This window comes from Leeuwenhoekiella sp. MAR_2009_132 (genome assembly GCF_000687915.1).
Lineage (GTDB): Bacteria > Bacteroidota > Bacteroidia > Flavobacteriales > Flavobacteriaceae > Leeuwenhoekiella.
Map to the genome: position 1 here is coordinate 519043 of NZ_JHZY01000002.1, position 57671 is coordinate 576713.

A 57671-nucleotide genomic window follows, 5' to 3' on the forward strand; every position below is an offset into this window, starting at 1 on the left:
AACATGTATTTGAGCAAACAGCTAAATATAGGAGGTATTAGTGCATCGCTGAAGCATCTACCTTACCAGCACCTTTTTTAAGCATAAGTACAAATGGGACACATATTAAAAATAGGATTCCCAGACTCAAGAAAATATCCATATAGGTAAGAACAGTACCTTGCAATGTTATTTTGCCTTCAAGTACCTGATATGCGCGGTCTAAAGCCTCATTAAAGCTAAATCCTTTACTCATAAACATTTTCTGCAATCCATACACCTGACTTTGAGTTTGTGTATTTACGGCGCTAATATTCGGTAATAAATCTACACGGTGTTGTTGATTAAAGCGGTAGATCATTGTGGTTATGATTGCGATTCCGAAGGAGCCTCCTAACTGGCGCATCATTCCTGTAAAAGCTGCACCTTCACCTATCTCTGCACCTTTTAAAGTTGACAATGCCAAGGTTGTTATGGGTACAAACAAAAGTCCTAAACCAACGCCTCTTAATACTAAAGGCCAAAACATTACTTCAGAAGCAGTATCTGGTGTGATAATATTGTGCATCCAGAAGCTAAAGAAAAAGAAACCAATAAAACCAAGAGCAACCAGATATTTTGGAGAAACTCCACGCTCTAGCAACTTACCTATAATAGGCATCATGATTCCTGTAGTTATTGAACTTGGAATGAGTAACAAACCGGCATCTGTGGCCGTCCACCCTAAAACAGACTGTGTGTATATGGGTATTATAAATGTTGAGCCATAAAGACCAAAACCTAAAATAAAGGTCATTATGGTACCCGTCCATAAATTAGTGTTTTTTAGAACCCGTAGGTTAACAATAGGATTATCGTAAACCAATTCTCGCCAGATAAAGGCTAATAATCCAAATGCGGAAACAATACTTAGCGTAATAATAAGGTTGTTTTCAAACCAGTCATCTTGTTGCCCATGTTCTAAAACAAATTGTAAAGAACCTATAAAAGATGCAAGAAAGATAATACCCCACCAGTCAACCTGGCTTGCTTTTAATTTTGTTCCATACTTAGGGCTTCTCACATATATAATAGTTAAAATGGTAGCGATAATTCCTATAGGTATGTTAATGTAGAAAATATAGGGCCATGAAAAATTATCAACCAGATAACCACCTAATGGAGGCCCCAATGTAGGACCTACGATAACGCCCATACCATAAATTGCTTGAGCCATCCCTCTTTTTGCCATTGGGTAACTTTCAGTAATAATGGTTTGTGCGGTAACCAATAAAGCACCACCACCTAAACCTTGTATAAATCTAAATGTTACTAGTTCCCAAATATTTGTTGCGTTTCCGCAGAGAAAAGAGGAAAACGTAAATATTACAATTGAAACCGCAAAGTAATTTTTACGACCAAATTGCTTACTCAGCCAGCTGGTCATAGGTATGATAATTACGTTTGCAATAGCATACGCAGTAATTACCCAGGCAACATCTGTTAGGGTAGCTCCTAAACTACCACGCATGTCGTTAAGAGCAACGTTTACGATTGTCGTATCTACGATTTCTAAAAGGGCGCATAATATTGCGGTAATTGTAATAATCACCCTTCTAAAGCCATATTCTACTAAGCTGTCTTCTTCTTCAATTGCTACTGCTGCCATACTATTATTTCAAATGAACATCTACGTTGGCATTCATACCTGTGCGTAAACGTGCTAATTTTTCAGTATCGTTGTTTGTTGTAAAATCTATTTTTACAGGTAAACGTTGTACTGTTTTTACAAAGTTTCCGGTTGCATTATCAGGTGGTAGTAATGAAAATCGAGCACCTGTGGCCGGAGAGAAGTTTGTAATAACTCCTTCAAACTCTTCATCAGGATATGCGTCAATCTCGATGCCTACTTTTTGACCCACCTTCATATCGCTAAGTTGGGTTTCTTTAAAATTGGCAACTACCCATTTATCTGTTGTATTTACTAAATAGAACAGCGCCTGACCCGGTTGTACAAATTGACCTCTTTGTATTTCTACAGCAGAGAGTTGCCCGTCTATAGGAGCTGTAATAACGGTATAATCAAGACTGAGTTGAGCAGCATCTACCATTGCCTGAGCACTTTTTACATTTGCTTCAGCAACTGTTACCTGCTTTTTAGTAACATCTGTTTGCGAGTATGCAGCAGAGTTCTGACTTTGTAAAGCTTTTTGCTGATTCTTTAAAATAGAAAGATTTGCTTCAGCTTCCTGCATCGCAGCCTGAGCCTGCTCAAATTGTTGTGTGGTTATACTTTTGTTTTCGTAAAGGTTTTTATACCTGTTGAAGTCATTAGTCGCACGACCTAATTGAATCTTCGCAGTTTCAATACTTCCTCTTGATGACGATACCTGTGCACTTGAAGCAGAAGCATTAGCCTGTGAAGAACCTATTGTAGATTCTGCTATGCCTACCTGGCTTTGAGCGGCGGCAAGTTGTGCTTGTGCTTGTTCTAATTTTACAGTGTAATCTCGTTGATCAATAACAAGAATGGTGTCTCCTTTCTTTACAAATTGATTATCTGTCACGTAGATCTTCTCAACATAACCTCCTACGTGTGGTATTATTGAATTCATATTAGCTTCAACCTGAGCATCGTCTGTTTCTTCATGAGAAAGCGAGTGTATAAACTTAATTGTACCGTATGTTACACCTATTACCAGTAAAACTGAGATAATAGCAATAAACTTTTTGTTGGTTTTTTTCTTTTGTTCCATTTTATTTAGCAGAATTAATTTTTAGAAAATTGATTGGTAAGCACACCTTCAGCACTTAGTAATTCGTAATATTTTTGGGTAATATCTGCCTTTGCGTAAGCTAGATTTATTCGGGTTTGCAGTTGTTGTACATCTGCTTCCAACAGATCGTTAGTATCAGAAAGACCATTGTCGTATTTGTCTTTAACAATACGGTAGTTTTCTACTGCTTGCTCTTCAGAAACTTTATAAACTTCAAGCGTATTTAATGCCAGATTATATTCTTCTAAAGCATTTTTTGCATTTACTTCGGCCTTAGAAGTCGCTAAATCAAATTTGTAGCTTAGTTCCTCTGCTTTAGTTTGTGCTAATTTTACTTCGGCTTTTGATTTAAAAAGTGATGATAGATCGTAAGATATACCCACTCCTACATTCATCGCGTTGGTTACAGTTAGGGCGTTATTGATATCTAATGCCGTGTAACCACCCAGAAGTGCAACCGAAGGCATGTAATCACCTTTAGCAACTTTAATTTCATCTTGAAGCGCTTCTTGCTGATAGTTTAAAGCCTGAAGATCATTGCGTTTTGAAATGCTGGGTAATGTAGTTGTTACAGGGGTGAAAGGGCTTACATTAGTTTCTATAGCAGTATCTTCAGGCAATTTTAGTAACGCATTTAAATTATAATTTAAGATGCGTGCATTTTTTATAGTATTTGCAAGCGTCAACTCAATATTTGCTTGCTGTAATTGAGCTTTAAGAAGGTCGTTACGAGCCAGTAAGCCGTTTTCTTCCATTGCTGAAAAATCTTTTACGCGCTGAGTTGCACTTTTCAGGTTATCTTCTACAAGATCTACAGAGGCGTTAGCCTTATATAATTGCAAATAAAGTTTGACGGCATCTAAGGCTAATTGTTCCTGAGCGTTAGCTGCACTATAAATAGCTGCTTGCAATTGATTCTCTTTAGCAGCAATACTATTCTTAATCTTAAAACCCGAAAATAAAGGCATTGAAACATTAGCAGCGCCTAGCAACAAACCATTAACATTATTAGGTTGTGTGGTTTGTGCAGTGCCTTCAGAACCAGAATCTGTTGTTGTAATGGGTATTTGTAGATTTATATTTGGCGTAGTTAGGTATTGATATTGTCCTGAAATTTTTACATCTGGGTACTGTAAATTTTTACTAATTGCTAGTGCGCCTTTAGCAATGTCAACTTGTGAATTGTTAATTTTAGATGCGTCACTAGTATGGAGTGCTATGGTAACCACTTCCTCTAGTGAAAGTTGTTTTTTTTCTTGAGCCTTAAGAGATATTGCACTTAAGAGTACAAAGAGACTCAATAGGATATGTCTAATTTTCATATTTTAATAGGGCTTTAATCAAATTTTGTAAATGTGTTGTTAGCGTGGTTTCTATATAGTTTTGAATTTTTGACTCGGTACTCAAATCGTAAATACCTTTGAAGAATTCAATATTATAATGAAAGTGAAAATAGGTGCCTATGAGTGTAGGCAGCACTAATGAGATTTCTACAGTCTTTGAAAATTTGCCAGCATCCTGACCGCGCTTTATAAAATTTTCTAAGGTTTTAAAATTGTCTTTTTTTTGAGAAATATACTGGTCTAGTTGTATACTACGATTGTTATTAGATGATTCAGAATGTATAATCGTATAAATACGTCTGTTTGCGTGAATACGCTTGATCATCATCGCAATTATTAAATCTATACGTTCAAAAAAGGAAATAGAATCATTAGCTATTATGCCAAGAAGATCTCCCTGAAAATTGGCCATTCTATACACCATAAGAACCTCAAGTAATTTTTCTTTAGATCCAAAATAGTAAGAGATCATAGCGATATTAATATCTGCTTCTTTAGCTATTTGACGTACGGATGTACCGTCAAATCCCTGCTCTGAAAATAGTTTTTCTGCTACTTGTATGATCTGAAGTTGTTTCTCATTTAAATCCATACGCTAATATTAGTTAACAAAATTAAACAATTGTTTAAATTAAACGTTTGTTTAAATTTAAATTGATTTATTTTTAACTTATATCGTTTTCGTGGCTAGTTGTACATCTCTGCGTAAGTTGTAATGAATTCGTATCCCGAAAAATGATTGTCAAAAAAACTTAAAAATTGATCGCCTTCAAGTTTTTAAGTGATTTATAGATATAAGATTCAAACAGAAAAAACGATAGCGACGCTAAATAGAATCAAAATTATAAGACTAAAAATGAAGTAGATAAGTACACGCTTTTTATAGTTTTTAGCATTTAAGCGTATCTCTGTGCGTAATTTTTCTAGTTGTTTAGGGCTCGGCCTTTTATGATCTACAAAAGGTTTGTAGGTCGTGAATGTAGTATTAGAACTTCTATTATTAAATTTCGATTTACGTTCTCGTTTGTTGTTTTTAATCGACGTAATCATCGCCGAGACTGCCCCGCCAAAACTCATAAATTTACCTTTAATAATCTTTTAGTATGAATAGGCTCTTATAAGTTACTTGTTTATACATTAATTTATTTCGTAGTTAACTTTTTTACGCGTTTTAAAACGAGAAAGTCCTGAGGATTTGCAGTAAGTCCGGTAACATTTTTGTGTACAAACTTTATAACCTGATCATAGTACAGTGTGACAAATGGGGCCTTTGAAATTAATATTGAGTCCATTTTCTGATATATAACTTTTCGTTTTTCAATATCAGCTATTTTAAAACTCTGTTCATAAAGCCGGTCATACAATGCGTCTTTAAAATGTGTATAATTGGGACCGTTAGGAGTAAAATTTTTACTGTAATATAGAGATAGGTAATTTTCGGCATCAGGATAATCTGCAATCCAACTTGCACGAAATGAATCTAATTTTCCGGTAGATTTGAGTTGTCTAAGTGTAGATGGTGGCATTACATCTATAGTAATTGTTAATCCTAATTTTCCCAGTTCACGTTGAATGTATTCGCATATATCAAGATATTGACTGTTTGTACCTATGGTTATTGAGGGAGCGGGATTACCACTTTCTTTAATATAGGTATTAATTAATTCTCGCGCTTTAGCAGGATTGTATTCATATCCGGGTGTCCCATAACCGGGTAATCCAGTGGGAATAAAGCCGGCATTGGCAGGAGTTCCTATACCATTGCGCAGATATTTAATCATTTTTGAGCGATCAAAGCCATAATTGACGGCCTGTCTTAGGGCTATAGAACGCACCTCTTCTGCGTTACTGGGTAAAAAGAAGCCTAAGTATTCGGTGTTTAAAAACGGACCTGAAATAGTTTTAACTTCATTTTTATACTTTCCCTTAAGTTCACCTGTGGCAGTTAAAAGTTCGTCTTTGTAAGAAGGATCTAAGCTGTTGAGCATATCCAGATTACCTTGCGCAAATTGAAGGAACTCACTTTGTTTATCGGGTAAAAATGTAATTGCTACCGCTTCAAGATAGGGTAGAGGCGTTCCATTTGCATCTGTTTCGAAGTAATTCTCATTTTTTCGAAGTACAAGTTTAACACCTTCTTCCCAGCGTTTAAATTTAAAAGGACCGGTACCTATAGGATTTGATCTAAATTCAGTACCGTAAAATTCTACAATTTCTTTAGGAACTACAGAGCAATATCGCATCGTTAAAAGTCCTATAAATGCCGGAAATTCTTTATCAAGATTTATAACCAGCGTGGTGTCGTTAACGGCTGAATAACTTTTGACATTGTTTAAAACCCAACTGCCGGGAGAGGCAACTTGTGCATCTTTTAAACGGTCAAAACTATAAACGAAATCAGAAGCAACAACTTTACGTGTACTGTCTTTAGTTTTAAATTGAGTATGTTTATGAAATACTACATCATCACGTAGGGTAAACGTATAGGTTTTTGTGTCTTCACTTATCGTCCAGCTTTTAGCAATGTCTGCAACTATATTTAAAGAATCATCTTGTTGAACCAGACCATTAAAAAGTTGATTTGTAGGCCATATAATAGGAGGGTTACGAGCAAATGCCGGGTCTAACGTGGCAACATTATAATGCTCGTTGTATCTAAAAACGTTCAATTCATTCGAAGTGTCTGTTTTAGAATTACACGATGTAAGTAAATAGCAGGTTAAAAGAGCTATGCAAAGATTTTTTAAACTATTAATTTTCAAGTTGAAAACGTGTGATGGGGTACTGGGAACAATCGTGCTTGATATTATATTTTGAGACTTTTGGTAATACTCATTCATAAGTTACTAATCATTCGATAGGGGCTAAAGCTTTAACAATAGAATTATTGTAGTTAACTTTGCACTTTAAACAGGCGCCTTATTTTTCGCTTATGCGAAAGAAAAACAAAAGTAACCAATTGTGAAGAAGATTCTAATGAACGAAGCAGGTAAAAAAGTAGCCTTTTACACTTTAGGTTGTAAGCTTAATTTTTCTGAAACAGCTACAATCTCAAGAAGTTTTAAAAGTGAAGGTTTTAACCGGGTAGATTTTAGCGAGGCAGCAGATATTTATGTTATAAACACCTGTAGTGTTACTGAAAATGCAGATAAGCGATTTAAATCTATTGTAAAGCAGGCTCAGAAAACAAATCCTGATGCCTTTGTTGCAGCTGTAGGTTGTTATGCACAGTTAAAGCCTGAAGAACTTGCAGATGTTGATGGTGTTGATCTGGTTCTTGGTGCTACCGAAAAATTTAAAATCACAGACTATTTAAATGATCTTTCTAAAAATGATATGGGAGAGGTACACAGCTGTGAGATAGAAGATGCTAACTTTTATGTAGGCTCATACTCTGTAGGCGATCGTACGCGTGCTTTTTTAAAAGTTCAGGATGGCTGCGATTATAAATGCACCTATTGTACAATACCTTTGGCTAGAGGCATATCTCGTAGCGATACGTTAGCAAATGTTATCGCTAATGCAAAGGAGATTGCAGCTCAGGGAATTCGAGAAATTGTTCTTACCGGTGTGAATATAGGCGATTATGGTAAGGGTGAGTTTGGGAATAAAAAACACGAACATACCTTTTTAGATCTGGTAAAAGCATTAGACAAAGTAGATGGTATTGAGCGTTTACGCATATCTAGTATAGAGCCTAATCTTTTGAAAAATGAGACGATAAAGCTGGTTTCACAATCCCGTGCATTTGTACCTCATTTTCACATACCCTTGCAAAGTGGTAATAATGAACTTTTAGGTAAAATGAGCAGAAGGTATAAGCGTGAACTTTACGTAGATCGTGTTGCCGAAATTAAAAAATTAATGCCAAATGCTTGCATAGGTGTCGATGTGATTGTTGGCTTTCCCGGTGAGACAGATGAGCATTTTCTAGATACCTATACGTTTTTAAACGAGCTTGATATTTCCTATCTACACGTTTTTACATATTCTGAGCGAGATAACACCAAGGCTGCAGAAATGAGCGGTGCAGTGTCTTTAAAAGTGCGTAAAAAACGGAGTAAAATGTTAAGAGGTCTTTCTGCTAAAAAGCGAAGAGCCTTTTATGAATCGCAGCTTAATACTACTCATAAGGTTTTATTTGAAGGAGAAAACAAACACGGTTATATTAATGGTTTTACTGAAAATTATGTAAAAGTGAAAGCGCCGTGGGATCCTGCATTAGTAAACACCATACATCAAATAGAACTTACTGAAATAGATGAAGACGGATTGGTACGGTTTACCTATCAAAATGAAGATCTATTAACAGCATAAAAAAACCTGCTGTTGAAGCAGGTCTTTAATTTTAATGTCTCAGGGATTAAATGTTAATCCCCACCGGAAGTAATTTTTTATATTTTCTTCGGTTAGATCTCATAAATTTTGCGATCTCAGGACTTGTAGGGACTAAACTAATATTGCGATCTTCAACTTCTTTAAAGACAGTTACGATAAAGTCATTCATTTTATCTTCAGTTCCTTCGGGCATATTAATCTTTGTAAGAAATATTTTTCGATCTTGAAGTGAATATTCAATCTTTGCCATTTTGCCATCAAAGGTTGCTTCAAATTGTCTTAAAAACTCGTTGTCTGTTAATTCAATCGCTGTCATTACATCCATATAAAATTTGTTTTAAGAAATTACGTTTACTCAAGAAAAGAATTTGGGGTATAATGCGAAAAAATATATTTATGTTAACACATTGTTACAAATATACAAAAAAAATGTAGATTTTTTGAAGTTTAATTGTTAAAGCATTAATACTAAGGCGTATGATTCATATCTATTTAATGCCCGGGATGGCAGCAAACCCCAGCATTTTTGAATATATAAAATTACCAGAAAGTGATTATAAATTACATCCACTTACCTGGAAAATTCCTAATGTTAATGACAGTCTTGAAGACTATGCTAAAAAAATGCTTTTAGAAGTAAGGGAGAAAAATCCTGTATTTATAGGTGTGAGTTTTGGTGGTGTTGTGGTTCAGGAAATGGCGAAGTATATCAAGTATAAAAAAGTAATTATTATAAGTAGTGTAAAAAGTAAGACTGAATTACCCAGACGTATGCGATTTTCAAGAGCATTAGGCTTATATCATCTTGCTCCGTTTAAATTAGTACGCAACATAGATACACTTTCTAATTATGCTGTTGGAGATCGTTTAAAGCATAAAGTTGCATTGTACAAGAAGTACTTATCAATTACAAATCCCATTTATCTCAATTGGGCTTTGAAGCAAATGCTGTGCTGGGAACAAACCGAATTCCTAGAGGATTTAGTGCATATTCACGGAACTGAAGATCCGGTTTTTCCGTATAAATATATAGATAAGTGTATACCGGTTAAGGGTGGAACTCACGTTATGATTATCTCAAAATGCAAATGGTTTAACAAAAACCTCCCTAAAATTATCGGTAATTAATCCCTAATTTGCAGGATAACATCAAAACTAATTTTTTATGATTAATATAAAATCAATATTAGCCGGTATAGGCTTAATCGCAACTACAGCAATCTGCGTGCAAGCTGTGCAACAAAACGCTGCAGATCCCGAAAATATTAAGGAAAATTCGATTAACGAAGAAAAACTAGTAAACGATTATAATGTCTATGCGATACCGCTGCCTGATGAGATGGATTTTGCAGGTGAAAAGCTTGCACTAAATGATCCCGACATTAGAGAGCGTATGGATCGAGAACTTCTCGTAAATACTTACTGGCAATCAAACGCGCTTCTTTTAATAAAAAGAGCAAATAAATACTTTCCTATTATCGAACCTATTTTAAAAGAGGAAGGTTTACCAGATGATTTTAAATATCTGGCTGTGATAGAAAGCGGATTGACACAAGCGGTTTCTCCCGCACGGGCTACTGGGTTTTGGCAAATTTTAAGTTCTACCGGTAAAGAATTAGGGCTTGAAGTTAATGATAATGTAGATGAGCGTTATAATGTAGAATTATCTACACGGGCAGCTTGTAAGTATCTTAAATCTGCAAAAAATAATCTGGGATCGTGGACGCTTGCTGCTGCAGGTTACAATGCAGGAAACGCGGGGATTAGTCGCAGACTGAGAGAGCAGGATGTTAATGATTATTATGATTTATTATTGGGGGAGGAAACGGGAAGATATGTTTTTAGAATACTAGCTCTAAAAGAAATTTTATCAGATCCTAAAAAGTACGGTTTAAATTTTACCAAGCAAGATTTATATAATAAAGTTCCTACTTATAAAGTTAAGGTAGATACTCCGGTTACAAATTTTGTCAAGTTTGCACAGGGTTATGGAATAAATTATAAGATATTGAAATTACACAACCCCTGGTTGCGAGAGGACCATCTTAATAACAGTTCTAATAAAGAATATTTTATAGAAATCCCAGAAAAAGGAAGTTATAACTATACTGTAGGGCAATAGTATAGATGCTAAACTAAAATAAAATTTATAAAAAAAAGGAACCTCAGGAGGTTCCTTTTTTTATATAAACAAGTTGGGTTTTAATTTTAAAAAGTAGCTAAAGATTCTGGCAGGTCATTAATATTGATGTTAAGATCAAGATTAATGGTTGCTATTTGCCTAGTTAGAAACCTCATATTTTGATTAATGTTTTCTTCAATACTGGCATTAAACTTATTTGCCGGCCTTCTGTTAATATCTAGAATCTCACCATTGCTGGCTATAACAAATGATAAAGAAAGACCCAAAGCATGTTTTAATAAATTCACAGTTTGCATATGCTTATTTTGAGTTTCATCTACATATACAATCTGTATGTTTTTATCAAATTGTTTTGAAAGCTTCTTTACAGTTGATTTATTATCCCAAAAGAGAACAACAAAATCGACCATAGAACCATAGCGTTCTGCTAACTTATTTAAAACAGGAATTTCACCATCGCTGGGAATACACCAGGAGGCATAAGTAAGTATTAGCGTTGGTCGTTCAATGTCTTGGGTTGAGGTAAGAAATGTATTAATACTCTCAAATTGTAGAGGGTCTATGTAACTACCTTGAAGGTGATCTTTAACCAGTGTATCTAATAATGATTTAGCATAGTCAAATTCTCCACGTTCTAAAGCAGTATCTACTTTCGTGTTGTATGCGTCTATATTAAGAGCTAAAGCTTCAGAAAAAAAGATTTTTTGATCTTCCTGAGCAGACATGTTTAAAATAGATACCAATAAAAGAAAGAGTAGTGTTTTTGCCATGTACTTTCGATATAATGCGAAGTTAGATCTAGTACTAGATATGGCGAAAACTTATCGATAAAAGGATTTGTTTATCGGCTAACAAACGTAAGTATTTGATTGTTAACTAAGAGAAATATGACGATTTGAATTGATAATGACAGTTAGCAATGATAGATTAAGAAGTAGAAATTATCTTCTACTTCCTCTACCGTATTGTTGTTTTGGCATATTAGCAGCCTGTTTCATCTGCTTTTTCATCATCTTGATTTGCTCTCCAAGCATATTGTGCTTGTCTAGCTTCTTAGCTTCGGTTAGAAGAATGTCAGCTTCACGTCTTCGATTTTTTGTCATCGCAATACCGGCAAGATTTATTTTTGCCATAGCCAGGTCAGCATCCATACTAAGACCTAACTGAACTGCTTTTTTGAAGTATTTTTCAGCTTGCGTCATATTTGTTTGTGATAGCATAAGACCATTAAGATAATTGTAATACCCGTTTTGCTTTTGTGTTAAGGCACCTTCCGGATTTTTAATTTTATCAAGCCATTTTTTTGATCCTTCAAAATCTTGTTTACGCAAACGCAGAAAAGCAAGTATTAAGATTTCATTTTTAAAATACAATAGAACAAAAATAGCGGCTAAAAGAATAAGCATAATTCCATTACCTATAGATCTATCTACAAACTGCCAGATTGCTAATCCGATAATAACAACGGCAAGAACTAATTTTATATTTTTATTAAACATATGTTGATTGTATTTTTTTAGGTTTAACCCGCTTTAAATAGTTGAAAAATCTATCAATATAATTGAGCGTGCAAATGTAATAAAAACAATCTGAAAAAATTTAAACTTTACATTTGCCGAAACGGAAAGTGTTTGTATATTTGCGCCCAGCTTTTGAGAAGGTATTTCTTAAAGCATTTAGTATAGAAAAGTTAAAGGAAGATTAAAGAAGATACACAATGAGCAAAAGAACGTTTCAACCTTCAAAAAGAAAAAGAAAAAATAAACACGGTTTCCGCGAGCGTATGGCTAGCGCAAACGGTCGTAAAGTACTTGCTCGTAGAAGAGCTAAGGGTAGAAAAAAACTATCTGTATCTTCTGAGCTAAGACATAAAAGATAAAATGGTGAACTACCGTTAAAATATCAAGGTGTTACTTTTTTAAGTAACACCTTTTTTTATAAATACGCCTACCGTAATTTTATACAAAACTCTTAATCTGAGCTAAAATGCCTAAAAACAACAACCTAAAGTCTATTTTAATTATCGGTTCTGGCCCTATCGTTATAGGCCAGGCATGTGAATTTGATTATTCGGGAACTCAAGCTTTACGTTCATTACGTGAAGATGGTATTGAGACTATTTTGATCAATTCTAACCCAGCAACAATAATGACAGATCCTACAATGGCAGATCACGTCTATTTGTTACCGCTAACTACAAAGTCACTTGTAAAAATTCTTAAAGAACACCCACAAATTGATGCGGTGCTGCCTACAATGGGAGGACAAACAGCATTAAACTTGTGTATAGAGGCTGACGAAAAAGGAATTTGGAAAGATTTTGGTGTTGAATTAATAGGGGTTGACATTGATGCAATAAATATTACTGAAGATCGCGAGAAATTCCGTGAATTGATGTTAAAAATAGGAGTAGGAATGGCTCCACAAGCTACTGCTACTTCATTTTTAAAGGGAAAAGAGATCGCACAGGAATTTGGTTTTCCTTTAGTAATTAGAGCATCTTATACTTTAGGAGGTGCAGGAGCTTCTATTGTTCACAAAGCAGAAGACTTTGATGAACTTTTGAGTAGAGGACTTGAGATATCACCTATTCATGAGGTGATGATAGATAAGGCATTAATAGGCTGGAAAGAGTATGAGTTAGAACTGCTTAGAGATAAGAATGATAATGTAGTTATTATTTGCGCTATTGAGAATATGGATCCTATGGGTATTCATACAGGTGACTCTATTACGGTAGCCCCGGCAATGACATTAAGCGATGTTACCTACCAAAAAATGCGTGATATGGCGATTCATATGATGCGATCTATAGGTGATTTTGCCGGAGGTTGTAACGTGCAGTTTGCAGTAAGCCCTGATGATAATGAAGATATTATTGCGATTGAAATCAATCCGCGAGTATCAAGATCATCTGCACTAGCATCTAAAGCAACCGGTTATCCTATTGCTAAAATAGCTTCTAAGCTTGCTATAGGTTACCATTTAGATGAATTGCAAAATCAAATTACAAAATCTACTTCGGCATTATTTGAGCCAACTTTAGATTATGTGATTGTAAAAATCCCTCGTTGGAACTTTGACAAGTTTGAAGGTAGTGACCGTACTTTAGGTCTGCAGATGAAATCTGTAGGTGAAGTTATGGGTATTGGACGTTCATTTCAAGAAGCACTTCATAAAGCTACACAATCGCTTGAGATTAAGAGAAATGGTTTAGGAGCAGATGGTAAAGGATATAAGAATTACGATACCATTATTGAAAAACTCACAAACGCAAGCTGGGATCGTGTCTTTGTAATCTACGATGCAATTCAAATGGGAATCCCTTTGAGTCGTATTCACGAAATTACAAAAATCGACATGTGGTTTCTAAAGCAGTTTGAAGAGATGGACGCTTTAGAAAAAGAAATAGGTAAATACAATATAGACACGCTATCTAGAGATTTACTTTTAGAGGCAAAACAGAAAGGTTTTGCAGATCGTCAAATTGCACATATGCTTGACTGCCTAGAAAGTCAGGTCACTATGAAGCGTGATGAATTAAAAATAAACCGAGTATATAAGCTCGTAGATACTTGTGCCGCTGAGTTTGTTGCACAGACACCTTATTTTTATTCTACGTTTGAGAATGATATGCAATTAGCCTCTGGCGAGCGATATGCAGATAATGAAAGTAAAGTAACCGAAAAGAAAAAAGTTGTAGTCTTAGGATCTGGACCTAACCGAATAGGACAGGGTATTGAGTTTGACTATTGTTGTGTACACGGTGTGCTCGCAGCTGCAGAATGCGGCTACGAGACTATTATGATAAACTGTAATCCCGAAACGGTTTCTACAGATTTTGATATTGCAGATAAGCTTTATTTTGAACCTGTTTTCTGGGAACATATTTATGATATCATTCGTCACGAGAACCCGGTAGGAGTTATTGTGCAGTTAGGTGGGCAAACAGCTCTTAAATTAGCTGAAAAGTTAGACCGTTATGGAATTAAGATTATCGGTACTAGTTATAAAGCCCTTGATTTAGCTGAAGATCGCGGTAGTTTCTCTAGATTATTAAAAGCAAATGACATTCCTTACCCAGAATTTGATGTTGCAGAAACTGCTGAAGAAGCACTAGCGGTAGCAGATAAATTAGATTTCCCAATTTTGGTAAGACCTTCTTATGTATTAGGAGGACAGGGAATGAAAATTGTAATTAATAAAGACGAATTAGAAGAAACTGTTGTCGACTTACTTCGGAAGATTCCAAATAATAAATTGCTTTTAGATCATTATCTAGATGGTGCAATAGAAGCTGAAGCAGACGCAATTTGTGACGGTGAAAATGTATACATCATAGGTATTATGGAGCATATTGAGCCTTGTGGAATTCACTCTGGAGATTCTAATGCGACATTACCACCTTTTAACTTAGGAGATCTAGTACTTCAGCAGATAAAAGATCATACACATAAAATAGCATTAGCGCTTAATACTGTAGGTTTAATAAACATACAGTTTGCAATTAAAGATGATATGGTATATATCATTGAAGCAAATCCTAGAGCCTCCAGAACGGTACCGTTTATTGCTAAAGCTTACGGTGAGCCTTATGTGAATTATGCGACTAAAGTAATGTTAGGTGAGAAAAAAGTAACCGACTTTAATTTTAATCCAAAATTGGAAGGGTATGCGATTAAGCAACCGGTTTTCTCTTTTAATAAGTTTCATAATGTAAATAAAAAACTAGGACCTGAAATGAAAAGTACAGGTGAAAGTATCTTATTTATAGACAGTCTGAAGGATGATGAGTTCTATGAAATCTATGCTCGAAGAAAAATGTATTTAAGTAGATAAATTTTTTGCAACATTTTAGTGTCGCGAACGTCATTAGTGAAAGATTAGTATAATAATGGCATAATTTTAGTATTTAATTTGTCAAAGTTATTTAACTTTACAATGTCCTCAAACACAGTAATATGGCATGAAATTTACCTGGCTCTACATTTTAGTATTTGTTGTTGTTGCGTCAATAAGTGCGCAGGAAACACATATAATCGATTGGAAATCTGGATCTAAGTCCCTGCAATCTACACTAGAGATTGAAGTAGGAGATACCGTACAATGGGTTTTTGGAGAGACCATTCCTCAAAATTTAATGAATACCTCTTTCGGGACTTCAACAAATTTTGGGCTGCGGAAGCTTCAGGTAAAAGGTAGTATATATGAGTTTGTGTTTGACAAAAAAGGCATCTACACTTTTGAGAGCAGTTTTAAAAAGAGCTTAAAAGGTTCAATCAAGGTTACAGATTCAAAATCGTATTTTTCAAAAGAAAAGGAAGGCTATAAGATTTATCCTAACCCGGTTAAAGACCGTATTTACTTTGAAAATCCTGCAGAATCAGATCCTTTAGAGATAACATTTTACGATGTGCTGGGAAAACAAGTAAAACGTAATTTGCTAAGTTCTTCAATGGCGCAAAGCGGAATGGATGTGAGTGAATTAAAACGTGGTGTATATCTGGTTCAAATAGATAATGGGTCACGATCATTTACACAGAAGCTTGTGAAAAATTAAAACACATAAAATTATATAATAAAAAAGCGAATCTTAATGATTCGCTTTTTTTATGTTTAATACTGAAGCTCTACTTTGTGAGAGTTTTTCAATATTTCAAGATCTTCGTTATTGATTTCTTGTTTCTCTGAAGTCTCTTTTCGATGCGTTTTTTTCATTTCCTGTCTCCTCAGGCTCTTTAAAAATCTTCGTACTTCTTTTTCGGTTTTTAAAACCAAACCTGGAACCGGCATGCTTTCACCTTTATCGTTTTTTGCAACCATTGTAAAATAACTCGAGTTACAATGTTTTATAATGCCGCTATGTATATCTTCAGATTCTACACGTATTCCTACAACCATTGATGTACGCCCCACAAAATTAACCGAAGCCTTCATAACAACCAGTTCGCCCACTTCAATAGGTTTTAAAAAATCTACGGTATCTACAGAAGCAGTTACACAATAATTTCCAGAGTGTTTAGAAGCACAGGCAAATGCAATTTGATCCATTAAGGATAAAATATAGCCACCGTGAATCTTACCGCTAAAATTAGTGTGTGAGGGCAGCATAAGCTCACTTATGGTTACCTGTGATTGTTCAATTCTCTTAAATGTATTCAATAGCAATTTTATATAATGGATTAATTATATTGTTTGGCTTATTTAGATGTAATTTATTGCCTGTTAAAATGTGGCGAGTTTTCTTTTGATATGTCTGTTATAAAATATTTTGTATCTCCCCAAAAGAAGAAAGTAGCATAGCGCTCAACATAAGTGAGCTTTACATAACTTCCTTGATATTCTTTCAGTTTTTCAATAACATCATCTTCGCTTCCCATCACAGAGAAATCAAATATTTGAGCTCCGCTAATCCCTTGACTTATTTGTCCTTCCCAGGTTTTTATAAGTACACCTTTGCTGCTAAATTTAATAAGCTCACCCGCACGAGTACCTTCACTGTATGGGACGGCGTAAATAAAGCTATAAAATAAAACTGCAAATAATGCAATTGCAGCTAAAACTATGAGGAGTAGTTTTTTCATAAAACAAATTCTGTTTAGTATTCAATAAGCTGCAAGATGCAACTCTAGATTTCTTTTTCATAATCTAATTCTTCCTTAGCTCTTTTAACCAGTTTTTGATCAAGTTGCTTAGTAGCCTTAGCTCCTAACGTTTTTAGGTTTTCAACGCGGGTTATAAGATTACCTCTGCCGGTAAGTTTAGTCATAGTTCGCTCATAGGTGGCGTTTACGGTACCTAGTTGATTTCCTATTTTTATGAGCTCGTCTGTGAGTAAGGTGAACGCATCATATAACCTTCCGGCCTGGGTAGCAATTTCTATTGCATTGCGTTTTTGTTTATCATTTTGCCAGAGATTTTCTACCAGTTTTAGTGCCGCTAAAAGAGTTGATGGCGTAACAATAATTACATTTTTTGTAAAAGCATCTTCATAGAGTTGGGGTTCATTTGCAGAAGCAATTGCAAAAGCCGGCTCTATAGGAATAAACATAAAAACGGTATCAGGGCTTTCATCTAAAAGAACGTGATAGTTCTTTGTACTTAACGTATCTATATGCTTTCTAACGGAAAGTATATGTTGTTTAAGATAAGTCGACTTTAAATCTGCATCATCTTCTGAAACGAAACGTTCAAAAGCAACAAGTGATACTTTACTGTCAACAATCATTTTCTTACCATCTGGTAAATGAATGATTACATCTGTTTGCAGACGTTTTCCATCTGTTGTGGTATGGCTATCCTGCAAGGTATATTCTCTTCCTAATTCAAGACCAGACTTTTCAAGAACTCGGGTTAAAATAAGTTCGCCCCAGTTACCCTGTAATTTAGCATCTCCTTTAAGAGCTTTAGTAAGATTGTCTGCGTCTTTACTCATTTGTAAATTGAGTTCGGCAAGACCTTTTATTTGTTGTCTTAATTCACTGTGACGACCTAGACTTTCTTTGTTTGTATCATCAACTTTCTTCTCAAAACTGTTTATTTTTTCCTGAAGTGGTTTTAGAATAAGATCTAGATTTTCTTTATTCTGAATGGTGAATTTAGAAGATTTCTCATCCAGTATTTTATTGGCTACAATTTCAAAATCTTTAGTAAATTTAATTTGCAGCTGCTCTAATTCTGAAGTTTTTTCTTCAATACGTTGCTGTAAATTCTCAAAAGCAACTGTTGTACTTGTAAGTTCGTTTTGTAAAAACTCCTTCTTTTGTTGTAAATGTGCGTTTGATTGTTTTAAGTCGATATTGGTTTGCATAGCAGTATTTAACTGCTCTGCTTTTAGATTGAGGCGTTCATTTAATTTACCAGTCTCCGTTTTGTTTTTGAGAGATGCGATAAAATAACCTAATACAGCACCAACGACGATACAGACTAGAGCAACTCCAAGAAGTAGTAGGCTTTCATTCATTAGATTTACTTTGTTTCAAAGATAAGTATTAGGCTCTTCTCTTACCGAATAAAAAACCGTTGTGATTGCATATCAAAACCTATTTTATCATCGGGAAACAGGTTTTCAAATATTCCCGATTTTATTAATCGTTTCGGTGTGTTGATATGACTTTTTCCTTCTTTTAATACAATCATTTTATCACAAAGCGAAAGCACCAATTCAATATCGTGGGTAGTACATAAGATGGTTTTATTCTTAGTATGCGCAATTTTTTTCAGCAATAAAAAGATGGAGGCTTTGTGATGTAAATCAAGATGCGTTGTAGGTTCATCTAATAAAATTATATCTGTATCCTGAGCAAGGGCCCGAGCTATAAGCGCGCGTTGCAATTGGCCGTCACTTAGTTCAAAACAACTTGTATTCTTAAATTGTCCTAGCTCTGTAGCTTCAATTGCATCAAGAATGTGTGTTTTATCAGCTTTAGAAAGTGATCCCAGCCAGTTTGTATACGGTTGTCTGCCTAATGTTACCAATTCAAGAACCGTTAGGTTTTTAGAAATTTGTTGGTTAGTCAATACCAGACTTAAAAGTTTAGATTTTAATAGTGCAGGGTAGGAGTCTAAAGTTTTGTTATCAAGATAAACATTCCCAGAAAGGGGTTTTTGAAGCCCTGCAAGCGTACGCAACAGTGTTGATTTACCTGAGCCGTTTATACCCACCATTGCTGTAAAATCTCCTTTAAAAAGATCAAGAGTTACCTCACTAACAATTGTTTTATTTTCTGCTTTAACGCAATAGCCCACAGATAGATTTTCACAACTCAGATTTGTATGTTTTTGAGAAACTTCCATATTTTAAAACAAGAGTTTCTTTTTTCGAATTAAAAGCCAAATCACAACAGGAGCACCTATAATTGATGTTATTGAGTTAATAGGAAGTGTAAATTCTAATCCCGGCATTTGTGCCAGTGTATCACAAATTAACATCAATACAGCACCACCCAGAAGGCAGGCCGGCATAAGAACCCAGTGATTTGAGGCGGTAAACCACTGGCGTATTAGGTGCGGTACCGCAAGCCCTACAAACGCTATAGGCCCTACAAATGCGGTTAGGCTTCCTGCAAGAATACTGGTTGCTATTAAAATTATAAATCTGCTTTTTTGAAGAGAAACACCTATTGACTGTGCGTATGAATCTCCTAGTAATAGACTGTTGAGACTTTTACAAATGGTTAAGGCTAACACTATACCTACTGTGTAGCAAATAGTAAGTATGCCCAGAGCACTCCAGGAAATATCTCCGAGGCTTCCAAAAGACCAAAACATATACCGCTGTAATTCTTCAGCGGGACTAAAATAGGCTAGAATGCTTACGACGGCAGAGGTTAAGCTCCCAAACATTAACCCTATAATAAGTAAGGCCATCGCGTCACGTACGCGGGATGCTACGAGTAAAACAACGCTCAACACAGCAAAGCTACCTATGCTTGCAGCAAGTATGGTACCCCAGCTTCCGGGAGTGATAATAGCCGAAAGTCCTAAAGCGCTTCCACCTAGAATTAAAAAAGCAACGCCCAGACTTGCACCACTGCTTATTCCTAAAACAAATGGTCCTGCAAGCGGATTTTTAAATAGTGTTTGCATCATTAGACCGGCAATCGCCAGACCGCTACCGGTTAAAATAGCTGCTATCGCTTTGGGAATTCGATAATCTATGATAATATAGGTCCACGCACTTTTTACACTCTCGTCACCCAGAATTATCTTAAAAATTGCTTCTATAGGAATATGAACAGAGCCCAAAGCAATGTTGACCAGAAATAAAGCAAAAAGCAATAGTACCAGTAAACCGAATTTTGAGCTGTGGTTTTTAGGGCTAATCAAGAGGTTTAAAAAAATGAGGTTTATAATTTACAGTTAGTTCCGGGTGAAAAATAGCAACTAAATCTGCAAGAACCCAGTCTGGTCTTGAAGGAGCCAGCTCGTAATAAAGCAGACCTCCTGTTGCACCTTTTGCACTTCCGAAGCCATAAATTTTATGATCTTTAAAGGCTTTAAATTCTTTATAAACAGCATTACCGGCGCTCAGATCACTGTAGGTTTCAAAACTATTTGGTGAAATCCAGAAATCTGCATTCTGAGCGGTATTTAAAACTTCTTCTACGCTTAAGGAAGCGCTACCGGTACCTCTAGTTTCTTTATAGATATAATCTGCGTGCGCATCTGCAACAAGTTGAGCTGCCCAGCTATCTCCTTTAGGTAAATACCAGACATCTTTGAACATTGCTCCGCTTAAAACGGTGGGTTTTGAATTCGCCTGAGCAGCTTTTGTTTTTAGGTTACGATATTGACCTTCAATCCTATTGAAAATAGAATCTGCTTCCGCCTCTTTATCGTAAAGTGCTGCAAAAAATTTAATCCATTCTGCCTGTCCTAAAGGCGTGGTTTCTACCCAATCGCCATTATAAATAACCGGTATTCCTGCTCTTTTAATAGAACTCAACGCTTTATTTTCACCATCAACACCAAAACTTATTAAAACATCGGGGTTAAGATTTATAGTACTTTCAGTATTAATAGATTCATTTTGCCCTAACTCTTTAATAGTGCCGTTTTTAATGTGTTTTCGTACTGTTTCCGAAGAAATATAATCCAGATTGGGAAATCCTTTTAACGTTTGTGTCACACCCAGTAACTCTAATGCCGGGATGTGGGTGGTTGAAGTTACCACGATTTTTTTCACGGGTATTTCTATCACCGCATCTGCTATAATACTATCTGGTAAATGGGTTCCTCGTTGAACCAAGGCGTAGTTAAATGTCTTATCACTGTTAGGCCAGGCTTTAGAGACTGTGATAATTTTAAAAGTCTTGTAACGGGTAATTTCAAAACCCTTAGCGTAACTAATCTTTTGCTCAATTCCTTCACGAAAATGCTTATTAACTTCTTTGTTCTCTTTTTTACAAGAGGATATAGAGCATGATAAACAAATAAATACGATAGGTAATAAACTGCGCATCAGAATTATATAGTTTTAAAATTGATTTAGAATGTATTATTCAAAACCCAAAAGTAAGATTAATTAAAAAAAGCAAGGTAGCGTAACACATTTGATTAACTTCGCGCTTTAGTTTTTGGTGTCATTTTTTATTCTAAAAAATGACTTAAAAGGGAATCAGGTGATTTCACATACGAAGTAGAAAAAGCGAATATGAAATTTAATGATTTTGTATTTTTTTCACTTCTTAGTTCGAAAATTCCTGAGCTGTTCCCGCAACTGTAAGCTTAGTCCGCATTTGACGGATGGTAAAGATTGTTCTTAAATACCACTGCCTTTTTAGGTGGGAAGGTTAATCTTTATACGCAAGCCAGGAGACCTGCCAGAAATAACATTTAACAAATGACTTTCGGGATAGAGGTCTGGCGAATATGAAATATATATCTAATTACATCATCACCCTGGTAATGCTTACTGCATTATCTCTAAAAGCTCAGGAACGCCCGTTCACTGCCTTAGACTCTGTATATCTTACAGATAGTAGATTAAAAGAATTTTCTACAGGAAGAAATCTTACCGTTTTATCAGATACGATATTGCGTAAAAACAGGCCACTTCTTACTAATACTCTCAATTTTAACACGCCTATTTATTTTAAAGAAAATGGATTGGGAATGGTATCCTCACCCTCATTTAGAGGTACTACAGCTTCACAAACTGCTGTTTTATGGAATGGTATAAATATAAATTCTCAATTAAACGGTCAGCTAGATTTTAATACGATTAATGCGGGCGCCTACAGCGAAATTGCTGTGCGTGGCGGTGGTGGTAGTGTTGTTTATGGTACCGGTGCAATAGGAGGTAGTGTGCATTTAAATACGCGGTTAACGTATGAAGATCAACAAACGCATAATCTTTTTCTGCAATATGGTAGTTATAACACCCAGGATGCTCGATACAATTTGAATCTGGGTACCAAAAAATGGAGTTTAAATCTGGCTCTAACTCATAACAGCAGCGATAATGATTATGAGCTTCCTAATGGAAGAAATAATTTAAACGGAGATTTTGAGAATACAGCATTAAATGTTGGACTCGGATTTAAAATCAACTCAAAAAATTCAATACGCATATTTAGTGAACTTTTTGACGGAGAACGACATTTTGCAATTACACGGGCTTCAGAAACTAAGACTAAATATCAGGATCTTAACAGTAAAAATTTACTCGAATGGGAACACAGCTTTGGTTCCTTTAAGGGTATAGCTCGTGTGGCTTATCTTGAAGAGTTTTATAAATATTTTGCAAATATAGATAGTGAAGTTTATTCTTTCGGAAAGGCTAAAACGTTTATTAACAAGTATGATTTGAGCTATAAAATTTCAGACCGGCTCCAACTGAATTCAGTATTAACTAATACAACTACCAGTGGTTTTGGTTCTAGTTTTGGCGATAATGACCGTAATATTTTTGCTGCCGCATTGTTATTGAAGCATCAACTTGGAAACGATTTTAATTATGAATTAGGAATTAGGAAAGAGCAAACTGAGAATTATGATAGTCCGTTTTTGTTTTCTTTGGGAGCAACAAAAGCCTTAAATGATTCTTTCAGCTTAAACCTTAACGTATCCAGAAATTTTAGAATACCTACCTACAACGACTTGTACTGGGAAACCGGCGGCAACCTTGATTTACTCCCCGAAAAATCACTTCAAGGTCAGTTGGGTGCCGTTTTTAACTTCAATTCTATTCAGCTTAATCTAACGGGTTATTACAATTCTATCACAGATATGATTAGATGGTTGCCGGGAGCGGGTGGTGTTTGGAGTCCAAGTAATGTAGACGAAGTGGAGATTTACGGAATTGAATCTGCTTTAAGTTGGTCAAAAAATTTTAATAAAGAGCATCGTATTTCTTTTAATTCGACATACGCATATACCGTTTCTGAAAATAAACAAACCGGGAACCAACTTATCTATGTGCCTTTTCATAAAGCAACGGCTTCCTTTGATTATACATACAAAAAAATTAACGCAGCATTGCAATACCTGTATGTGGGAGAAGTATTTACTCGTAGCGATAACAATAGCCGTTATAATCTGGATGCGTATAACGTGGGTAATTTTAGTCTGGGTTATAGCTTCGGAAAAGAAAAGAACTACGAATTGGGCGCTCGTGTAAACAATTTTTTAAACACCGAATATCAAAGCGTCGAAAGCCGCTGGATGCCGGGCAGAAATTTTAATATATATCTAAATCTTAAACTATAAATACCAATTATGAAAATTAATAAACTAGCAGTATTAGCACTCTTTGGTGCTTTTGTATTCAATTCGTGTACAGACGATAATGACGATTTAATAGAATTAATTCCTGAAGGTGATTATACTGATGGTTTTTTTGTTACTAATGAAGGATCATTTGGAAGTGGTGGAAGTGTTTCTTACGTAAGTAATGATTTAGAGACTTCAGATATTGATGTATATACTACAGTAAATTCTACAACCAGTGACTTAGGTCTTTTTGTGCAATCTATCTTTTTTGATGATGCTAATGCGTATATAATTTCTAATGGCTCAAATATTATAACTGTAGTTGATCGCTATACTTTTGAGTACGTAGGTGCAATAGACAGCGACTTAGCCATACCGCGTTATGGAGTAGCTCTAAATGGAAAAGCATACGTTACAAATCAAGATGATTTTAGTACAGGAGCAGATGATTTTGTAGCTATAATTGATCTAGAAACTCTTACAGTAGAATCTACTGTTCTAATAGGTAATAAGGTAGAATATATACAAGAAGAAAATAATTTACTTTATATTCAAGGAGCTTCTTTTAATGATGGAAATAATATTAATGTATTTGACCCAACTTCTAATATTGTAGTAACAACGTATACAACTGCAGACAAACTTAATTCTTTTGATATCGAAGATGATGTAATTTATGCATTAACAGCTACTGGAATTCAACAAATAGATATAAATACAGGAGTTGTAACTACGCAAATTAGGTTTTCTGATACTTTTGAATCAGCATCTTATTTAGATGTAGAAGATGATATGATTTATTTTGTGGTAGGAACTTCTGTTTATCAAATAGCCCAAAATAGCACAGAAGAACCTAGCGAGCGGTTATTAACGTATAATGGTGTTTCTGTTTATGGTTTTGAAGTAGAAGACAATCGTATTTATATAGCCGATTCAGGAGATTATATTTCAAACAGCTTTATTGAAGTTTATACATTAGATGGAAATCTTCTTAAAAATGTAACTGTGGGTATAGCACCCAACGGTTTTTATTTCAACTAATTTTTCAATTCAATTTACGGCATAAAAAAGCGGCTTAACCAATTGGTTAAGCCGCTTTTTTTATCTAAAATTTTAAATTTATTTTTTGATTTGAGGAACTTTGTCAACATACATTCGTTGATAGGTAGGAGAAAACATTTCACTCTCACCTAATAACTCAAAAGATCTTGGTTTGCTTCTCTTAGTTGAAGATTTTCGACCTAAAATTTGATCTAATGCCAGACTTAATAATGGTTCTGTAGGATTACCCAGTTCTCCAAGATTAGTAAGATCTTCCTCTAATTCAAAGTCCGGTTCTATACCTGTAGGAGGACCTATAACATCATTTGCATTTCTATAGGTATAAATTAAAGGTTGAATGGCATAGGTATGATTAGGATTTGCATTTGCTCTTCCAAAATTATTTGAATCATACAGTGTAGTCGAAGCCTGAAATTTACCAACTGTGGTTTTACCTATAGTTTTTACATCTATATACGGTCTTAAACCTATAATTGTTAATTCACTTGCAGAAGCGGTACTTCCCGTACCTATAACATAAAGGCGATTTAAATTTAAACTATTTATAGGCTGTTCTTGTGGAGTTCCTGTATATATAGTAGAATTAAATCTACTTAATAAACTTTCTGGAGCCTCAGACTCAAAATAAGCCTGAGCTTCAGGATTCCATTGTTGTTTTGTTAAAATTTGACCATCAAACTGACCGGTAATCATTGAAGTCAAATCAATAGCGGTGGCAACAGAACCTCCACCATTATATCTTAAATCTAAAACTAAATCTGTTATTCCATCAGCCTTAAATTGGGCAAAAGCATCATTCAGTTCTCCATCAAAATTTGAGACAAATGAGTTGTACATCAAATAACCAATTTTAGTGCCATTTATATCTAGAGTTTTAGCTATATATACGGGATTTTCTACAAATCCTTCAACTTTATTTAATTCTACAGTTTCACCAGTTTCGCTAACCGTACTATTGGTTACACTTGCTAAACTCAAGGTGTACGTATCCTGAGCTAATAACATTTGATAATTATTTATAGTCAAAATAGTACCATCTATTCGCGTAAATAAATCACCACGTTCAATTATACTTGCAGAAGCCGTAGAATTAGGGGCGACATAACGTACGTATCCAAATATATCATCAGAACCCGAAAATCGAACGAGGCTAAATTTTAATCCATTACTTTTACTAACACCGGAAAAACTATTTTCGAGTTCTACATAATTATCTGTTAGAAAACTGAAACGATCTTCATTAGTAACAAGTACATCAGAATAGAAATCTTCGGGTACAGGATTTTCTGATAAAAACTTTACGTATGTAGGTGTATCAGTAAAAAAATCATCTGCTAATACATCTACATCTGGTTTGTATAAATAATATACATTCATCGCCTGATACATGAAATCCTGGATAGGATAATCAACGCGATTTAGTTCTGGTTCTGGCTCCGGTTCTACAACAGGATCAACAACTTCAGGTTCTGCGGTATCATCATTGCTAGAGCACGAACTTAAAAATCCTAAAGCTAAAAGTGATACTAAAAAATACTTTTTCATACTTATTTTTTTAAGGGATATAGGGGTTATATAATTTTGTAAAATAGAATTTACTTAGCTATTAGGCAAATCCAATACATACATACGTTGAAAATCAGGGTTAAACATTTTACTTTCTCCTACAGGTTCTAAATGAGTTGTATTTTCAAAGCTTTTTGTAGAAGCACTGCGACCTAATATTTGGTCTAATGCCATTTTCAAAAGTGGCTCGTTAGGATCGCCTAAAACTCCCAGGTTTGAAGCTCTTTCGGCGATCTCAAAATCGGGTTCGATTCCTGTAGGTGGTCCTACAATGCCGGCAGAATTAGCGTAAGTATATATTAAAGGTTGAATAGCGTAGAAGTGATTTGGGTTTACATTTTGTCTGCTAAAATTTTCAGAATCATACAATGTCGTAGAAGCCTGAAACTTTCCTACCGTAGTTGTGCCTATCGTTTGTACATTTATATACGGTTTAAGACCTATAATAGTAAGTTCGCTTGCAGAAGCAGTACTCCCTGTGCCTATTACAAATAAACGACCTAAGTTTAGGCTGTTAATAGATTCACCTGTTCTAATAGTGTTATTAAAACGGTCAATTAACGCTTCAGGGTCTTCTGCCTCAAATGCCGCCTGTATTTCAGGATTCCATTGTTGTTTAGTAATAACTTCACCGTTAAACTGACCCGTAATCATTGACGTTAAATCTATTGCAGACTCTACAGAACCACCACCATTATACCTTAGGTCCAGCACCAGATCGGTTATGCCGTCTGTTTTAAATTGAGCAAAAGCCGCATTTAATTCATCATCAAAATCTGCAGTGTATGCGTTATACATTAAGTAGCCTATTTTCTGGCCGCTTATGTTTAGTGTTTTTGCTATGAGTATAGGGTTCTCGATTAAACCTTCTTCTTTGGTTAAGGTTACAGACCGGCCGTTTTCAGTAATACTTACAGCATTACCAGTATCTGTTAAATCAGCAAGTGTTAAGGTATAGGTATCAAGCGCTAATAAATCTAAATAGTTAGTTATGGTAAGCGGCGTGTTATTCACTTTAGTAAAAGCATCGCCTCTTTTTATATCTTTAGTAGATGCATTAGAATTAGGGATAATGTAGCGTACATAACCTATAATCTCATCGCTTCCGGGAGAAACGCGCATCAGCCTGTACTCTAAACCATTGTCTTTGCTTACACCCGCAAATCTATTCTCTAACTCGCGGTAATCGTCGGTCATAAAGCTAAAGCGATCAGCATTAGACAATAAATCTTCGTATAAATCTTCGGGCGTATTAAAAGGATCCAGATAGATGTTTAAATCTGCCTGCGAATCAAAAAAATCATTGGCCAATACCGGTACATCGGGTTTGTAGAGGTAATAAATATTCATTGCTGAATAGATAAAATTCTTAATTTCTAAGTTGTTTGAAATTTGAACATCATCACGGTCTTCGCTGCAGGATAAAAGTATTAAAAGCGAGCAAAGGCCTATTAGGGGTAGCGCAATCTTCTTCATAAAACGGTTTATTAGCATACTAAAAATACGGTATAATTGTATTACTGGTTTTCCTGTGTAACAAATTTTAGACATAATCGTCTTCCTTATAACTAACCACAACAATAAATGAACCAAAAAGAGTTTTTAGCACGAGTTACTCCCGTTCAGGATAGATTGTATCGTTTAGCAAAGCGATTACTGGTTTCTGAAGATGAGGCACAAGATGCTACTCAGGAAGTTCTTATAAAGTTGTGGTCTCAGCGAAAAAAAATGAATAAGCTGCGGAGTATTGAAGCTTTTGCAGTAACGATGACTAAGAATTATTGTTTAGATAAGCTCAAGGCAAAAAGCAGTTCTAATTTACAACTGGTACATACTAATTACGAAGATCAGCATTACAATACCGTACGGCAAAGTGAAGTAAGTGATAGTGTTGCCTGGGTTTATAAGTTAATGAATGACCTGCCAGAGCAACAGCGAATGATCTTACACCTTAGAGATGTAGAACAGTTTACAAATAGTGAGATTGCAGAAGAATTAGAATTAAATGAAACAGCGGTACGTGTTGCGCTGTCTAGAGCCCGAAAAACAATACGAGAAGAATTGCTTAAAAAACATAACTATGGACTTAAATAATATAGAAGACCTGCTTGAGCGCTACTTTGAGGGAGATACTTCCTTAGAGCAGGAAGCTAAGCTTAGGGAATACTTTACTAGTGATGAAGTTGCCCCGCACTTAGAGGAGTACATACCTCTTTTCACCGCTTTCGCAAAAGCAAAACAAGAACGCTTTAATCGTAAGATTGAATTGCCTCAATCAAAACGATCCTGGCAATGGGTACCTATCGCAGCAAGTATTTTACTTTGTGTAGGTTTGTTTTTAACCTTCAATACTAAAAAAGGCACAGATAACGACTTAGGTACTTATAAAGATCCTGAAGTTGCTGTATTAAAAACAAAACAAGCGCTCTTTATGATGGGTAATTTTATGAATAAAAGTACTTCACAATTAAATAAACTAGATACGTTTGAAGAAACGACCAACGAAATTTTAAAATAATCTTAAATCAAAAAACGATGAATAAATTAGTAATTACATTAATGTTTGTAGGATTGAGTCTTACTGCATTTGCACAAAAAAACTTTGATAAGTTTGAAGACATGAAAGACGTTACCTCAATGGTAATGAATCAAAAAATGTTCAAACTATTAGGTCAGATGGATCTTGATTCTAAAGACCCGGAGATGAAAAGTTATATCGAGATGGTAAATAGCCTTGAAGATATTAAAGTGTTTACGACAAAAAATATAAGCGCAGCTCAACAAATGAAGGGTGAGTTTAAATCGTATTTAACCAGTGCTAATCTGCAACAATTGATGCAGGTAAAAGATGATGGTAAAAATGTGAATTTTTATTACAAGCCCGGCAAAAGTGAAAACTTTGTAAGCGAGTTTGTGATGTTTTTAGACGGTATGTCTACAAAAGACGATACAGTACTTATTAGAATTACCGGTGATATTAACCTTAAAGAAATAGGTAAAATAGCAAATAGCATCAATTTTAAGGGAAGTGAAGAGCTTAAAAATGTAAAAGTTAATTAAGATGAGCACATTAAAAGCAGTTTTAGTAGTTATTATGGTTGCTGCATTATCCAGTTGTCAGGATAAGCAGTCTCTGCAAGAATACTATATAGATAGTAAAGAAAATGACGCCTTTATAATGGTTGATTTACCTACAAGCTTGATAGCTCCGGTTACTCAGGAAATGACTGAAGATCAAAAGCGAGTAATTAACTCAGTTAAAAAAGTAAACTTACTCGCATATTCTATGAAAGACAGTGAGTTTTATAATTCTGAAACGGTAAAAGTTAAAGAGATTCTTGCTGATGATGATTATGAAGAGTTGATGAAGTTTGGAAAACCGGGACAGCGTATGCGTCTTTTTATTAAAGGGCAGGATGAAGCGATAGATGAGGTGGTTGTTTTTGCTCAGGATGAGAATAAAGGATTTGTACTCGCTCGTGTACTGGGCGATAAAATGAATGTAGCAGATATGGTTCGGTTTGCAGAAACAATGGATACCAGCAGTACAAATTTTAATACCGCGGGTTTTGAAGGCGTTATGGATGTTTTCAAAAATAAATAAGTGCAGTTTTAATAAATTAAAAGGATCTCAATCGAGATCCTTTTTTTTGTTTAACACAATTCGGTTTGTGATGCTTTACTTGTTCAATTTATGAGTTATAATCGCAATCTGCTTAGGGGTTAAAAATGATTAATCGTATTTTTAACTAATTACATAAAACTATGAGTAAAGGAATATATATAGCAACGATAGAACCCAATAGTGGTAAGGCAATTATCTCTCTCGGTTTAATGCGCACCTTGCTGGGTAAAACTGCAAAAGTGGGATATTTTAGACCTATAATTGATGATGTAAAAAATAAAGGAAAAGACAATCACATCAATACGGTACTCTCGTATTTTGATATTCAGCTAGATTACAATGAGGCATTTGCTTTTACCAGAAGTGAGGTTATAAAGAAACGGAATAAGGGCAAAGCGGGAGAAATTTTAGATACCATAATTACCAAATATAAAAACCTAGAAGATCGATTTGATTTTATACTGGTTGAAGGTTCAGATTTTACAGGAGAAGGTACTGTGTTTGAATTTGATACTAATGTTCTTATCGCTAAAAATTTAGGTCTTCCAGTCATTTTAGTAGGAAGCGGTGTAGGTAAAACTGAAGATGATTTACTCGGGAGTTTACAAATTGCCTATACCAGCTTTTTAGATAAAGATGTATCGGTGATGGGAGTGGTGGCAAATAAAGTCGAACCGGTAAATCTAAGTAAAGCTAAAAAGGGATTGAGATCATTTTTACCCGAAGCTGTTGAGGTATTTGCAATTCCCTTTACTGAAGAATTGGCGCATCCTACCATAAAAGAAATTGTGCACGAGCTGGATGGTGAAGTGCTTTTTGGAGAAAAGCTGCTCGATAATCAAACCGGAAATTTTGGAGTAGGAGCCATGCAGTTGAGAAACTACCTTACGCATCTTAAACAAGATAGTTTAGTAATTACTCCGGGAGATCGGGCAGATATTATTTTAGGAGCTTTACAAGCCCATATATCTACAAATTACCCTAGAATTTCGGGTATAATTCTAACGGGAGGTTTAATCCCTGAAGAGCCTATACTTCAGTTGATACGTGGTTTATCACAAATTGTACCTATCGTATCGGTAAAAGACGGTACGTTTTCGGTTACAAACCGAATAGGTAATATTAAGTCTCAAATTTACGCATCGAGTAAGCCGAAAATTGAAACCTCATTAACCGTATTTGAAAAAGAAGTTTCGTTTGATACCTTATTGGAACGTCTTATAAATTTAAAACCGAAAGGCATCACGCCCAGAATGTTTCAGTACGGGTTGATGAAACGTGCGCGAACTGCAAAGAAGCATATTGTAATGCCAGAAGGTACAGATGATCGTATTTTAACAGCAGCCGTGCGACTCGTTGAATTAGATATTGTAAAAATCACATTGTTAGGAGACCCTGAAAAGGTTAAGGAGAAAGCTGTGAAACTAAGTATTCCCCTTAATTTAGATAAAATCACAATTATAGATCCTGTTAAATCAGCATACTTTGATGATTATGTGACCACATTTTATGAGTTGCGTAAACATAAGAATGTAAATATGGATATTGCTCGGGACTGGATGACCGATGTTTCTTATTTTGGAACGATGATGATTTATAAAGGGCACGCAGACGGTATGGTTAGCGGAGCGGCTCATACAACACAGCATACCATACGACCGGCGCTTCAGTTTATAAAAACAAAACCGGGAGTTTCTGTGGTATCCTCTGTATTTTTTATGTGTCTTGAAGATCGCGTTTCTGTATTCGGTGATTGTGCTATAAATCCCAATCCTTCCGCAGAAGAGCTTGCAGAAATTGCAATTTCTTCCGCAGAAAGCAGTCTCGCTTTTGGTATCGAACCTAAAATAGCAATGCTTTCATATTCTTCAGGAACTTCAGGAAAAGGTGCAGATGTAGACCGCGTACGGGAGGCGACCGAAATTGTAAAACGCTTACGGCCAGACTTAAAAATAGAAGGTCCTATTCAATATGACGCGGCGGTAGATGCAACTATAGGTAAAAGTAAATTGCCAGATTCTGAAGTTGCCGGCCAGGCCAGTGTGCTTATTTTTCCTGATTTAAACACAGGGAATAACACGTATAAAGCGGTACAAAGGGAAACCGGTGCATTAGCCATTGGGCCTATGTTACAAGGCTTAAACAAACCGGTAAATGATTTAAGTAGAGGTTGTACGGTAGATGATGTATTTAATACGGTAATTATTACTGCGATTCAGGCGCAGGGATTATAAATTAAAAAACAAGATAGCATTCAAACTATGAATATATTAGTTATTAACTCTGGAAGCTCTTCGATAAAATTTCAGCTTATAGCTATGCCCGAAGCGAGCGTTATGGCATCAGGAATGGTAGAGCGCATAGGGATAGATGGTGGTCAAATTACCTACAAAGCCGGACAAAGAGAATTTACTGAAAAAACGAATTTTGAAGATCATACGGCAGGATTGTACAGAATATCCAGCCTTTTGATGGATTTAAAATACGGTGTGATTGATAATACAGATGAAGTAGATGCAGTAGGACATCGTGTAGTTCATGGGGGTAAAAAATTTACGGAAACGATACAGGTAAATGACGATGTGAAAGCAAACATAACCCGATTATTTTCACTGGCACCTTTGCACAATCCGGCAAATTTAACCGGTATTGAAGTAGCCGAAAAGTTGTTTGACAAAGCGCCACAGTTTTGTGTATTTGACACAGCTTTTTTTAAAGATATTCCGCAGAAAGCATATCAATATGCAATTCCGCAGCATTTTATGACCGAAAATAGAATACGGCTTTATGGTTTTCACGGGACCAGTCACAAGTATGTGTGTAAAAAGGCTTTAGATTATTTACAGAAACCAGATGCTAAGCTAATTACCATACATTTAGGAAATGGATGTAGTATGGCAGCCATAAAAGATGGTAAGCCCATAGATACCTCTTTAGGTTTTGGGCCTGCTAACGGATTAATTATGGGTACGCGTGCGGGGGATATAGATCAAAGTGTTGTTTTCTATATGCAGGAACATCTGGGATATTCTATACCAGAAGTAAACGATATTCTAAATAAGAAAAGTGGAATGCTAGGACTTACGGGGTTCAGCGATTTAAGGGATATAGAAGAAGCTGCTGCTGCTGGTGATTCTGTATGTACGCTGGCACTTGAAATGAATGCTTATCGTATTAGAAAGTATATAGGTGCTTATGCCGCAGCTTTAAATGGTATAGATGCAATTGTATTTACTGCAGGTATAGGAGAAAATAGTTCTTATTTGCGCAGTAAGGTTTGTGCTCAGATGGATTATCTCGGAATTCATTTAGACGAAAATTTAAATGCAGAACGCTCTAAAAAACTTAGAGAACTGCAAAGTGAAAATTCTCGTGTTAAAATTATGGTTATCCCCACTAATGAAGAATTGGAGATTGCAAATCAAGTATATGACCTAATACAAGAATAGGATCACTCACCTATTCCTTAACCGTATAAGGTTAATAAGTAAGCTAAAAAAAATAAACGCTAAACCTGAAAGTACAAAAGTATTTTTAAGTATTCCCGCAAGGCCCGCAGAAAGAATACCTATATATAACCCAAGTACCAGTACCAGATTTAGCGATATTTTCATAGTTTTTTAGATGCCTGTATAATTTGCAGGAGTTATAGCTTTGAGTTCTTGCTTTATAGCATCACTCGTTTCTAAAGTGTCTATAAATGCGTGCATTGAAGCTTGATTAATTACTTCGTTTGTACGAGTTAAACCCTTTAAAGCTTCATAAGGATTGGGATAGCCTTCCCTTCTTAAAATAGTTTGTATAGCTTCTGCAACTACAGCCCAGTTATTCTCAAGATCTTTAGCAAACTTGCCTTCATTTAAAAGTAGTTTGTTTAAACCTTTTAATGTACTCTGAAAACCGATTATGGTGTGACCTAAGGGTACGCCTATATTGCGTAAAACTGTACTGTCTGTTAAATCGCGTTGTAGTCGTGATATAGGTAATTTTGCAGAAAGATGTTCAAAGATGGCATTTGCAAGACCTAAATTTCCTTCACTATTTTCAAAATCTATGGGGTTTACTTTATGTGGCATTGCAGAAGACCCCACTTCTCCTTTTTTAATTTTTTGTTTGAAATATTCCATAGAGATGTATTGCCAGAAATCTCTATTTAGATCTACCAGGATTGTATTTATGCGCTTCATAGTATCAAAAAGAGCGGCCATGTGATCGTAGTGCTCAATTTGAGTAGTAGGGAAGGAGTGGTGCAGTTTTAAAGTTCCGCTTACAAAAGAAGTTCCAAAACTCTTCCAGTTAATTTGTGGATAGGCCACGTGGTGTGCGTTGTAATTTCCGGTTGCACCACCAAATTTTGCAGCGCTAGGTATATCTTTAAGTAAACGTATTTGCTCTTCAAGGCGTACTACAAACACTTCTATTTCTTTACCTAAACGTGTAGGCGAAGCAGGTTGACCGTGAGTACGTGCAAGCATAGGTATAGACTCCCACTCATCTGCAAGTTGCTTAAGGTGATCTAAAACTTCAAGAAGTTGCGGTAAATAAACCTGATTGGTCGCGTCTTTTAAACTAAGCGGTATCGCGGTGTTGTTTATATCCTGAGAAGTAAGGCCAAAATGAATGAACTCTTTTGATGTTGTAAGTCCCAGCGCATCAAACTTCTCCTTAATAAAGTACTCGACAGCCTTTACATCGTGGTTGGTTACCTGTTCAATATTTTTAACATGTTCTGCATCTTCAGTAGTAAAATCTTCATAAATACCTCTTAAATCTGCGTAATGTTTCTTTGGGAAATCAGCCAACTCTGGTAACGGAATTTCACAAAGCGCAATGAAATATTCTACTTCTACTTTAATTCGGTATTTTATAAGTGCTTTTTCAGAAAAAAAGGCTGATAATACTTCCGTTTTATTTGAATATCTACCGTCTATAGGTGATACAGCTTCTAATGAAGATAGCGACATAATTAGTTTTTAATTTAAACGGCAAAGATACATAGCTCAAAGCTAGTAACAAACCTCAAATAGAAAGAATGCGTAAGTAGAATCTATTACGAGCGTTTTAAAGCTTTCAAAATCTTCTTTGTGCGTGATTTTACACCAGGTTTTGCATTAGGATACATCAACTCTAACTGTAATTGCAATTCATTTTTAACCCATTTAAAATCTGTACTTAAATAAAAAAGACTTTGCATTGCATAAACTTGAGCAGCAACTTTCTCTTTTGCGATTAATAGATCAAAACACAAAGTTACGAGTAAGGTCTTTTGTGCACTATTCAGTAATTCTTGTTTTTTTATGTAGTGTGTTTCGGTAAGTAATTCAAAAATTTTTGAGAAAGAGCGCTTCGTAGCATTGTTAGTTAAATTTTGAGCTACTTCAAAAAATAAATCGAGTTGAGGTATTAGAAACTGAATTTTTTCTCGGAGAGCCATTTCTAAAACCCAGGCAGCCTTAATATGGTTTTCAGATTTTTTTTCAGAAATACACGCTAAAGTAAAAGCTAACAGATTTTCATTTTGAAGTAAAACTTTTGCGTGAGAGTATCTGCTGCTTCGGGAAGCGTAGGTTTGAGATAGTAGATAATCCCAGTGGGCAGTATCCATTTATTGCCTAAGTTTATGGGTATTAAAAATAAAAAAATGATCTGGATTAAACGTTTTCTTAAGTTGGCTCTTTTGGTTCTCATTGTAATTCAATTTTTTCCTGTTGAAAAAAATGAAGGAGGCTATGAATCATTAGAACCTTTTATTGCTGAAACGAGACCTTCTCAGCAGGTTGCTGGCATTTTAAAAACATCTTGCTATGATTGTCATAGCAATCAAACACAGTATCCCTGGTATGCAAATCTGGCACCTGTAAGTTTCTTTCTTGCAGACCATGTAGAGGAAGGAAAAGAACATTTAAACTTTGCAGATTGGGGAAATTATACAGCAAAGCGAAAAGATCATAAATTAGAAGAAGTTCTTGAAGAGATTGAAAAAAACGAGATGCCGCTAGATTCGTATACGTTAATTCATCAAGATGCAAAGTTGAGCGCTGCACAGGCTGAGGCTATTATTAATTGGGTAAAAGCTGCACGACTTAGCTATTCATCAATTCCTCAACCACAGTAGGAATACCTATAGTAGCTTTTTCAGCAATAACGTTAAGATTCTTACGGGAGTTGATGCTGGGCTTTGGATCTATAAAATAGATTGTAGCATCTTGTTTAGCATAATCAATTAATCCTGCTGCAGGATAAACCTGCATAGAAGTACCCACAATTATAATATAATGAGCTTGAGAGACCAGTGCTGCAGCAGTTTCTAGTAAAGGAACCATCTCTCCAAACCAAACAATATGCGGGCGCAACTGGCTGTTTTTTGAACAGCGATCACCGGTAATAATATCAGTATTCCAATCTAAAACAATACTTTCGTCGGCAGTGCTTCGGGCTTTTAAAAGTTCGCCATGCAGATGTATTACAGCACTGCTGCCGGCCCGTTCATGTAAATCATCTACATTTTGAGTAATGATATCTACCTCATATTTAGCCTCTAATTCTACCAGCGATTTATGCGCTGCATTGGGCTGTACAGTTTTAAGTTGTCGCCGGCGTTGATTGTAAAAATCTAATACCAGTTCCTGATTTTTAGACCAACCTTCGGGACTGGCAACTTCCATAACATCATGACCTTCCCATAAACCGTTTGCATCTCTAAAAGTTTTAAGACCACTTTCTGCACTTATCCCTGCGCCAGAGAGTACGACAATTTTTTTCATGTATATCTTTTAAGTTTCTGAAATATTAAAACCCAAAGGTTAAACTATTCGTAAATATTAAGTATTTAATTATCAATTTAATAAATTGAAGGTGTATTAACTTAAAAAAAAACAATTTTATGAAAAAAATTTATTTTATGGTCTTATCCTTATTTATCGCCGCATCGTGTAGTAATGACGATGATAATATTGATATAATTCCGGGTGAGGCCACAGGTAACATTATTACTTATGATTTGAGTGCTGTTTCTGATCCTAATTTAAGCGGTACGGTAACGTTTACAGAGAAAATAGATGGATCAACCGATGTAAGTATTTTACTTTCTGCAGCAACTGAAGGTCTTCACCCAGCGCACATTCATTTGAATAACGCAGCCGAAGGTGGTGATATCGCAATCGATTTAGAAGCGGTAGATGGTCCTACAAGAAGAAGTTTAACTAACATCACACAAACAAATAGTGGTACTACGGTTTCTTATGATGACCTGGTAAATTTTGATGGTTATATTAATGTTCATGCAAGTGCAGATAACCTGGCAACATTGTTAGCACAAGGTGATATAGGTCAAAATGATTTAACAGGCGATTCAAAAGTTTATGATTTAGTTACAAAAGATGTTGAGGGTATAAGTGGTACTGCAACATTTTCTGAACGTGTAAATGGAGAGGCTCTAGTTGAAGTAATGCTTGATGGAACCCCTGATGGTGGGATGCATCCGGGTCATATTCACAATAATTCTGCAGTTGAAGGTGGAGGTATCGCGATTACCTTAACAACTCTTGATGGAACAACTGGTGTGAGCAAGACTAATATAAGCGCTCTTAATGATGGAACTGAAATAGGTTATAGTGATTTATTAGATTTTGATGGTTATATTAATTTTCATTTAAGTGCAACAGACTTAGGAACCTTAGTAGCTCAGGGAGATATAGGTGAGAATGAATTAACCGGAGAATCAAAAGAATATGCATTAGTAACTAAAGATGTAGCAGGTATAAGCGGTACAGCAACGTTTGCAGAACGTAAAAGCGGAGCAGCTTTAGTAACAGTAATGCTTGATGGTACTCCTGACGGAGGAATGCACCCAGGTCATATTCACAATAATTCTGCTGCTGAGACAGGCGGTATAGCTAAAACGTTAACAACTTTAGACGGTACTACCGGAATGAGTGTAACTCATATTGAAGCCTTAAATGATGGAACTGAAATAGGTTATAGTGATTTATTAGATTTTGATGGTTATATTAATTTTCACTTGAGTGCAACTGATTTAGCCACTCTAGTAGCTCAGGGAGATATAGGTGAAAATGAATTAACAGGAGAATCAAAAGAATATGCATTAGTAACTAAAGATGTACCGGGTATAAGCGGTACAGCAACTTTTGCAGAACGTAAAAGCGGAGCAGCTTTAGTAACAGTAATGCTTGATGGTACTCCTGACGGAGGAATGCACCCAGGTCATATTCATAATAATTCTGCTGCTGAGACAGGCGGTATAGCTAAAACATTAACGACTTTAGACGGTACTACCGGAATGAGTGTAACTCATATTGAAGCCTTAAATGATGGAACTGAAATAGGTTATAGTGATTTATTAGATTTTGATGGTTATATCAATTTTCACTTGAGCACAACTGATTTAGCCACTTTAGTAGCTCAGGGAGATATAGGGCAAAATGAATTAACAGGTGAGCGTAAAATGTATGACCTTGATACCAAAGATATTCCGGGAGTAAGTGGTACTGCCACATTTGAAGAGCGAAAGAGTGGAGAAACATTAGTTACTCTTGATCTTGAGGGAACACTGATAGGTGGTGATCATCCTGCACACATTCATGCTGGTTCTGTAGCTGATGCACCTGGTGCTATTTTAATTACACTAAATAGTGTTGTAGGAGCTACAGGGTTAAGTGTTACAAACGTAGCATCTTATAATGATGAAACCTTAATTACGTATGATGAAATGATTACCATAGATGGTTATATTAATGTGCATTTAAGTGCTACTGATCTGGCTACTTTATTAGCACAGGGTAATGTAGGTTCTAACGTTGAGTAATAAGTTTCAAATAATAAATTTAAAACCCGGCCTATTGGCTGGGTTTTTTTATTTTTAGTCCTTATGAAAACAGAGTTACTAGAGTACCTAGAATCCTTTTTAACACCACGACGCCAGGAGCTATTTAAAGAGGTCCTTGAGCAACGTACACGCTTTTTAACGGTTGCTATAGAAGATGTAGGGCATTTGCACAATACAAGTGCTGTGATGCGTAGTTGCGATGCATTTGGCGTTCAGGATGTACACGTGATAGAAGAACTTAAAGGTAAGCGTATAGATCGTGAGATTGCAATGGGAGCGCAGAAATGGACCAGTGTTTACAGATATGACAGCACAAAAGAAGCGCTTAGTAGTTTAAAAAATAAGGGTTACAAAATAGTAGCTACCACTCCGCATCATACCGCTCATAAATTAGAAGATTTTAAATTAGATCAACCTACTGTTTTATTCTTCGGAAGTGAAAAAGATGGCTTGACTGATACTGTTATCGATGCAGCAGATGAATATATTTACATTCCCACGTTTGGTTTTACGCAAAGTTTGAATATCTCGGTTTGTGCTGCAATTTTACTTCAAGAATTAACTCAGCGTCTGCGCAATTCAGACTTAGATTGGGCTTTAAAACCTTCAGACATTATACAAATAAAACAACTTTGGTTAGCTCGCAATCTTAAAAATTATGATGAACTTGTTAAGCGCTATAGTTCTGAAATAAAATAAGAAAGCCTTCATACAATAAACTGTATGAAGGCTTTTATTAAGTTATAAAATAGCTATCTAAAATCTTTAATAGTTTACTTATCTCTATTAAGTACTTTATATTCTTCATAACAGCTGCTTAGTGCATCTAGTATTTGAAGATCATTTGCAGATTTGACAAAGCTTTGCGAGTAATCACAGCGTCCCAATATAGCTTCAATATCTTCTTTAGGAACCTGTAGTAATGCTGATAGCGTTTCTCGGTCAAATTTAGTAACCAGAAGATTTCTAATATTATCGTCTTCTTTCATTTGTCTAAGCTTCCGCATTTGGGAACTCTTATTAGAAAATACTTTATTCAAAAAATCTGCCGGATTAAATATGGCACTTAATACTTTATTAATTGCACCTGGTTGAGAATTCCCTGCTTCATAAGCAGTGTCTAAACCAGAGATACTGTAACGAACATTTTTATAAACAGGAACATTGCGCGCATCAATTTCAAGATAACCCGTAAGTTCTATATTCTTAACAACAACTTCTTCGAGAGCAATTCCGGTTTCGGTCATCTTTACCTTAACATCACCAAAACGTTTCCAGTCATTGGTAACGCGTACCTGTAAGGTTTTGAATCCTAAAAATGAAAAAAACAGGGTATCTGTAGAAGATGCCCTGATTTTAAATGTTCCGTCTGTACCCGTTGTGGTACCCTTTACGGTATTAAGGTTTATAATATTTACTCCTTCAAGTGCTTGATCTGTTGTGGCGTTAATTACAGTACCTTCTATGATACTATCTTCAGCCTCATCTGTTTCTACTTGTTGTGCAAAAATGGCACCGGGTAAAACAACACACAGGAGTAGTATAAAAATCTTTTTCATATAGTATTCAATTTAGAAAAAGAGACGATAAAATCATACCAAACGTGACAATTCTTATAAAATTATTACGGTATTAACGATCCCTTCTTCTTCTTTTTCCTGAAAACGGACTTTTATTTTCGCGTTCTCCTTCAGGTTTGCTTTTGCCTCTGCGTTCGCCGCCGCTACGTTCACTGCTGCTATTGCGATCTCTACCGCTTCCTCCACCAGAAGATCTGCGTTTTTTAAAACCACCATCACCGCCTGAATCATCTCTACGTCTTCCGCCGCCGCTACCACCACCAGATGGTCCGGTTCTGCGATCGTTACGTTTGCGTTTTCCGCCACCGCCACCGCCGCCACCTCTGGTGTCTTTGGTGATTTCTACGTGTACCGAGCGTCCTTTAAGATTAAAGTCTTCAAACAAAGCTAAAATCGCTTCTTTGTGTTCGGTATCTGTATTAAAGAAAGAGAATGAATCTTTACAATCTACTTTATAAATACCTTCACCTAATCCTGTAAGATCTTTTAAGAAGTCTTTTAAACTCATCCAGTCAAAACCATCACGTTGACCTATGTTGATAAAATAACGAGTAGACTCTCCAGAATCTTCTTTCATATCTGCAACCACTCCTGCATTAAGATCTTTTGTCTTTTTGTAGTAGTTAAAGAAACGTGTAAATTCTACCGAAAATACTTTCTTTATAAGCTCCTCACGGCTTAAACCTTCCAGAACTTCATTAATGCTAAAAAGATATGGATTGATTTCCTCGTTAATCGTGGTATTGCGAATATCATTTGCAAGGTGCATTAACTGTACTTCGCAAATTTCCATCCCTGTAGGAATATCTTTTTGAATGAATTTTTTGTTGATTATCTTTTCTAGCGTTCTAACCTTACGTACTTCGCTTTTAGAAACAATAACCATAGAAATACCTGTTTTTCCGGCACGTCCTGTACGACCACTACGGTGCGTGTAAGTTTCGATTTCATCTGGTAATTGATAGTTGATTACGTGCGTAATATCGTCTACGTCAATACCACGTGCAGCAACATCTGTAGCAACAAGCATTTGTATTTGACGTGCTCTAAAGCTTTTCATAACCAGATCACGCTGATTTTGGCTTAGATCACCATGCAATGCAGAAGCATTATAACCATCTTCTATAAGTTGTTCTGCTACTTTTTGCGTGTCTCTCTTTGTTCTACAAAAAACAACCGAGAAAATATCTGGATTTGCATCAGCAAGACGTTTAAGTGCCTGGTAACGATCTCTAGAATTTACTAGGTAATACTCATGAGAAACATTTTCTGCTCCCATGTTTTTTGTTCCTACTGTAATTTCAATAGGATTATTCATAAACTGCTTAGCAATACGAGCTACTTCTTTTGGCATTGTAGCCGAAAATAACCAGGTTTGCTTGTTCTTAGGTGTGTCTGCAAGAATAGTCGTTATATCCTCATAGAATCCCATATTAAGCATTTCATCAGCTTCATCTAGTATACAAAAATCAATACCACTAATGTCAACAAGATTACGACGCATCATATCCTGCATACGACCCGGAGTAGCAACAATTATTTGAGCACCACGTGAAATTTGACGTGCCTGTTCCTGAATGTTAGCTCCACCATATACCGCAACTGTATTTAAACCCTTAACGTATTTTGAGTAGCTTTTAAGTTCGTTTGTAATTTGTAGACACAGTTCACGAGTGGGAGAGATTATTAATCCCTGTGTTTTGCGACTGGTTGCATCTACTTTTTGAATAAGCGGAAAACCAAATGCTGCCGTTTTACCTGTTCCTGTCTGGGCGAGTGCAACTACGTCTGTTGCCTCGCGTAATAGGACTGGGATGGCTTTTTCTTGCACTTCTGAAGGCTCTGTAAAACCCATATCGGTTACAGCTTGCAAGATGGCATCATTAAGTCCTAACGCTTTAAATGTATTCATATAAAAAAATTATCTCAAATCAACGTCGATTTAAGAGGGTGCAAAGATAATGTTAATTAATGTAAGTATATGTAGAAGTGAATATTCATTTAGTTGACTTGATATCAACCTGTTGCGATAGTATTGATGTACTTAACTTACAAGTGTTAAAGTAAATTATTGAATATAAGCGCTAATTATTGAGAATTTTGAAGTGAAATAATTAGTTTTTCTGTAGCTTTTCCGCGGTGTCCTATTTTGTTTTTTAATGAGAGTGGCATTTGAGCAAAGGTTTCCTGATGTCCTTCAGGTTTAAAAACCGGATCATAACCAAAACCTTCGGCGCCCATTCTTTCAGAAGTAATCTCACCTTTACAAATTCCTTCAAAACAAGTTGTTTGTTCACCAATAATTAAAGCAATTACAGTTTTAAAATGTGCTTTTCGGTTTTCTTTAGTTTTGAGTTCAATGAGCAGTTTATCAATATTGTCGTTAGCATCTTTTTGCTCACCGGCATAACGCGCACTATAGACGCCGGGAGCATCATCTAAAGCTTCAACTTCTAAGCCAGTATCGTCTGCAAAGCAATCATAACCATATTTTTGTTTTACAAATCTGGCTTTTAGTAAAGCATTGCCTGTTATGGTAGGTGCATCTTCAATTATATCTTCGGTACAACCTATATCTGTTAGGCTTTTAAGTTGAATTGAATCTGGCATTAATGCCTGTATTTCTCGAAGTTTATTAGGGTTATGTGTAGCAAAAACAAGAGTCATAAGAATAGAATTTAGGAGAAGCAATTTATCAAATCTGAAGCTAATCTTAACGAGTTTAGCAGCTATTTGGAAAGTATCTAAAAACAATTTATACACTGGTATACAGTAGGTATTGGTTTAATTTAGCAGGATGCAAACTGAAGATCATTATGCACATCGCAGCGGCTGGTTACGTGCTGCAGTATTAGGTGCAAACGACGGAATTCTCTCTACAGCAAGTCTAATCATAGGGGTGGCTGCTGCGAGCACCACTCGCGAGCCTATTATTCTTGCCGGGGTTGCAGGTATTGTTGCCGGAGCCTTATCTATGGCAGCAGGTGAATATGTGTCGGTAAGTTCGCAAAGTGATATTGAAAAGGCCGATCTGGAACGTGAAAAAAACGAACTGGAAACGATGCCTAATGAAGAGTTACACGAATTAAAAAGAATCTACATCGCCCGCGGTCTCACAGAAGCTACAGCTCTTGAGGTTGCAAAACAATTAACGGCACACAATGCTCTTGAAGCACACGCCCGTGATGAATTAGGAATGCACGAGATAACCCAGGCTAAACCGCTGCAAGCTGCATTTTCTAGCGGTGCTGCATTTACAGTAGGAGGTGGGCTACCCGTACTGGTTGCCTTTGTAGCGCCTGTTGCCTATATGGAATACATACAATATGCCTCTGCACTTCTTTTTTTAATTGTATTAGGAGCAGTTGCTGCAAAAACAGGAGGTTCGAGTATGCTTGCGGCTATCTTGAGAATCACGTTGTGGGGTACTCTGGCAATGGTAGCTACAGCACTTATAGGCTATCTATTTAATACAACGCTTATATAATTTTATTCTCACCAAAATCTTCTATAAACTTTTAGAATATTTATTACATATACCTTTAAAATTCAATTATTTTTTATTTATAAAAGACTGATTTTTATCGAAATAAATATGCTCAATAATTTAATTCTATCCTATTAAGCATATTTAGTCTAAATAAGCTTGCTTAAATTCATTTCTAGTTTTAGCTTCGCGCATTATTTTTAATTAATCTAAACAAAGATGAAATTGAAGTTTCAGTTTTTAATAAGTATTTTATTCATGTCTTGCTGTATATGGGCTCAGGACGGAAAATTATCTGGGCAAATCAAATCCCCAAACAACACAGTTGTTGATGGAGTCACCATTACAATTGATGATACAAACAAATATGCAATTACAAATGAGGAAGGTTTTTATGTAATTGAGAATTTAAAGCCCGGAAAATATGTTTTAAGAATTTCTCATTTAGGATTTCAGCCGGCACAAGTATCGGCAATTATTAGTGCAGGAGAAACGACTCAGATTCCTGTAATACAATTAAAAGAAGCAAACAATCAACTAAATGAAGTTATCGTTTCCGGAAGTTTATTTAACAAAACTCCCAATGCTGCTAAAGCGGGTATACGACCTTTAGATTTGCCACAAAGTGCTGCGGTTATTTCGCAACAAACCTTAGAAAACCAACAAGTTAATTCCTTAACCGATATTTTGAAGAATGCAAATGGGGTTTACATCATGGGGAATACAGGTGGTTATCAAGAAGAGATTGCTTCACGCGGTTATAGTTTAGGAAGCAGCAATACATTTAAAAACGGAGTGCGTTATTTTAATGGAATGAAGTTGGAGACCAGCGGTATTGAGCAGGCAGAAATTTTAAAAGGAAGCGCCGCTATTCTTTTTGGTAATGTTGAAGCCGGGGGTATTTTAAATTTAATTACTAAAAAGCCGCGTTTTGATTTTGGAGGAAAGGTAGATCTTACTTTTGGCAGCTTCAACCTTGTTAAGCCCACATTTGATATTTACGGAGCATTAAATGATTCTGAAACGGTTGCTTTTAGATTAAACGGCTCATATGCTTCTGCAGATAGTTTTAGAAAATTTGTTTCTTCAGATACCTATTATTTCAATCCTTCATTATTATTTAAACTAGGAGATAAGACTAATCTTTTAATTGAGGCAGACTATACAAATGATTCGCGCACACCAGATTTTGGGGCAGGGATAATAAATTATCAGTTAGTAGATCTTCCCAGAGATCAATTTGTTGGAGTTAAGTGGGGATATTTTGATTCTGAACAGGTTTCTGTTACGGCAACTTTAAATCATCAATTTTCAGATAATTGGGGCTTGACCTATATAAATTCGTTTCGTCATTACAATACTAATTTATTTTCGAATACCAGACCCAATACTTCAGGAGGTACGGTGCAGGAAAATGGAGATTGGCAGCGCAATCTTCAGAAGAGAGATACTCGTGATAACTACAACATCAATCAGCTTGATTTAAAAGGTTTATTCAATACCGGTTTCTTAAAACATCAGTTTTTAATAGGTGCAGATGTTGAGAATTATAAAACAAAAGACACGCGTTACAACTCCTTTTCAGATCAGGATAATGGCGAAAACTTCTACGATGTGATCAATATTTTTAATCCTGATTATGCAAATTTTAGAAATGATATTCCAGATCTTGATCAAAGCAGACTTACCACAACTCCGGTTTCACGATTTGGTATCTATATTCAGGATTTGATCGCTGTTAATGATTATGTAAAAGTATTAGCCGGTGTGCGCTATACCTATCAGGATACAGAAAGTGAGATTACAAATTACCCGAGTGGGAACACAACAGTAACTAATTTGTATGACGATGCTTTTACGCCAAGATTTGGTTTAATTCTTCAACCTACACGACACAACTCGATCTTTGCGAGTTATGCAAACTCTTTTGAGACCAATACAGGTCTTGATATTAATGGAGAGGCTTTAGAACCCTCAATTATAGACCAGTATGAAGTAGGTGTTAAAAATGAATTCTTCGGAAGCAAATTACTTCTGAATATCACCGGTTACATTATTAAAAACAGTAATCTGGCACAAACGTCTTTGACAGATAATAACGTGCAGGAACTTGCCGGTGCTACTGAAAGTAAAGGTGTTGAAGTTGATATTACAGCATATCCTACTAAAGGTTTACGTCTTATGGCAGGTTATAGTTTTAACGAGATGAAGTATACTGAATCTAATATCTATGTCGTAGGAAGTTTATTTAGATACATTCCTAAAAATACAGCTAACTTAAGTGCTAATTACACAATAGGCAGTGGTTCTTTACATGGCTTAAATCTAGGAGTTGTAAGTTCGTACTTCGGAACTCGTTTTGCAGGAAGGTCTTTTCAAACTACAAATCCAGATAGTGGAAGACAGCTCATACCACTTTCAGATTATTTTCAGTTAGATGCAACTTTAGCATATACCTTTAGCAACAATATTAGCATACGCGCTAAACTTGCAAACATTACAGACGAATTAAATTATAATGTACATGATGACAATAGTATTAATCCTATTGCACCTAGAAACTATAGCGTTTCAATAGGTTATAGTTTTTAATATTCATCAATTGAATTGCATAAAAAAGAGACCTCATTTGGGGTCTCTTTTTTTATAAGTTTCATTAAAATTATCCTTTTACAGTAGTTTCTGTTTCAGTCATATATTTAGTCAATGGCTGTTTGAGAATACGATTTCCGGTTGCAGCTTTAATTGCATTTGCAACAGCGCCACCTGCAGGAGGCAGGCCCGGCTCTCCAAGACCGGTAGGAGCAATTTCACTTTTAACAAAATGAACAGCTACTTTTGGTGTCTCGTGCATACGTATAAGGCGGTAGGTGTCAAAATTTGTTGAAGAGGGTTTACCATCTGTAAAGGTAAAATCACCATACATCGCGTGACCTATACCGTCTAGAACGCCACCTACCACTTGATTATTTGCACCTGTAGGATTCACTACGATACCACAATCTACAGCTGCTGTAACACGCTCAACTTTAGGAATTCCGTTTTGCATACGTATTTCGGCGACTTCAGCAACGTGAGTGTTATGGCTGTAATAAGCCGAAAAACCTTTAAAAACACCTTCAGGAGCATTGCCCCAATCTCCTTCTTTAGCAGCGAGTTTAATCACTTCTTTCATTCGGGAAGCTGAGTACTGTATACGTTCATCTGCTCCTTCATTAACCTGGTCTAGCAAATCTAAACGTAACTGAACAGGGTCATGATCTAATACTTCTGCAACTTCATCAAAGAAACTTTGCTCTGCAAAAGCCAGAAAGTTTGTGTAGGGTGCGCGCCAGGCTCCTGTCGTTATATTACTGGAGTAATTTGCACTTTCTATTTTTAAATTAGGAATAGCTCCCGCCGGGAAAAAGTGCGGAATAAGACCATACATATTGCTGTTTATTGCCGCTTCTTTCAGTTTGTAGCCGGTAATTTTGCCATCTTTTAGAGAAGCTGAAATTCTATATTTTATCGCAGGTCTAAAAATTCCTGCACTCATATCGTCTTCACGAGAATACACTAACTTTATAGGTTTACCTGCTTTACTTGAGATTTCTGCAGCTTCCAGAACAAAATCACCATAAAGTCTGCGACCAAAACCACCACCCATACGGGTTAGTTCTAAATCTACTTCTTCGGGTGTACGATCTAATAGTTTAGCAACCTGCGCCGCAGTACCTTCTGGAGTTTGTATTGGTCCTGCAAGATGAATTCTTTCCGCAGTAACATCTGCATAAAAATTCATAGGCTCCATACAATTATGTGGTAAAAACGGCGATTCATAGGTGCGTTCTAAAACCTGATCTGCTTCTGCAAATGCTGTATTGACATCGCCATCTTCACGACGTACTTCACCTTCTTTGCTATCTAAAAGACCTATTAGAAGCGCATCATGTTTTTCGGTACTTTCTAAGTTATTATCTTGCCAATTCGCCTTCAATGCTTTTTTACCTTTCATAGCAGACCACGTATTTTTAGCGAGTACAGCTATTTTATCACCAAATTGAATAACATCGCTCACACCACTTACGGCGCGTGAATCTGTATCATCAAACTCTACTAAGGTCTGGCCAAAAGCCGGAGGACGCATTACCGAAGCGTAAAGCATACCCTCTTTTTTATAGTCTAATCCAAAAAGTGGTTTACCGGTCACGATTTTATCTAAATCTACATTGACAGCATCATTACCTATTATCTTAAAATCTTTGGGCTCTTTTAAAGTAACTTCTTCAGGCACTTCTAAAGTTGCAGCTTCTTTAACTACATCACCGTAGCCTAGAGTTTCTCCAGTTTTACTTGTAATTACACCTGCAGAGGCAGTCACATCTGCAGCATCTATTTGCCATTTTGCAGCGGCAGCATTGATCAACATTTGTTTTGCTGTGGCTCCGGTTTGTCTCAATACATCCCAGTTTTGTCGTATAGACTGACTACCACCGGCAACCTGACCTCTATATTTATCAGTGTCCAGACCGGCTTGCTTTACATAAACGTGTTCCCACGGTACATCAAGCTCTTCTGCAACAATCATAGGCATAGACGTTTTTACACCTTGTCCAATCTCTGGGTTGGGTGAAAAAATAGTTACATACCCATTGTCTGCAATTTGTATATAGGCATTAAAATCATTGAAGTTAAGATTGGCAATATCTACAGGTGGTTGTACATCTTCTTTACAGGCTGTAAGAAAATTAAATCCAATTAATAAACCACCACTTGCCAGTGCAGAAGTGCGTATAAACCCACGTCTGCTAAATGTCATTTTTTGTTCTTTTTTCATCATCACTAGTTTAGGCAAGTTTAGTTGCGGCATCTGCCACCGCTTTTTCAATACGATTATACGATGCACAACGGCAAAGGTTGCCACTCATCGCGTCTCGTATTTCAGTTTCTGAAGGTGTAGGATTGTCTTTAAGAAAAGAAGAGGCGGTCATAATCTGGCCGGCCTGGCAATAACCACACTGAGGTACGTCATGTTCTTTCCAGGCGACTTGCACAGGGTGCGTGCCATCATCAGAAAGGCCTTCAATAGTTGTGATTTCGGTATTTTCTAATGAGCTTATCTGTAATAAGCAGCTTCGGGTTGCGGCACCATCAATATGAATGGTACACGCACCACACTGGCCTATACCACAGCCAAATTTTGTTCCTACAAGATCAAGTTCGTCTCTTAAAACCCACAATAGCGGCGTATCGGGATCTGCATCGACGCTCATCGATTTACCATTAACTTTTAGATTGTAAACGGGCATAGCATTTTTTTTTGTTTTGGTTAAATTAATAAAAACTTAACAGGTTTGTTAGACCGTTACTTCTATTTATACAGATTCAAAAAAAGAGAAAGATTATTTCAGATCATTTTAGGTCTCAATGAATTAGATTTATACGGTAAAATAGAGTTATGAAATCTACAGCAATATTAATTCTTGCAGCAGGAAGTGCCAGTAGAATGGGAAAAGCAAAGCAATTACTCCCATATAAGAGCAGCACTTTATTAGGTCATGCAATGATGCAGGCTCTAGCCTCTAAAGCTGAAGTTGTTTATTGTGTTTTAGGGGCCAATGCAGAAGTTATTGAAAAAGGTATTCCACAAAAAATTCACTTAATTTATAACCCAGACTGGGGGCAAGGCCTCGGAAATAGTATAGCGACAGGTATTAAACATTTAAATAATACTCACTTTGATCGTGTTTTAGTGATGCTTGCAGATCAACCTAAAATAGATACAGACTATTTGAATCTATTAATTGATACTGCTGAAGTACACGATAATAAATGCATAGCTTCTGGTTATGGTATTAAAAACGGGGTGCCAGCGGTTTTTCCTAGAAGCTATTTTGAGGTGCTCGAAGAACTTTCTGGAGATTTGGGTGCACGTAAATTGTTAAACTCAGGTTCTGATTTTGTGCTGTCGATTGATGCAAAAAATAAAATTCAAGACATTGATACTCCCGAAGATTATAGACGTTTGCTAAAAAAATAAACTTATTTTTAATCACTGAAACCACAACACGATTTAATCAAATGACTGCTGATCAAGAGAAAAAACAAGCTGCATTAGAAGCTGTTAAATTTATAAAAGATAATATGGTCGTAGGACTGGGTACCGGTTCTACTGCAAAACATATGATTGAAGCAGTAGGGGATCTTGTTAAAAATGGGATGAATCTTACCTGTGTACCTTCGTCTGATGCTACAGAAAAGCTGGCGCGAGAACTAGGTATTACCATTGTTGAACTTCACGAAGTTGATACAATAGATGTCACCATAGATGGTGCAGATGAGTTTGATGATAATTTTCAACTCATAAAAGGAGGTGGTGGAGCCTTACTGCGTGAAAAAATACTAGCGTGGAACACCGCCTATAACATTATCATTGCAGATAGTAGTAAAGATGTACAAAAGCTAGGAGCCTTTAAGCTTCCTGTTGAAGTTATACCTTTTGCTACAAAACAAATTTTTAATTATTTGCAAGCTGAAGGTTTAAAACCTGTACAGCGAATGAAAGAAGAGCTGCCGTATCGTACAGATGAAAATAACAACATATTAGATATCGATATCTCAGGGGTTAATGATCTTCAAAGCTTGGAAATAAAATTACTAAAAGTACCCGGCATCGTAGAAACCGGTTTATTTCTTAATACAACTAGTCTGATTATAGTAGGTAAAGAGGGTGGTCCTGTGGTAAAGCATCGTAATTAAGGTATTCTTACAAAATATTAAAAAGGAGAATCTACCGTAAATAGTTTCTCCTTTTTTTATGCTTTAGTTTAACTGTAAACCTGTTCAAAAAGTGTTGTAATCGATTTAGGCTCGCGCCCTAACAACATCTGTAAGTCTGTGGAAATATTGTCAAATTCTCCTGCTGCTATTCCTAATGAGAACGCTTGCATCATACCTATGATATTTTCTGGTACACCAAAAGAATTCATTGTTGTTCTAAAGGTTTCAGGATCTGGTGATGTGTATCCTATGTTTTCTCCTGTAATTTTAGATATACTTTTTCCTATTTCTTCAAAACTTAGAGTTTCTGCACCATTTAAAGTATAGGTTTTGTTGATGTGGTCAGCTGTATTTTTAAGTACTATCGCTCCGGCCTCAGCTAAATCTTCACGCAATGCAAATGCAGTTTTTCCGTTTCCTGCGGGTAAAAAGATTTGTTTTGATTGCAATAAAGTTTTTTTATCTCCTATGAACATAGGTACGACTTCAGCATATAAATTATGTTGTAGAATAGTATGTTTAAATGCAGCGTCTTGTAACCATCTTTCTGTTTGCATATGAGCATTCATAACACCAAAGAGGGGAGCGTTTTCAGATTCATCTTTTCTGCCTGCACTGGTATAAATTACATGGGAAACCTTTGCATTAACCGCTGCGTCTATTACGTTTTTATGCTGTTTTAATCTTGAATTAATATCACTACCAGAAACAAAATAGAGGTATTTAATTTCTTTAAATGCTTCGGTTAGCGTTTCAAGATTATCATAATCTGCAACACGTAGATCAAAACCATTAGCTTTATATTCCTTTGCTTGTTTACTTTCGGTATCGCGTACCAAGACGGCTATTTCTGATGTGTCAACAGTAGTTAAAAGATGTTTTACTACACTACTCCCTAGACTTCCCGTCGCTCCTGTAATTAAATAGGTGCTCATATTTTTATTTTTTTAGTTATTAACTTACTTTTGGTTAGTCAAATGTATAGTGTAATTAGCTCTTAAGAAAGAACTTACGTTTGAGTAGGTGACTAACTTGAAGGTTATTAATGTTGAAAATCAATTCTTTATGATTGAAAATAGTTTGAATAAATTTACCGAAATTGAAAACTGTCCTGTTCGTAACGTGATGGACCGGTTTGGAGATAAATGGTCTATTCTTATTTTATTGCTTTTAAATGAAGAGCCTGTAATGCGTTTTAACGAGATGTACAAAGTAATTACTTCAATTTCTCAGAAAATGCTTTCTGTAAGCTTAAAATCTTTGGAAGCAGATGATCTGGTAATACGTAAACAATATCCTCAAATTCCACCACGGGTGGAATATATGTTGAGCAAACGGGGGCAAAGCTTAATACCACATCTGCAGAATCTTGCAGCCTGGGCAGATCAAAATCGTGTGGAGATCGAAAAATCTCGTGCTGCTTTTAAAAAATAAAAGCCCGAAAAAATTAATTTTCGAGCTCTTGTATCTACTTAAGTTGGCTGTTTAGTCTTCGATAGTATCTTCATTATTCCAATTAAAATAACCTCCTTCAAGTTCATAGATTGTAGTAAAGCCTGAGTTTTTCATCACTTCGGCAGCTTTATTACTGCGATTTCCAGAACGGCAATAAATATAAACAGGTTTAGATTTATCTAAGGTTTGTAGTTTACTATTAAATGTTGCGGTATCTAAAAAATCGATATTTTTTGCATTATCAATATGACCAGCTTCAAATTCTGAAGCTGTACGAACATCAACTAATGCTACAGTATTATTTTCAATACTACTTTTAAAAGTAGCTTTGTCTAAAACTTCGTGTTTAGACTCTTGCGCGTTCGCTTGAAAAGCAAGCGAAACAAAAAGGAAAAAAGTTAAAAATACTTTCATAATTTTATTTTTTAAGAGTGGAAGGGCATACAAAGTTAGTTGTTTTTAAGTTGGTTTCTTTTAAAGCTTTGTAACCACCCTGCACATCTACTAAGTTATGAATTCCGCGGCTTTTTAAAATACTTGCTGCAATCATACTGCGATACCCTCCTGCACAGTGAATATAGAATTCTTCAGTATCTGGGAAATCACTTAAGTGTTTATTTATGAAATCTAAAGGCGTACTTGATGCAACTTCTAAGTGTTCTGCTTCAAATTCGCCCGGCTTCCGTACATCAAAAACAGGAGTATTTTTATCAGCTAATACAGTAGCTTCTAACTCGGTAGCTGTAACAGATTTTACGTAATCGGTTTGTTTGCCAGCAGCTTCCCAGGCTTTAAATCCGCCTTTTAAATATCCTATAGTCCCATCAAATCCTACTCGAGACAGACGCGTAATTGTCTCTTCTTCACGACCTTCTTCTGCAACTAGTAAAATAGGTTGTGCGGTATCCGCAATAAGAGCACCTACCCAGGGAGCAAAACCACCATCTATACCTATAAATATAGATCTAGGGATATGGCCTTCAGCAAAACTTGCCTGATTGCGCACATCTAAAATAACGGCGCCGGTTTTATTTGCTGCAGTCTCAAATGCATCTGGAGTTAAAGCCTGTGTACCGCGTTCTATTACATCATCAATATCGTCGTAGCCTTCTTTATTCATTTTTACATTAAGTGGAAAGTAAGAGGGAGGCGGTAATAAACCATCTGTAACCTCCTTAATAAATTCTTCTTTAGTCATATCTGCACGCAAGGCATAATTTACCTTCTTTTGATTTCCCAGCGTGTCAACGGTTTCTTTCATCATATTCTTACCACAAGCAGAGCCTGCGCCGTGAGCAGGATATACAATGACATCATCTGCCAGAGGCATAATTTTTTCGCGTAAGCTATCGTATAAATAACCGGCAAGATCTTCTTGAGTTAATTCTTTAGCTTTTTGAGCCAGATCAGGACGTCCCACATCACCTAAAAATAAAGTGTCTCCACTAAAAATAGCGTGATTTTTTCCATTTTCATCTAGAAGAAGGTACGTGGTACTCTCCATAGTATGTCCCGGCGTATGAAGCGCTTTTATAGTAATAGCACCTAACTTAAATTCCTGATTGTCTTTTGCAATAACTGCATCAAATGTAGGGTTTGCATTGGGGCCATAAATAATAGACGCACCCGTTTCTTTAGCGAGTGTTACATGCCCGCTAACAAAGTCTGCGTGAAAATGAGTTTCAAAAATATACTTGATTTTTGCATTATCTGCTTCTGCGCGCTCGATATAGGGTTTTACTTCTCGAAGTGGGTCAATAACGGCAACCTCGCCCTGACTTTCTATGTAATAGGCTCCCTGAGCTAAACAACCGGTATAAATCTGTTCTATGTTCATCTGTTCTAATTTTCTATTACAAAGATAAGGCACCTGTTGTGGTATCTGGGTAACTCGTGTTACATTGATTTAACAGAATTGATTTTTTTGTTTAAGCACCAAATTTTAACCCGAATTGAAAGCGCCCACCATCATCACCTGTAAAGTAACTAAAGCTACTATTTAAAAATGCACCTATACTAAAATTAAGACCGCCTCCATAACTGGTGTGCCACATTTTTGAGTTTTCATTATTGAGCCATACGCGACCTAAATCATAACCTGCAAAGAGGTGTGAACGTACGGGAAAAAGAGCGGTTTTTAAGGGTTTAAATTGATATAAAATATCTGCGGAAGCACGAAGCGATTGGTCTCCTGTAAACCGATCTAGACGGTAACTTCTCAAACCGGAATTACCTCCCAAACGAGCCGCCTGATAAAATGGAATGTCATTACCAAAACGCAGTTGCCCGTCAACCTGTGTTTTTAAAACCAAATCTCTTGAGCTGTCTATCGCATTCCAAAAAGTGATTTTGGGGTCTGCAGCAAAAACGGTCTCAGCAGAATTTAAGTTATCACTAAAATACCCCGAAGCTTCAAAAATCATCCCTCGTGTAGGAAAATTTATGTTGTCTATGCTCTTGTAGGAATAAATTGCACTAGCGGTAGCATATTCATTATTAATGAGATTGTTAGCTGTATTTATTAAAAGTGAAGGGTCAAGTTCAAATTTTTGAAACTTAAGAGAGGTTTCAAATGAACTACCATATTCACCGTTATAATACACGCTTATGCCGCCCTCAAATTTCTGCATATTGATGCGGTTAAAATCAAAATTTGTGGCAGCATTTAAAGTTTCATTTCCGAAGCCAAAAAAGTTTTCTGTATAATTATTTGTGGTTGCAAGACCAGAAATTTTAAAATTCCACTCCGGAAAAATATTTGCAAAATGTACTTCGGCTTTAAAAATTGCTGCCTGCGTAAGTGAAAAATACTGCGCATCTAAGACAAATTGTGAGGTAAACGGGTTGCGTTCAAAACCTAATTTTTGACGTGCAAATCGTAAATGTGGTGCCAATCCCCAGTCAGGATTATAGGGTAATTCCAAGCCAATTTTTTTTGCTTCTCCAGGACGACGTTCTGTGTCATAAATATGGTTTTCATAAACCGAACTAAAGCGCATACGAGCCCCATTATTAGATTCTATTTTATTGCCTTTAGGCTGATCGTATATGGTAAGATTATTTCCATTTTTAAGATCATAAGTATCGTCATCCAGCCCACCTGCAATTACTAATTTAATGCTGCTTGTACCGTTACCATTTGTAGTAAAAACATCATCATCATCAAGACCATAAATCCATATTTCGGCAGTTTCCTGAGGATTAAATGTGCGGTCAAAGAGTAAAGTCCCATCTTCATCATCTTCAATTCTAACTGCTTTTATGCGAGTTGTGCCATCATCATTGCGGGTAATATAAAAATGATCATCCTTATCTGTTCCCTTGAGTGTTTGAAACTTAATATAGAATGCATAGTAGCGCTCTACGATGTCTTTAAGGTTGCTTTTGCGTTTTAGCAAATCATCTTGTAGTTGCAACCAATCTTCATCTTGAATTTCGTCAGGAATGTCTGTAAAAGCTTTTGCAACCACTTCAGGAGTAATTTGTTTTTGAATGTAATCAACAGCGTCTAGCCATTCTTCTTTTGTGCTTTTCTGCAATATAGCGCGATCTAGCGTGATTGCACTTTCACTAAACTTCTCAATAAATTCTATATCTGGACCGTAATTAGCGAGTTCGCGGGTACTTGCCATAAATTTTTGGAGCATTTTGATAATTTTACCATCAAATTTTGAAAATACCTGATCGCGATCGCGGGGTATTGCAATATATGTTGCTACATCTGCACTGTCTTTACGTTCTGCCCAGCGCCACTGGTCTTCATGACGGTCCCAATCTCCCACGAGCATATCAAATACACGTGCTCGTATATAATCGTTTTCTTCAACTACATTTTTCTCATCTTCACGTATGGCTTCAAAAAGATCTGTGGTGCTCTCAACATCTTCGTTAAAACCAAACATATGATCCCCGTTAAAATCGGCATCAGGCTTTTCTACAATCATATACAGGCGATCCCCGTGGGTTTCATTAAAATCACCTAATACTTTCTGTTTAGGAACATAAAATACCTTAGGATGCGTGTGGTTGAGGTCTGCAGCGCCTGCAAGTTTAGGTATTGCAAATGCGCCATAAGGATGTGATGCGGTGTAGAAATCTTCAATAAGGCGAGCAGGTAAGGTCCCTTTAAAATATTCCTGAGCATCCAGATCATCATAGCCAGAAGATTTTAAAAATGCAAATGGATCTTTAGCTAAAGCCCGCATATTGTATTCTCTGTCGTCTTTGTCTACCAGTCGTAATGACTGTGTTTGATGTCCGCCACCGGCGCGTTCAACCTTTAGACCGCCATATAGTGTATCGAGTAGTGCAACGGGAGCCTCAATCTCAACACCATATAAATCTCTATAATGTTTACCCCATTTTTTTTCATATTTATCAGAAACTTCAACTAGTTCTTTAGGATAAATACGTGCTTTTTTTGTCTTCGAAAATGTTACGGGTAACGAATCTACAGGATAAGCTTTTGGTTTTAAAAACGCTTCTTTTGAAAAAGTCTCGACGATTTGTTTTTGAGTATTTAAGGTATAAAAATGCACTGTTGAGGCACCATCTTTAAACAAACGTATTTCTGAAAATCCCGGTTCTACCGAAGCAAACAAGCCGTCTTTACCCAATCTTGCATATTCGGTTTTACTTCCTGTGCCTGTGATTAACTGGCGTATAGAACCGTTTTCTATATACTGCATAGAGCGCTCGTGTGCAGAAAGTACAAACAGTCTGGGAAGATCTATAGCCATCGTTTTAATCTCCTGCATCAAGCTATTCATTAACGGGTTAAATTGATCTTGTTTTGATATGCCGCCCTGTGTACGGGCAAAAGCCCAAATGAAGCCGGCACCGGGTATATAAGCATTTTCGGCAGAAGGTCTATATAAAGCACGGGTACTCATCTCACCACCATAAATTCCGTTAGAATATAAGGGATGGTGCATCACCAGAAGCACATTTTTATGTCGTGCTTTACGCGCCTCATCTTTTAAAATAGTCAAAAATTGTGCGCGCGTTTTAATGCCACATTTGTCGTTAAAACCCGGGTGTTTACTCCAGTCTTCGATATACCATTGAGAATCTACAATAATTATTTCGGTTTCCTCATCTACAGAAATCGTTTCGATAGGACACCCATTTTCTGGTTGAAAATGGTTGTCTTTCCCCATTTTCTTTTCTATAAAATCTTCAATCTTCTCAAGACCTGCAACACCGTGATCGTTCCATTCATTTTCACCGGGAATCACAAGTGTTTTTCCGTTAAAGTCTTCAATTAATTCAATTACATCTTTAAGCTGCTCTTCATTATTATCTTCCGTTAGCTTACTAGCATAAACATTATCTCCCAAAATCATCAGATAATCATTTTGATGCGCTCTTTCCTTTTGAAAATTTTTAAAACCAGTCAAAAGGTCTCTATTAGGTCCTTTTTTGCTAGAGCCCAGGTTTCCTAGTAGAAAAACGCTTCGGTAAGCAGTAGTGTCTATAGATGAAACCCCTATTTTAATTTCTGGATCGAGAAATT

General features: G+C 36.1%; 51 protein-coding genes and 1 riboswitch (2 of these 52 only partly in view). Of the genes, 23 read left to right on the plus strand and 28 right to left on the minus strand.

The window, feature by feature from the left end; genetic code table 11:
• Positions 1-41: the 3' portion of a GlmU family protein gene (locus P164_RS02185; protein WP_028374844.1), read on the plus strand. Its footprint begins 1138 nt before the window's first position; 41 of the gene's 1179 nt are visible here — the last part of the coding sequence; its start codon lies beyond the left edge, outside the window; it ends in the stop codon at positions 39-41.
• Here the strand turns inward: P164_RS02185 and P164_RS02190 are convergent.
• The 5 genes from P164_RS02190 to P164_RS02215 form a co-directional block, all read right to left on the minus strand.
• Entirely contained in the window at positions 38-1627 is a 1590-nt protein-coding gene (locus tag P164_RS02190; protein WP_028374845.1) for a DHA2 family efflux MFS transporter permease subunit, read from the minus strand. The genes P164_RS02185 and P164_RS02190 overlap by 4 nt on opposite strands.
• A gap of 4 nt (positions 1628-1631) precedes the next feature.
• Positions 1632-2714 (minus strand): HlyD family secretion protein, encoded by a 1083-nt coding sequence (locus P164_RS02195; RefSeq protein ID WP_028374846.1) that lies wholly within the window; start codon positions 2712-2714, stop codon positions 1632-1634.
• Positions 2715-2728: 14 nt separating this feature from the next.
• Entirely contained in the window at positions 2729-4057 is a 1329-nt protein-coding gene (locus tag P164_RS02200) for a TolC family protein (protein ID WP_028374847.1), read from the minus strand.
• Positions 4047-4670, minus strand: coding sequence for a TetR/AcrR family transcriptional regulator (locus P164_RS02205; protein WP_028374848.1), 624 nt, complete (start codon positions 4668-4670; stop codon positions 4047-4049). Before P164_RS02205 ends, P164_RS02200 begins: the two co-directional genes overlap by 11 nt.
• 550 nt (positions 4671-5220) lie before the next feature.
• A complete protein-coding gene (locus P164_RS02215; RefSeq protein WP_081817299.1) occupies positions 5221-6918 on the minus strand; it encodes an ABC transporter substrate-binding protein in 1698 nt (565 codons plus the stop codon).
• 136 nt (positions 6919-7054) lie between these two features.
• On the opposite strand from P164_RS02215, the gene mtaB reads away from it, so the two are divergent.
• Positions 7055-8395: a tRNA (N(6)-L-threonylcarbamoyladenosine(37)-C(2))-methylthiotransferase MtaB gene (mtaB, locus tag P164_RS02220; RefSeq protein WP_028374851.1), complete on the plus strand. Its 1341-nt coding sequence runs from the start codon at positions 7055-7057 to the stop codon at positions 8393-8395.
• 46 nt (positions 8396-8441) lie between these two features.
• Here mtaB and P164_RS02225 read toward each other — a convergent pair whose 3' ends face one another.
• The gene (locus P164_RS02225; protein ID WP_081817300.1) at positions 8442-8741 is read right to left on the minus strand and encodes a GNAT family N-acetyltransferase; all 300 of its coding nucleotides are present in this window, start codon (positions 8739-8741) and stop codon (positions 8442-8444) included.
• A gap of 152 nt (positions 8742-8893) precedes the next feature.
• Here P164_RS02225 and P164_RS02230 point away from each other — a divergent pair, with 152 nt between their 5' ends.
• Positions 8894-9544, plus strand: a complete 651-nt coding sequence (locus tag P164_RS02230; protein ID WP_035899304.1) for an alpha/beta hydrolase — start codon at positions 8894-8896, stop codon at positions 9542-9544.
• Positions 9545-9581: 37 nt separating this feature from the next.
• Complete coding sequence (locus P164_RS02235; RefSeq protein WP_028374854.1) at positions 9582-10538, plus strand: lytic transglycosylase domain-containing protein; 957 nt, start codon at positions 9582-9584, stop codon at positions 10536-10538.
• Positions 10539-10624: 86 nt separating this feature from the next.
• Here P164_RS02235 and P164_RS02240 read toward each other — a convergent pair whose 3' ends face one another.
• Both P164_RS02240 and P164_RS02245 read right to left on the minus strand, forming a co-directional pair.
• Positions 10625-11329, minus strand: a complete 705-nt coding sequence (locus tag P164_RS02240) for a TlpA family protein disulfide reductase (protein ID WP_125411735.1) — start codon at positions 11327-11329, stop codon at positions 10625-10627.
• 171 nt (positions 11330-11500) lie between these two features.
• Positions 11501-12058, minus strand: a complete 558-nt coding sequence (locus tag P164_RS02245; RefSeq protein ID WP_028374855.1) for a hypothetical protein — start codon at positions 12056-12058, stop codon at positions 11501-11503.
• 218 nt (positions 12059-12276) lie between these two features.
• Between P164_RS02245 and rpmH the strand changes: the two genes are divergently transcribed.
• The 3 genes from rpmH to P164_RS02260 all read left to right on the plus strand — a co-directional run bounded on the left by rpmH (position 12277) and on the right by P164_RS02260 (position 16119).
• A complete protein-coding gene (gene rpmH, locus P164_RS02250) occupies positions 12277-12438 on the plus strand; it encodes a 50S ribosomal protein L34 (protein ID WP_028374856.1) in 162 nt (53 codons plus the stop codon).
• A gap of 107 nt (positions 12439-12545) precedes the next feature.
• Complete coding sequence (gene carB / locus P164_RS02255) at positions 12546-15398, plus strand: carbamoyl-phosphate synthase large subunit (protein ID WP_028374857.1); 2853 nt, start codon at positions 12546-12548, stop codon at positions 15396-15398.
• Positions 15399-15525: 127 nt separating this feature from the next.
• A complete protein-coding gene (locus P164_RS02260; RefSeq protein WP_028374858.1) occupies positions 15526-16119 on the plus strand; it encodes a T9SS type A sorting domain-containing protein in 594 nt (197 codons plus the stop codon).
• A 56-nt stretch (positions 16120-16175) separates the two neighbouring features.
• Here the strand turns inward: P164_RS02260 and P164_RS02265 are convergent, their stop codons facing one another.
• The 6 genes from P164_RS02265 to P164_RS02290 form a co-directional block, all read right to left on the minus strand.
• The gene (locus tag P164_RS02265; protein WP_051621276.1) at positions 16176-16670 is read right to left on the minus strand and encodes an acyl-CoA thioesterase; all 495 of its coding nucleotides are present in this window, start codon (positions 16668-16670) and stop codon (positions 16176-16178) included.
• Positions 16671-16774: 104 nt separating this feature from the next.
• A complete protein-coding gene (locus P164_RS02270) occupies positions 16775-17143 on the minus strand; it encodes a hypothetical protein (RefSeq protein WP_028374860.1) in 369 nt (122 codons plus the stop codon).
• 44 nt (positions 17144-17187) lie between these two features.
• Entirely contained in the window at positions 17188-18522 is a 1335-nt protein-coding gene (locus P164_RS02275) for a DNA recombination protein RmuC (protein WP_028374861.1), read from the minus strand.
• Between the two features lie 41 nt (positions 18523-18563).
• Positions 18564-19355, minus strand: coding sequence for an ABC transporter ATP-binding protein (locus tag P164_RS02280; protein WP_028374862.1), 792 nt, complete (start codon positions 19353-19355; stop codon positions 18564-18566).
• Between the two features lie 3 nt (positions 19356-19358).
• Entirely contained in the window at positions 19359-20387 is a 1029-nt protein-coding gene (locus tag P164_RS02285) for an iron ABC transporter permease (RefSeq protein ID WP_028374863.1), read from the minus strand.
• The gene (locus tag P164_RS02290; RefSeq protein WP_028374864.1) at positions 20380-21522 is read right to left on the minus strand and encodes an ABC transporter substrate-binding protein; all 1143 of its coding nucleotides are present in this window, start codon (positions 21520-21522) and stop codon (positions 20380-20382) included. The genes P164_RS02285 and P164_RS02290 overlap by 8 nt, the downstream gene beginning before the upstream one ends.
• A 99-nt stretch (positions 21523-21621) precedes the next feature.
• A riboswitch (cobalamin riboswitch) is annotated at positions 21622-21903 on the plus strand.
• A 29-nt stretch (positions 21904-21932) separates the two neighbouring features.
• Here P164_RS02290 and P164_RS02295 point away from each other — a divergent pair.
• Both P164_RS02295 and P164_RS02300 read left to right on the plus strand, forming a co-directional pair.
• A complete protein-coding gene (locus tag P164_RS02295; protein WP_028374865.1) occupies positions 21933-23771 on the plus strand; it encodes a TonB-dependent receptor plug domain-containing protein in 1839 nt (612 codons plus the stop codon).
• 9 nt (positions 23772-23780) lie between these two features.
• Entirely contained in the window at positions 23781-24815 is a 1035-nt protein-coding gene (locus P164_RS02300) for a hypothetical protein (protein WP_028374866.1), read from the plus strand.
• A gap of 78 nt (positions 24816-24893) precedes the next feature.
• Here P164_RS02300 and P164_RS02305 read toward each other — a convergent pair whose 3' ends face one another.
• Together P164_RS02305 and P164_RS02310 are read right to left on the minus strand one after the other, a co-directional pair.
• Positions 24894-26381, minus strand: a complete 1488-nt coding sequence (locus P164_RS02305) for a S41 family peptidase (RefSeq protein ID WP_035899305.1) — start codon at positions 26379-26381, stop codon at positions 24894-24896.
• Positions 26382-26435: 54 nt separating this feature from the next.
• Positions 26436-27878: a S41 family peptidase gene (locus P164_RS02310; protein WP_035899306.1), complete on the minus strand. Its 1443-nt coding sequence runs from the start codon at positions 27876-27878 to the stop codon at positions 26436-26438.
• A 108-nt stretch (positions 27879-27986) separates the two neighbouring features.
• Between P164_RS02310 and P164_RS02315 the strand changes: the two genes are divergently transcribed.
• The 6 genes from P164_RS02315 (at position 27987) to P164_RS02340 (ending at position 33476) form a co-directional block, all read left to right on the plus strand.
• Positions 27987-28496 (plus strand): RNA polymerase sigma factor, encoded by a 510-nt coding sequence (locus P164_RS02315; RefSeq protein WP_028374869.1) that lies wholly within the window; start codon positions 27987-27989, stop codon positions 28494-28496.
• Entirely contained in the window at positions 28483-28920 is a 438-nt protein-coding gene (locus P164_RS02320; protein ID WP_028374870.1) for a hypothetical protein, read from the plus strand. Before P164_RS02315 ends, P164_RS02320 begins: the two co-directional genes overlap by 14 nt.
• Positions 28921-28937: 17 nt before the next feature.
• Entirely contained in the window at positions 28938-29462 is a 525-nt protein-coding gene (locus tag P164_RS02325; protein ID WP_035899307.1) for a DUF4252 domain-containing protein, read from the plus strand.
• A 1-nt stretch (position 29463) separates the two neighbouring features.
• A complete protein-coding gene (locus tag P164_RS02330; protein ID WP_028374872.1) occupies positions 29464-30006 on the plus strand; it encodes a DUF4252 domain-containing protein in 543 nt (180 codons plus the stop codon).
• Positions 30007-30167: 161 nt separating this feature from the next.
• Positions 30168-32261: a phosphate acetyltransferase gene (gene pta / locus P164_RS02335; protein ID WP_028374873.1), complete on the plus strand. Its 2094-nt coding sequence runs from the start codon at positions 30168-30170 to the stop codon at positions 32259-32261.
• 27 nt (positions 32262-32288) lie between these two features.
• Positions 32289-33476, plus strand: a complete 1188-nt coding sequence (locus P164_RS02340) for an acetate/propionate family kinase (RefSeq protein WP_028374874.1) — start codon at positions 32289-32291, stop codon at positions 33474-33476.
• A gap of 171 nt (positions 33477-33647) precedes the next feature.
• Here the strand turns inward: P164_RS02340 and purB are convergent, their stop codons facing one another.
• Positions 33648-34991 (minus strand): adenylosuccinate lyase, encoded by a 1344-nt coding sequence (gene purB, locus P164_RS02345; protein ID WP_028374875.1) that lies wholly within the window; start codon positions 34989-34991, stop codon positions 33648-33650.
• Positions 34992-35077: 86 nt separating this feature from the next.
• Positions 35078-35632, minus strand: a complete 555-nt coding sequence (locus P164_RS02350) for a hypothetical protein (protein WP_051621152.1) — start codon at positions 35630-35632, stop codon at positions 35078-35080.
• Positions 35633-35668: 36 nt separating this feature from the next.
• Between P164_RS02350 and P164_RS02355 the strand changes: the two genes are divergently transcribed.
• A complete protein-coding gene (locus P164_RS02355; RefSeq protein WP_028374876.1) occupies positions 35669-36142 on the plus strand; it encodes a heme-binding domain-containing protein in 474 nt (157 codons plus the stop codon).
• Here P164_RS02355 and P164_RS02360 read toward each other — a convergent pair.
• Positions 36111-36791: an SIR2 family NAD-dependent protein deacylase gene (locus tag P164_RS02360; RefSeq protein WP_028374877.1), complete on the minus strand. Its 681-nt coding sequence runs from the start codon at positions 36789-36791 to the stop codon at positions 36111-36113. The two genes, P164_RS02355 and P164_RS02360, sit on opposite strands and share 32 nt — an antisense overlap.
• A gap of 119 nt (positions 36792-36910) precedes the next feature.
• On the opposite strand from P164_RS02360, the gene P164_RS18770 reads away from it, so the two are divergent.
• The gene (locus P164_RS18770) at positions 36911-38851 is read left to right on the plus strand and encodes a CHRD domain-containing protein (RefSeq protein WP_199907764.1); all 1941 of its coding nucleotides are present in this window, start codon (positions 36911-36913) and stop codon (positions 38849-38851) included.
• 63 nt (positions 38852-38914) lie between these two features.
• The gene (locus tag P164_RS02370) at positions 38915-39571 is read left to right on the plus strand and encodes a TrmH family RNA methyltransferase (RefSeq protein ID WP_028374878.1); all 657 of its coding nucleotides are present in this window, start codon (positions 38915-38917) and stop codon (positions 39569-39571) included.
• Between the two features lie 74 nt (positions 39572-39645).
• Here P164_RS02370 and P164_RS02375 read toward each other — a convergent pair whose 3' ends face one another.
• From P164_RS02375 to P164_RS02385, 3 genes are all read right to left on the minus strand, one after another.
• Positions 39646-40431 carry a carboxypeptidase-like regulatory domain-containing protein gene (locus tag P164_RS02375; RefSeq protein WP_028374879.1) on the minus strand — a complete coding sequence of 262 codons (786 nt, stop codon included), beginning with the start codon at positions 40429-40431 and terminating at the stop codon, positions 39646-39648.
• Between the two features lie 73 nt (positions 40432-40504).
• Positions 40505-42364 carry a DEAD/DEAH box helicase gene (locus P164_RS02380; protein ID WP_028374880.1) on the minus strand — a complete coding sequence of 620 codons (1860 nt, stop codon included), beginning with the start codon at positions 42362-42364 and terminating at the stop codon, positions 40505-40507.
• Positions 42365-42540: 176 nt separating this feature from the next.
• Positions 42541-43119, minus strand: coding sequence for a non-canonical purine NTP diphosphatase (locus P164_RS02385; protein WP_028374881.1), 579 nt, complete (start codon positions 43117-43119; stop codon positions 42541-42543).
• Positions 43120-43249: 130 nt separating this feature from the next.
• Here P164_RS02385 and P164_RS02390 point away from each other — a divergent pair, with 130 nt between their 5' ends.
• A complete protein-coding gene (locus tag P164_RS02390) occupies positions 43250-43939 on the plus strand; it encodes a VIT family protein (protein WP_028374882.1) in 690 nt (229 codons plus the stop codon).
• A gap of 219 nt (positions 43940-44158) precedes the next feature.
• Positions 44159-46531, plus strand: coding sequence for a TonB-dependent receptor (locus P164_RS02395; RefSeq protein ID WP_081817301.1), 2373 nt, complete (start codon positions 44159-44161; stop codon positions 46529-46531).
• A gap of 70 nt (positions 46532-46601) precedes the next feature.
• Here the strand turns inward: P164_RS02395 and P164_RS02400 are convergent, their stop codons facing one another.
• Complete coding sequence (locus P164_RS02400; protein ID WP_035899308.1) at positions 46602-48758, minus strand: xanthine dehydrogenase family protein molybdopterin-binding subunit; 2157 nt, start codon at positions 48756-48758, stop codon at positions 46602-46604.
• Positions 48759-48768: 10 nt separating this feature from the next.
• Complete coding sequence (locus tag P164_RS02405) at positions 48769-49230, minus strand: (2Fe-2S)-binding protein (protein WP_028374884.1); 462 nt, start codon at positions 49228-49230, stop codon at positions 48769-48771.
• Positions 49231-49379: 149 nt separating this feature from the next.
• Here P164_RS02405 and P164_RS02410 point away from each other — a divergent pair, with 149 nt between their 5' ends.
• Positions 49380-49961, plus strand: a complete 582-nt coding sequence (locus tag P164_RS02410; RefSeq protein WP_028374885.1) for an NTP transferase domain-containing protein — start codon at positions 49380-49382, stop codon at positions 49959-49961.
• A gap of 41 nt (positions 49962-50002) precedes the next feature.
• Positions 50003-50680, plus strand: coding sequence for a ribose-5-phosphate isomerase RpiA (gene rpiA, locus P164_RS02415; RefSeq protein ID WP_028374886.1), 678 nt, complete (start codon positions 50003-50005; stop codon positions 50678-50680).
• Positions 50681-50748: 68 nt separating this feature from the next.
• Here the strand turns inward: rpiA and P164_RS02420 are convergent, their stop codons facing one another.
• Complete coding sequence (locus P164_RS02420; protein ID WP_028374887.1) at positions 50749-51636, minus strand: SDR family oxidoreductase; 888 nt, start codon at positions 51634-51636, stop codon at positions 50749-50751.
• Positions 51637-51766: 130 nt separating this feature from the next.
• Between P164_RS02420 and P164_RS02425 the strand changes: the two genes are divergently transcribed.
• Complete coding sequence (locus P164_RS02425) at positions 51767-52135, plus strand: winged helix-turn-helix transcriptional regulator (protein WP_028374888.1); 369 nt, start codon at positions 51767-51769, stop codon at positions 52133-52135.
• A gap of 51 nt (positions 52136-52186) precedes the next feature.
• Here P164_RS02425 and P164_RS02430 read toward each other — a convergent pair whose 3' ends face one another.
• From P164_RS02430 to P164_RS02440, 3 genes are all read right to left on the minus strand, one after another.
• Positions 52187-52570 carry a rhodanese-like domain-containing protein gene (locus tag P164_RS02430; protein WP_028374889.1) on the minus strand — a complete coding sequence of 128 codons (384 nt, stop codon included), beginning with the start codon at positions 52568-52570 and terminating at the stop codon, positions 52187-52189.
• A gap of 4 nt (positions 52571-52574) precedes the next feature.
• Positions 52575-53993, minus strand: coding sequence for an MBL fold metallo-hydrolase (locus P164_RS02435; protein WP_028374890.1), 1419 nt, complete (start codon positions 53991-53993; stop codon positions 52575-52577).
• A gap of 91 nt (positions 53994-54084) precedes the next feature.
• A protein-coding gene (locus P164_RS02440) for a hypothetical protein (protein WP_028374891.1) crosses the window boundary here: on the minus strand, positions 54085-57671 show its 3' portion. The gene runs 79 nt beyond the window's last position; the window shows 3587 of its 3666 coding nt (coding positions 80-3666); the start codon falls outside the window, past its right edge; the stop codon is at positions 54085-54087.

What these genes read in the sequence shown, in the direction of transcription:
- P164_RS02190 (WP_028374845.1), bottom strand. Translation starts at nt 1,627, where the DNA reads ATGGCAGCAGTAGCAATTGAAGAAGAAGACAGCTTAGTAGAATATGGC.
- P164_RS02195 (WP_028374846.1), bottom strand. Translation starts at nt 2,714, where the DNA reads ATGGAACAAAAGAAAAAAACCAACAAAAAGTTTATTGCTATTATCTCA.
- P164_RS02200 (WP_028374847.1), bottom strand. Translation starts at nt 4,057, where the DNA reads ATGAAAATTAGACATATCCTATTGAGTCTCTTTGTACTCTTAAGTGCA.
- P164_RS02205 (WP_028374848.1), bottom strand. Translation starts at nt 4,670, where the DNA reads ATGGATTTAAATGAGAAACAACTTCAGATCATACAAGTAGCAGAAAAA.
- P164_RS02215 (WP_081817299.1), bottom strand. Translation starts at nt 6,918, where the DNA reads ATGAATGAGTATTACCAAAAGTCTCAAAATATAATATCAAGCACGATT.
- mtaB (WP_028374851.1), top strand. Translation starts at nt 7,055, where the DNA reads ATGAACGAAGCAGGTAAAAAAGTAGCCTTTTACACTTTAGGTTGTAAG.
- P164_RS02225 (WP_081817300.1), bottom strand. Translation starts at nt 8,741, where the DNA reads ATGGATGTAATGACAGCGATTGAATTAACAGACAACGAGTTTTTAAGA.
- P164_RS02230 (WP_035899304.1), top strand. Translation starts at nt 8,894, where the DNA reads ATGATTCATATCTATTTAATGCCCGGGATGGCAGCAAACCCCAGCATT.
- P164_RS02235 (WP_028374854.1), top strand. Translation starts at nt 9,582, where the DNA reads ATGATTAATATAAAATCAATATTAGCCGGTATAGGCTTAATCGCAACT.
- P164_RS02240 (WP_125411735.1), bottom strand. Translation starts at nt 11,329, where the DNA reads ATGGCAAAAACACTACTCTTTCTTTTATTGGTATCTATTTTAAACATG.
- P164_RS02245 (WP_028374855.1), bottom strand. Translation starts at nt 12,058, where the DNA reads ATGTTTAATAAAAATATAAAATTAGTTCTTGCCGTTGTTATTATCGGA.
- rpmH (WP_028374856.1), top strand. Translation starts at nt 12,277, where the DNA reads ATGAGCAAAAGAACGTTTCAACCTTCAAAAAGAAAAAGAAAAAATAAA.
- carB (WP_028374857.1), top strand. Translation starts at nt 12,546, where the DNA reads ATGCCTAAAAACAACAACCTAAAGTCTATTTTAATTATCGGTTCTGGC.
- P164_RS02260 (WP_028374858.1), top strand. Translation starts at nt 15,526, where the DNA reads ATGAAATTTACCTGGCTCTACATTTTAGTATTTGTTGTTGTTGCGTCA.
- P164_RS02265 (WP_051621276.1), bottom strand. Translation starts at nt 16,670, where the DNA reads ATGCTGCCCTCACACACTAATTTTAGCGGTAAGATTCACGGTGGCTAT.
- P164_RS02270 (WP_028374860.1), bottom strand. Translation starts at nt 17,143, where the DNA reads ATGAAAAAACTACTCCTCATAGTTTTAGCTGCAATTGCATTATTTGCA.
- P164_RS02275 (WP_028374861.1), bottom strand. Translation starts at nt 18,522, where the DNA reads ATGAATGAAAGCCTACTACTTCTTGGAGTTGCTCTAGTCTGTATCGTC.
- P164_RS02280 (WP_028374862.1), bottom strand. Translation starts at nt 19,355, where the DNA reads ATGGAAGTTTCTCAAAAACATACAAATCTGAGTTGTGAAAATCTATCT.
- P164_RS02290 (WP_028374864.1), bottom strand. Translation starts at nt 21,522, where the DNA reads ATGCGCAGTTTATTACCTATCGTATTTATTTGTTTATCATGCTCTATA.
- P164_RS02295 (WP_028374865.1), top strand. Translation starts at nt 21,933, where the DNA reads ATGAAATATATATCTAATTACATCATCACCCTGGTAATGCTTACTGCA.
- P164_RS02300 (WP_028374866.1), top strand. Translation starts at nt 23,781, where the DNA reads ATGAAAATTAATAAACTAGCAGTATTAGCACTCTTTGGTGCTTTTGTA.
- P164_RS02305 (WP_035899305.1), bottom strand. Translation starts at nt 26,381, where the DNA reads ATGAAAAAGTATTTTTTAGTATCACTTTTAGCTTTAGGATTTTTAAGT.
- P164_RS02310 (WP_035899306.1), bottom strand. Translation starts at nt 27,878, where the DNA reads ATGAAGAAGATTGCGCTACCCCTAATAGGCCTTTGCTCGCTTTTAATA.
- P164_RS02315 (WP_028374869.1), top strand. Translation starts at nt 27,987, where the DNA reads ATGAACCAAAAAGAGTTTTTAGCACGAGTTACTCCCGTTCAGGATAGA.
- P164_RS02320 (WP_028374870.1), top strand. Translation starts at nt 28,483, where the DNA reads ATGGACTTAAATAATATAGAAGACCTGCTTGAGCGCTACTTTGAGGGA.
- P164_RS02325 (WP_035899307.1), top strand. Translation starts at nt 28,938, where the DNA reads ATGAATAAATTAGTAATTACATTAATGTTTGTAGGATTGAGTCTTACT.
- P164_RS02330 (WP_028374872.1), top strand. Translation starts at nt 29,464, where the DNA reads ATGAGCACATTAAAAGCAGTTTTAGTAGTTATTATGGTTGCTGCATTA.
- pta (WP_028374873.1), top strand. Translation starts at nt 30,168, where the DNA reads ATGAGTAAAGGAATATATATAGCAACGATAGAACCCAATAGTGGTAAG.
- P164_RS02340 (WP_028374874.1), top strand. Translation starts at nt 32,289, where the DNA reads ATGAATATATTAGTTATTAACTCTGGAAGCTCTTCGATAAAATTTCAG.
- purB (WP_028374875.1), bottom strand. Translation starts at nt 34,991, where the DNA reads ATGTCGCTATCTTCATTAGAAGCTGTATCACCTATAGACGGTAGATAT.
- P164_RS02350 (WP_051621152.1), bottom strand. Translation starts at nt 35,632, where the DNA reads ATGGATACTGCCCACTGGGATTATCTACTATCTCAAACCTACGCTTCC.
- P164_RS02355 (WP_028374876.1), top strand. Translation starts at nt 35,669, where the DNA reads ATGATCTGGATTAAACGTTTTCTTAAGTTGGCTCTTTTGGTTCTCATT.
- P164_RS02360 (WP_028374877.1), bottom strand. Translation starts at nt 36,791, where the DNA reads ATGAAAAAAATTGTCGTACTCTCTGGCGCAGGGATAAGTGCAGAAAGT.
- P164_RS18770 (WP_199907764.1), top strand. Translation starts at nt 36,911, where the DNA reads ATGAAAAAAATTTATTTTATGGTCTTATCCTTATTTATCGCCGCATCG.
- P164_RS02370 (WP_028374878.1), top strand. Translation starts at nt 38,915, where the DNA reads ATGAAAACAGAGTTACTAGAGTACCTAGAATCCTTTTTAACACCACGA.
- P164_RS02375 (WP_028374879.1), bottom strand. Translation starts at nt 40,431, where the DNA reads ATGAAAAAGATTTTTATACTACTCCTGTGTGTTGTTTTACCCGGTGCC.
- P164_RS02380 (WP_028374880.1), bottom strand. Translation starts at nt 42,364, where the DNA reads ATGAATACATTTAAAGCGTTAGGACTTAATGATGCCATCTTGCAAGCT.
- P164_RS02385 (WP_028374881.1), bottom strand. Translation starts at nt 43,119, where the DNA reads ATGACTCTTGTTTTTGCTACACATAACCCTAATAAACTTCGAGAAATA.
- P164_RS02390 (WP_028374882.1), top strand. Translation starts at nt 43,250, where the DNA reads ATGCAAACTGAAGATCATTATGCACATCGCAGCGGCTGGTTACGTGCT.
- P164_RS02395 (WP_081817301.1), top strand. Translation starts at nt 44,159, where the DNA reads ATGAAATTGAAGTTTCAGTTTTTAATAAGTATTTTATTCATGTCTTGC.
- P164_RS02400 (WP_035899308.1), bottom strand. Translation starts at nt 48,758, where the DNA reads ATGAAAAAAGAACAAAAAATGACATTTAGCAGACGTGGGTTTATACGC.
- P164_RS02405 (WP_028374884.1), bottom strand. Translation starts at nt 49,230, where the DNA reads ATGCCCGTTTACAATCTAAAAGTTAATGGTAAATCGATGAGCGTCGAT.
- P164_RS02410 (WP_028374885.1), top strand. Translation starts at nt 49,380, where the DNA reads ATGAAATCTACAGCAATATTAATTCTTGCAGCAGGAAGTGCCAGTAGA.
- rpiA (WP_028374886.1), top strand. Translation starts at nt 50,003, where the DNA reads ATGACTGCTGATCAAGAGAAAAAACAAGCTGCATTAGAAGCTGTTAAA.
- P164_RS02420 (WP_028374887.1), bottom strand. Translation starts at nt 51,636, where the DNA reads ATGAGCACCTATTTAATTACAGGAGCGACGGGAAGTCTAGGGAGTAGT.
- P164_RS02425 (WP_028374888.1), top strand. Translation starts at nt 51,767, where the DNA reads ATGATTGAAAATAGTTTGAATAAATTTACCGAAATTGAAAACTGTCCT.
- P164_RS02430 (WP_028374889.1), bottom strand. Translation starts at nt 52,570, where the DNA reads ATGAAAGTATTTTTAACTTTTTTCCTTTTTGTTTCGCTTGCTTTTCAA.
- P164_RS02435 (WP_028374890.1), bottom strand. Translation starts at nt 53,993, where the DNA reads ATGAACATAGAACAGATTTATACCGGTTGTTTAGCTCAGGGAGCCTAT.